Raw genomic sequence first — 57,671 nt, forward strand, 5'->3', positions numbered from 1 at the left:
GAGTTCCTGTGCGAGGACCGGGCCTCCTGCCGCCTCGAACGTATCGACCCCAGCCGACCCGAGAACGTCGCCGAAGCCCGCGAGGTCATCGCCGGGCTCGCACAGCCCCTCCTGGACGACACGTCGTACGAACCCAGGACCGGGCGGCACTGCCACAGCTGTCAGGCACGCACCTGGTGCAAGCCGGGCACCGCCTACGTCGCTGATCATCCCCAGACCGCCCCTGGTCCCGCCTCACTCGGAACGGACACTGATCGCGCCGCTGAGGAGGGGAGCTGCCGTGCCTGATCGACCGCTGGTTCCGGACTGGCTGGCCAATCCTGACGTGGTGCTGGTGCGCGACGTTGCCACGGCGGTCATTCGGCTCGATGGGGTCGAACGCCTCGACTCGTTCACCCTGCCCTACCCCGCCGAGGCCCAGCGAGCCCTGGACGCCATGGTCCTCGCATGCCTGCGCACCGCGGCGCGGCCACCCTCCGGCCTGCCCGAGCTGATCCGCTGGTGCCGTACGCGCCCCCTGGATAGCTGGCCACTCGACCGGATTCCGGAGAGGCTGTTCGGGGCCGAGGACCGGTTGATCGACGCGGAGTCCGGGGAGCCCACGCAACTCTGCCACGAACTCGCCGTCAAGGGAGTGGGTGACAGCACCGGACGGCAGTACGACCGGCTGGTGATCCATGAGGCCATGCGTGCTTGCCGCGACGCGTCGTCCCCAGAGTCATACACCGCCTTCCGCCGGCTTCTCGTCACCCGTCCCGTGCTGACCGAGGCGGAGTGGAGCGAACTGAGCAACGATCTCTTCCTCGATCCGGTCTGGTTCCTGGTCGAGGAGATCTACGCGCCTGCCCCCGCCGGGTGCCGCAAGGATGGCGCCTACCTCTGCTGCGGGCGCTGCCTGACGCTGCTCACGCCACTGGTGGAAGGGGGCTGGTGGTGCGAGCGAGACCAGTGTCGCTACCAGGGCGCCGCACCTCATGGCCGTCTGCTCGAAGCCGCCGACGTGGGCGAGCTCCGCCAGCTCCGCCGACCGCTGCGCCAGTTCGTCACCGGGCCCGGCCGGGCAGAGGTCGATCTCGAACGAGAGCTGCGGAAGCTGGGGCTCGCGGTCGAGATGTGGCCCGGCTACGACGCCTATGACCTCAGAATCACCTTTCCCGACAGCCACGTGTGGGCGGTCGACGTCAAGGACTGGGCACACCCTGGATTCCTCGGCAGTGCGGCCGAAGCAGTGCGACCCGATCCGCCACATGACGAGGCCTGTTGGGTGGTGCCGCGCTTCCGCGTGCGGACCCGTCGTGACTACCTGGACGTGTTCGCTCAGAAACGGCCTGCACACGCCGCCGGCCTGCGGCTGCTGACGGACGACCAGTTGATCAAGGCCGCACGTGCGCGGCTGTGCGGTGAACGCGGGCTCGGCGCCCGTATCGCACCACCCGCCACGCCAGAGAACGGAGCGGACCATGCGTGATCGCAGCAGCTGGTACCGGCACCTCGCCGCCGACCTCAAGCCCTGGCCGCAGGAGCACGCGGGCACAAAGCCCGCGCTGCTGTGCCAGGTCGAACTCGGCCTGCGGCTGCTGGAGCGACTCGCTCCCAGCCGGGCCGCCGACGGGGTGTGGGTGCTCCTCGGCGGGTACCCCTTCGCCCAAGCGCTCGGCCTCGTCACCGGGCCCGCCGACCAGCTGGCGCTCACCGCCGCACGCCATTTGCTGTGGCCGCTGCGCCGACGGCGCATGTGGGAGCAGAGCCTGGAGGCGTATCTTGAGCTGCCCGAGCGCCTGCGTGCCTACCGCGTTCCGCCGGGCGGCGGCCCCGCCCGGAGCGTCGGCCCGCCCGTGGCGGCGCACCGATTCGCTGTGTATGACGCGGCACTCGGCGGGCTCCCGGAATTCTCGACGAACCCCCTTCCACAGGCCACGGCAGGTACGCACCGGTTCATGGAACGACGTCGGCACGCGTCCGTCGCGGTGCCGGCCGAGCTGGTCCTCGAACCGGGGCCGGGCCACGACCTCGATGCCGGCCGCGTGAGCCGTGCCAAGCCTGGCCGGCCGAGCGGGCCGGACGGGCCGTGCGGCGACCCCCTCAGTGTTCCCCTCGACGAACTTGAGGACACCGCCCGATGGATGGACGAGGAGGAGCGCCGACGCCGCCTCAAACCCGGGAACTGGGCTCAGAGGTTGACCCGGCTCGGGCTCGACACACGTGCGGCGGACGGGGCAGTCTTCGAGGAGTCGCGAGTACTGACGCTTCACCAGCTCACTCACTTGGTGGGCATGGTCGGGGCGGGAAAGTCGACCCTGATGACCCTGCTGGCCGTCTGGGCTCACCGTAACGAGCTGCGCATCACCCTGGTCGTCGGTGACGTCGCCGAGCAGCTCACACTCACCGACCTGTTCCGCGGCCTGGGGCTGCGCGCCTCGCTCGTCCAGGGCGGCTCTACACGGCAACAGCACACCCAGCGGCTCCACCGACGGCTCGCAGCACGCGGAGCGCACTCCCTTCTGGCCCACACCAGCCGGACCTTCGCCCATCTCAGCACGGCATGTCCTCTGGACGCGCTGCGCGGTCTGGACGCGGCCGAGCCCCTCCGCTACGCCGACGCACCCTGCGGTGGCCTGCATCCCATACACCAGCAGGCCGCGCCGGACGAGTCCTCCGCCGCGCGGGCCACCCGCGAACTACAGCGGGCTCGCGGCGCACGACTGGACGACGCGGGTGCCGAGACGCTGGACACCGAGGAACTACGGGATCCCCACGCATGCCCGATCTGGGGTGCCTGCCCACGGCACTCGGCGGCACGCGATCTCGTGGACGCGCTCATCTGGGTGGCCAACCCCGCGAGCCTGGTGCAGACGGCGGTGCCGCGCCAGCTCAACGCCGAACGCCTTCGCTACTTGGAACTCGCCTGTCTGCGCAGCGACATCGTGATCGTGGACGAGGCCGACCGGGTCCAGATGCAGCTCGACCAGATGTTCGCGCCCTCGGCCACGTTGGTCACCACAGGCCCCGAATCCTGGCTCGACCAGCTCCAGACTCATGAGATCGCCGAGCTGGCCAGGCAGGGCAGACTGCAACTCTCCGACCAGGACGTCGAGCGCTGGTCCGCGGCTCTCGACGTGGTCGGCTCGGCGGCCGACCGGCTGTACGCGATGCTCATCGGAGACAAGGAGCTTCGGGACTGGGTACAGATCGACTACTTCAGTGCATGGACCCTCCAGGAGAAGTTGCTTCACGCCTGGTACCCGACGCGTCCGATCTCCTCCGACCAGGACGTCGCACCCGATCAGGAACACATCGCCGACCAGCGCGGCGAAATCGATCCGGATATCGAGGACGAAGCGGATCTCTACGAGGACGACGAGAGGCTGGAGGAGGGGGCTGCCGAGGTAACTGCTCCCGCCGACGTCCCCTGGGCGGCTCGCAGCCAGGAAGTGAACGACCTGTTCGATGCCTTCCGCGACGATCCGCTCGGCGATCGCGGGCCGTACGGGACGGCCACGGACACGCTGGTCCGGCTCACTCACGATCTCCTGCACACTCTCAACGAAAAACACACGCGCAGGCGGGTGCGCGTCCTGCTGGACACCCTGCTTGTCGGAGCGCCGAGGCCACAGAAGCCTGCGGCACCTGCCCCATCGGAGGCGGAGCAGAAGCAGAATGCCGCCTCAAAGAGTGGGCCAAGTGGGTCGAAGGCACCCCGCTTCAGCGAGGAGTGGCTCGAACTCAATGCGCAGCGGCTGGAGTTCACTCTCATCCTCGCCGCTCTTCACCAGCGCCTGGACCGCGTCACCTTCCTGTGGCCGCAGGTGGAAGCGGCTCTGCGACTCGACCCGGGCGGACACGAGCTGACCCGACGCCCGCCGCTCGACTACGCCCCCTTGCTGCCCGAGGCACCGATGGGCAATGTGCTCGGCTTCCAGTACCTGCTCGACGAACTTCGCAACCCATGGGACCGCGATGGACGTCGCACGGGTACCCTGCGTTTCTTCCGGTGTGCCGGCGTGGGCCGTGAACTCCTGCTGTCTCTTCCTCAGCTTGGCGCCGACCCCGGACGGCAGGACCCCGGTCCACACGTGCTCCTGATGTCCGGCACCAGTTGGGCGGGCACATCCACCCGTGCCCATGTGCTCGCTCCAGTACAAGCTGTGCTCAAGCCACAGCCGAGAGAGCTGAGATCGATCCGCGACACCGTGTTCCGCGTCGAGTTCTTGTACGACGACTCGGGGCTTCCGATCCGCCTGTCGGGACAGGACCCCGAGAAGCGGGAGGACGTCCTTCGCCTTCTGGTGCACAAACTCGCACGGCCGGGCAGGGACGGCAGCGCGAGTCTGCTCCAAGAGGAACTGGCACAGATCCGCGACGAGCGCCGTCGGCGGGCACTGCTGCTCGTGGGCAGTTATCGCGATGCGTCGGTGGCAGCCGACCTCCTCGATGAGATTCCACGCTGGCGAGGCCGGGTGCGCGTGCTCGTCGCAGACGACGCCGAGCTCGAAAACGCGGTCGACGGTGAGGTGCCGGTCGGCGCGTCGGCGCACCGGGCCGGAGCGGTGCGCCGGGGTGACCTCGCTTCCTTCGCCGACGACCCGGACGCCGAACTCCTAGTGGCGCCCCTCCTCGCCGTAGAGCGCGGACACAACATCCTCACGGTTCCGCAGCGGCCCGGTGAGGAGCGAGTGGCTGCCTTCGGGACGGTGTTCTTCCTGGTCCGTCCGCACCCTCGCCCCGACGACCTCTCCCTCGCCGTCTTCGCCATCAACGACTGGGCCGCGCGTTTCGTGCGCGACCAGCCCGGCCTGCCGCAAGGCACCTTCAGCGAGCTGGTGAGCCAGGCCGACGATCTGAACGACGCAGGTGGCGCCTTTCGCACGAAGGCCCGCGGCGTGTGGCGACACCTGCTGTCACGCCCGTACATCTACTCGGCGCTTTCCGACGCCGAGAAGGAATCCTTTGCATGGGACCAACTGGTCACCATCTGGCAGGTGATCGGGCGTCTGGTCCGTGGGGGCGTACCCGCACGGGTCGTGTTCGTGGATGCTGCCTTCGCTCCCCGGCTTGCCGCAGCCCAGGCCCGCGCCCTTCCAGCGAACCGACGCCCACGCTGGCTCAACGACCCAGGGCTGCTGATCCGGCTGCGCGACGTGCTCGCTCCTTACTTCGCCCCCGACGGCAATACCGGTGACTTCCCGGACCCGGCTGACCCTTCACTGGTCAGACTGCTCTACCGCCCCCTGTACGAGGCGCTGTGCGGAATCGAACCGCATCGGCTCAGGTCGAACTGATCAACGATTCCGCGAGCCGACCGGGCGGAGTGCCCATGTCACCCGGCCCGCAGACGCGAGTTCACTCCCGACCGGCCCATGAAAGCTGCCCACCTTTCTTGAGGAACCACGATGTACAAAGAGATCCGCCGAGCCGCCTACCACCTGGCCGAGGGCGCGGAGCCATGGACTGAGAACTTCCGCGCGCTCCGATTCCCCGAACACTGGAATGAGGGACTTCTGGAGCTGCACAACCATGGACGTGAAGGGGAGGAGCGGCACAAGACTGTTCCCACCCGGCGCTTGGACGGAGTTCTGCAGACACTTGCGCCCGACGTGATTGTCAGGCCGCGTCCGCGTCCGCCCGTCGGTGACGGCCCCATGCCCGCAGAGGACTTCTGGATGTACATGCCGGCGGAGTCGCCCGACCCACTCCCCGGCAGCACCCTTGGACAGCTACTGGACGCCTGGCTGCGCACCCTCGGGCCCAAGAAAGCAGAACACGATCCCGGCTTCCGATCCTTGTTGCTCGGCTGCAGCGCCGAGCTGAAGCGGGATCTGCCCACGTGGCAGAACGTAACTGGGGTCGACCTCCTGGGCACTGTGCCTACCGATGGCGGAACGGCCGCTCCGGAATCCAGGCAGTTCCAGCTGGCCACCGATGCGCTGGCGCGTCGCATCCTGGCATTGGATCCTTATCCGTATGAAGGCGGCGAACTGCGCTTTCGGGCACTGCCCCGGGGCCCTCGCGACCAAGGGGCGGAGCTGATGTCCCAGCCGCTGTGCCGGACCATCAAGCGAAAGGAGTGGTGGTTCTCCATCGTCCTCAACATCTCCCTGCACACCACACCGTTCGCCCCCCGGCCTCGACTCCATCTGCACTGGGGAGTTCGACGTTGGGCGACGCACCCAAGGGCGGACAGCAAGCGTCTGCACCTTTCATATAGCGAGGCCACTACCGTCTACCTCCGGCCGAAGATTCCCTGGCTGCCGGGAGCACCGGCCACCGAGCGTCATGCCCTGGCGCGCCTCAGGCGCGATCACGCCGCTGATACATTCACATGGGTCGAGAACGACCCAGCCGGGATACTGCACCGGCTCAGCGTCGTCGGTCATTTTCCAGATCCCGGGCAACTACTGTCGGAGCCGACCGCTTGGATCGGGGACGGGCCCGGAGTACGAGCCGCAGTGGTGCACAGCACGCGGATGGGCGGCCACGAAGTAGGGCCCGGCCTCATGCCCGATCAGAGGGCTAAGCTGACCGAATGGGCAGAAATGGCGTTGCCCGAAGGCGTAACACGCGTTCCCGACCTGGTGCGCGGCCGGGGCCGAGGAATCGGCGCCCCTGCGAACCGCAGGCCGAAGCCGCAGGGCGACGCGGCGAAGAAGGCGGAGGAGCTGCGAACTGCCCTGGCCAGGCGCACCGCCCTCGCAACGGCGTCCCGCATCCCGGAGCCGGGCGTCGAGCGGACCGAGCTGCCCGTGGTAGAGGCCAGACTCCTCTGGCAAACTGCGGAGGTGCGGCGCCACGCCGTCGAGGCGTTCGCGAAGACTCTCGGTCTCGATGGCGACGGGGGCGTGACCTCCACGCTCACCACGGACCAGGCCTTCGACGAGGCCAGGCCGGGCGCGCCGGTAGTTCTGCAATGGCACACACCGGAGCTTGTCCTAAGACTGCGCTGCCTGCCTTTGGTCGAAGGGCTCGGCGACCGCCTGATCTTCAAGACCGAGGCCAAGAGCAAGGGCACCAGAATCTCCGACGCTGTCCTGGCGCGCCGCCGTGCGCTGCGTGACTGGCTGAGTGAAGACGGAGCCGACAGCTCTCGGCCCGGGCTGACATTGGTCGAGATCGCGCACCGCCGCACCTTCCGGCCGAAGGAAACGGACCCGAAGTTCGCCATCCGGCTCGGCTGCGCCGACGCCGGGCAGCTGACCCAGTTCGTCGTCACCCCGTCCACGGACCGGCAAATTAAAAATGCCGACAACCTGGATCACCGCACCCAAAGTGCTTGGAGCGACGGTCTGCGCCAGCTCGGCGTGCGGGTCCTTCCCCGGCACACACTTGGCGGCGATCTCCCTGACCGGCTCCAATACGCTGCCCTGTGGATGGTCAAGCGGCGCAAGGACGGTCCGACCCGACTCCCTAAGCATTTGCCGGTCGCCGTGCTGGTCTCCCCGCACCTGGAGATCGAGGACCTCGCTGTTGTGCGCGGCTGGGACGATGATGCCTGTGCCTGGATTCCCTACCCTGACTTCCTTCTCGGCCTGGTGAAGAAGGCAGAGATCGATCCCAGTGCCTATGCGGAATCGTCTTTGCCGATTCCCGGCCAGCACGATGACACGAACACTGACGCTCAGAGGATCACTTCCAAGCAGTGGCGTACCAACCTGGCTCAGCAGCGCCAGGAAACAGCGTGTTTCCTTCAGCGCATGCTGCACTCGCTGCGCGGAGACCCCACGGTACTCATTACGCATGCGCAGAACAGCAGGCTTCACTGGCCCTGGCTGCAGGACGGCCAAGTGGTCCGGGACATACTGAAAACGGGGCATGCACCAGCAGGTCGGCTCGACGACGAGCTGCGGCTCGTACGGGTACGCGGACGTACGGGCCGGGAGACAGCACAATGGTGGGGACTCGCAGAGCTCGGCAAGCCCCATGGTCAGCCGGCCGGTTTCTGGACCCAGGTTGTCGACGGCAGGGAGCGGCAGTCGCCGGACAACCGGATTTTCTACAGCACCACGGAACGCCCTGGGACGTTTGCGATCTCGCCCGCGCTTGACAGGATCGCCACGCGGGTAAATGCCTCGGGGAATCTGACGTCTCAAGCCGGGACTGGCGCTTGGAACCCGACACTCGTGGAAATCGCTGTGCTCGGATGCCACCCGGAGAATGGCGTTGAGGATCAGCAGACTCACAAGCCTGACGAGCCCGAGGCACTCGCTCTCGCGATGCACCAGCTGCGTCAAGCCCCCGATTACGCTGCTGCGCTCTCCCTCCCACTGCCCCTCCACCTCGCCGGACTTGCGCAGGCTTATGTGCTTCCCATGTTCGCCGAAGAAGACGTGGCCGACGAGCTGGATACCTGTGAAATCCTGGACCAGGATGCCCAGGGTGAAGAATCGCAGAGAGACCTGGATCCGGATCTGGCAGCCGCAGCTGCCTATCCTGAGGATCCCGACTCAGCTTATCAGCTGCAGCTCTTCTGAGATCCAAGGACAGCCATGGGGCCGAGGAACCATCGGTGGCCGGATATTGCTTCCATGCCACTGAGCCCGGATCCACCGGCTTGATGCCCGTGGATGGTTCACCCAGAAGCGAAGAAGTGCCTTGCGACCTGCGATGATGGGGTTTCTCTAGGACCACATCAGGCACGATCGGCAAGGCACTTCCGAGATGCAATCTTCCCATGCCGCGGCGGCGGTCTCATCCGCGTTCGATGATCCGAATCTGATCGCGTACGGCGGGCTGGAGCCGGTGGTGCGGCTGGCCGAGCGGTGCGGTCTGCCCGCGCTGGTCGGGGAGCACGTCCGGCTGCCCGCCTCGAAGGACGGCACTGGCGCCTTCCCTGCGGCGAAACTGATGTCGCTGGTGGGCGGCATGGCCGCGGGCGCCGACAGCATCGACGACATGGACCGGCTGCGGCACGGTGCGATGGGCCGCCTGTTCTCCGGAGTGCGGGCCCCGTCCACGCTGGGGTCGTTCCTGCGCTCCTTCACCCACGGGCATGTGAAGCAACTGCACGCCGTGGCCCGCCGGTTCCTGCCCGAACTGGCCCGTCACACCCCGCTGCTGCCCGGCGCGGACCAGGCCGCATACGTGGACATCGACGACACCATCCGCCGCACCCACGGCTACGCCAAACAGGGCGCTGGCTACGGATACAGCAAGGTCAAGGGCCTGAATGCGCTGCTCGGCGTCGTCTCCACGCCCCTGTCCGCCCCCGTGATCGCCGCCACCAGGCTGCGCAAGGGACCTGCGAACTACGCGCGCGGGGCGGCGGCGTTCGTCGCTGAGACCATCCGCACCGCACGCGCCTGCGGCGCCACCGGCCTGCTGGTGCTGCGGGCGGACTCCGCGTTCTACGGCGCCGACATCATCAACACCTGCCGGGCCCTGGGTGCCTGCTTCTCCATCACCATGCGTATGAACGCCTCCGTCAAGGCCATCATCGCCCGCATCGACGAGGACGCCTGGACACCGATCAAATATCCCCAAGCGGTCCGGGACGAGGAGGGCCAGTGCTGGATCTCCGACGCCGAGATAGCCGAGATCCTCTACACCGCTTTCACTTCCAAGCCGAAGAAACAGCAAGTCACCGCCTGACTGATCGTGCGCCGCGTCAAGCACCTGAGCGCGGGTACCGTCCCCGCCGGGCAGGGCACGCTCTTCGACACCTGGCGCTACCACGCCGCGTTCACCGACTCCCCGCTCGCCGTGAGGGATGCCGAGCGTGATCACCGCCGGCACGCTGTCGTCGAGCAGGTGATCGCCGATGTCAAGAACAGTGGCTTCGCCCACGCGCCGTCCGGTCATTTCCAGGCCAATGCCGCGTGGCTTGCCCTGGCGGCCCTGGCACACAACCTGACCCGCGCCGCCAGCGCCCTGGCCTCCGCGTTCCATGCCAGGGCGACCACTGCCACCATCCGTGACCGCCTGATGAAGGTGCCCGCCCGCCTGGCCTGCTCCGCCCGCCGCCTCACCCTGCACCTGCCCGAACTCTGGCCCTGGAGCGAGGACTTCACCCAGCTGTTCAGCACGGTGCATGCACCGCCGGCCCTCTGACGCTCCCTGACCGACCTGCCCGAAAGGGCCCGAGACCTGTGGACAGAGTGGAAGAGCTGGGCAGACCAGCGGCCACCCCACGCCCGAATCCGCAAATCAGCCCCAACACGGCCTGCACGACCCCGAAACGATTAACCGGGAATCAAGCCGGTGGATCCGGGCTGATTAATCAGGCTTGGGTTCTGTAAATGGGGACTTGAGGGGAAAGGCTGACGCACTGTCGCTGATGGCTCGGGCCAAGGAGCCGCCGGGATCCTCATACGCTGCTGCATGAGGTGCAGCGAAGGAGTGCGTCTTGTTCAGCCCGTGGCAAAGGTTCATCATTGGATTCTCTATTGATCACGTCAGCTCCAGACGGCCCAATCACAGCACTGAGAGTTCCAGATGGCGAACGCCCGCGACACCTGAGCGCATCTACGGCAATGGGCGTCGGAGAACGGCCATGAACTACCCCGCGCGCCCTTCCACCGCCCGACAAGATCGCGGCCTTGACGACGCGGCCGAGATGAGCCTCCATGGCCGACGACCGTTCGCGACAACGCTGACACGCGCAGTTCAGAGGAGTTGCGGGTGGTCGGGGAGTACGTCGTCGTCGATGGTGAGGAGGCACAGGCGGTGGCCCAGCGCCAAGGGGCTGCGAATCGTGAGGTGCTGGAGGGGTTGTACGCTGGGCACAGCGGCGCGAAGGCCGGGTACGCCGGACCTCCCCACCCAGCCCCTTGGAGAGGGATAACCATATGCGCGGCACCCCGCCCAGCACTCGGCCATCGGGCGCAGCCCGTACCCGGCCGCCCCTGGTCCACAGGCGGTCTTTCCCGACCCTACGGCGCTTCCGGTGACCGTCCCGGTGGCTTGGCCGGACTTCTCCGGAAGACGCTCAGGACCAAACCCTCTCGCTGCCCCGGCAGCTGCGTAACGCGAGATCCGCGCTTCCGCCCGGCTGGTGATCGTCGCCCACTTCTGAGGTCGAATCCGGCCGTAAGGAGTTGCGCGAGCGGGGCAATTCCCTCGCGCACCAGCAATTCCAGATCCCCATTCCCTGTGACGGTCGCCGATCCCCTCGACGAGGCACAGCGGCCCGACCGCCGCTTCGCCGCGGTCATTCGCGAGTCCAGTCCATCGAACGCGTCGCGCGCCGACCTACTTCGGCACGAAGATCAAGTACGAGCCGGAGCAGACAGGCGTCGCCCTGTGCGCCGCCGATGAGCCGGTCGTCACCGGACCGCGGGCCAAACGCGCCACCCCCACGCTCACCCGGCGCGTGAAGCAGGCGGCCTCCGAGTGGTATGTGCTGCAGATGCTGGAGCTGTCGTGGGACGGCTTCATCGAGCATGTGTCCCAGGGCTGGAATGTGGGCCAGCCGCCCTACGGCTACTTATGCGGAAAAGGTCCCGCACCCCGTACCGGCCCGCCGGGCCAAGGGCCGCACCAGGCACCGGCTCATCCCGGACGCGTCCCGGGTCCCGGCCGTCACCAGTCTGTGGGGGCGGGAAGAGGCCTTGTGCGCCCCCGTCTCCCGCTTCTTCGCCACACACGTCTTCGGCCCCGACCGGCGCACTCACCTCAAAGCCGTACTCGAAGCCGCTCGTGTCGCGGACGGGACCGGGGCTCGCACCGCGAAGGAACGCCCCGCGCTGGAGCAGGCCATCAAGGCCATCGGAGAGCGCCAGGCCCAACTCATCCGTACTCTCGCCGACGGCGGGTTCGACCTGAGCAGGAGAAGGAGTTCCGCGACGCGATCCGCCGGGAGCACGCCACCCTGGGCAAGCAGCGCACGGAGCTCGCCGAGCAGACGGCCCGTCTGGACGCCCCGAAGCAGCTGTGCACCCCGCCGACAGCGCGGCTCTGCTGGATGCGCTCCCGCGCCTCGACGTCGACCTTGCTCCGGTCCCGGAGGTGATTCAGCGGCGGCCTTACAACGCCTTCGGGTTGGAAATCCGCTACAGCCGACCCCGTGAAGAGGTGACCCTACGGGTGACGATCCTGGGGCATCTGCTTGGCGGGCTGGTGGCTATCACCCGTGAGCTGGACCCATGGAACAAAAAATCGGGCGCCCGCACCGAAGTGCTGGCACCCGATCATGGCACCCGGTATGGACAATCGCGGCAAAACCGTCGTGTCCATTCCCATTCTCGGGTGCCCCCGGCAGGATTCGAACCTGCGCACACGGCTCCGGAGGCCGTTGCTCTATCCCCTGAGCTACGGGGGCGGTGTCGTTGCTGTTCGCTCCGACGGGTAGAACACTACCAGCTCGGCGGGGGTGGTCATGAACGCTTTCCGAGGGGTGGGGGAGGCGGGGTGGCCGGCGGAGGTGGGGGCGGGGAGCGGTAGCGGTATACGGCATTCCGGGCGTGCGTGGAGGCGTCTTGCGGAAAGGTCCCCCGCACGTGGCGGAAGTGGGCAAAACCCGGACGCAGCGATGGGTGCGCGCCTACCCTTCGAGATGTGCCTGGCTTGTCCGGCCGGGTCCTTGTTGTTGATGACAACAAGGTCATCCGGCAGCTGATCAGGGTCAACCTCGAGCTTGAGGGCTTCGAGGTCGTGACCGCGGCCGATGGTGCCGAGTGCCTGGAGATCGTTCACCAGGTGCGGCCCGATGTGATCACTCTGGATGTCGTGATGCCCAGACTGGATGGGCTGCATACGGCGTCCCGGTTGCGTGCTGATGCTCGAACGTGTCATGTGCCCGTCGCGATCATCAGTGCGTGTACGCAGTACGAGGTGGATAACGGCAGGGCGGCGGGGGTGGATGCGTTCCTTGCGAAGCCCTTTGATCCCGCTGCGATGGTGGAGCTGGTGCGACGGCTGATGACGCGGGCCACCGAGGCGGCCGGGGCGGTGGCGCCCGGGGGCGCGGAGTCGGAGTCCGTGGTGGGCCCCGCCGGCTGAGCCCGAGGCTCATGGGCTCAGCCCGCGGGCTGCGTCCGTGGGCTGGGTCCGCTTCGGGGTTGTGTCGGCTTCGGGGCCGGGCTTGCCTGCCGGGCTCGGGGCCGGGGCGGCTTTGCTTCGGCTTGCCTCCTGGCTTGGGGGGGGCGGGGCTGGCTTCGCTTCCTGCTGGTCTCCCGGCTTACGCCTCGGGCGGTTGGCCGCTGGCCGCACCGTCCGGGGCGGTGGGGCCTGTCGGCTTCGCTCCGGCGCTTGCTTCGCGGCTGCGTCTTCCCTCCGTTCCGGCGCCGCCCTGCGCCTTCGCGCCGTTCCTGCTTCCGCGCGCCGCCCTGCACCGCCGTCCGCCCTGCGAAACCCATTCGCGGGGGCGCCCCCCTCCTCCCATACGCTTGTGCCGTGACACCCGCCCAGCTCTCCCGCACCGTGCTGCAGACAGTGCGTCGTGCCGTCGAGGCCGACGAGCTGCGGGTGGCCGTGTTGCCGGAGCGGGTGAAGGTGCAGACTCCGCCGCGGGCGGGGCGTGGGGATTACGCGACGAATGTGGCGCTGCAGCTCGCCCGAGGCCTGGACGGCGGGGGGCCGGCGGCGGCGTTGCGGGTGGCTGAGGTTTTGCGGCGGCGGCTGGTGGGAGAGCCCGGGATTGCCGGGGTGGAGATCGCCGGGCCCGGGTTCTTGAACATCACCGTCGAGGCTGGGGGGCATGCCCAGCTCGTTCGGGGTGTTCTGGAGCGTGGGGAGGCCTACGGGCGCTCGGATGCCCTGGCCAGAGGGCCTGCCGTGAGACTTGCGCCCGGGCGGGATGTGCGGGCAGCTGTTGTCGGCGCTGCTGTGGTGCGGCTGGTGGCCTTTTGTGGGGGTGAGGCCCTGGTCGTCAGCGGGGGCTTTGGCACTGCGGGTGATGAGGGTCCTGGTGCCCGTGCTGCTGCGGGTGGTGTGGCCCCCGGCGTCTGCGTGGCCGACGGTGGGGAGGCTCTGCGGGGCGACGAGGGCGATGTGGACGGCTCCCCCGAGGCCCTGTCCGTGCGCCCCGTCAACGTCAGCGCCCCCGAGCTGCTCGCCCGGCTCGGGCTCGACGCCGCCCGCTGGGCGCTCCTTCGGCCCGCCGCGCATGATCTGCCCGATCTCGATCCTGACCGGCTCCTCGCCCAGCGCGAGAGCAATCCGCTCTTCCGCGTGCGGTACGCCCACGCCCGCGTACGCGCCCTGGTCAGGAATGGGCGGCAGCTCGGGGTCCACAGCAGTACTGACGGGCCCTACCGCCATCCCGCCGAGGTTGCGCTGATCGCGACGATCGCCGACTATCCCCGGCTCATCGAATCCGCCGCCCGCCACCGCGCTCCCGACCGGCTCGCCCGGCATCTCGAGGCTGTCGCCGACGGCTTCTTCCGCTTTCATGACGCGTGCCCGCCCCTGCCGTGCGGCGAGGAGAAACCCATGGCCGCCCACCGTTCCCGGCTGGCCCTTGCCGAGGCCGCCGGGGTGGTGCTCGCCGGTGGCCTGCATCTGCTCGGCATCAGCGCACCGGAACATCTGTGAGACACCTGAGAGAGACGCCATGAGCCGTTCCGCACACCCCGCCGGGCCCCGTTACGCCGATGTGCTGCCCGAGGGGCACTACATCGCGCCGCCCACCGATCTCAACGCGCTCGACCCGCGGGTGTGGGCCCGTACGGTCGACCGGAACGCCGACGGGGTGGTCACCGTCGGCGGGGTGGATGTGAAGACGCTGGCCGAGGAGTTCGGGACGCCCGGGTACTTCCTCGACGAGGCCGACTTCCGGGCCCGCTGCCGGGCGTGGCGGGAGGCGTTCGGGGCGGATGCCGATGTGTTCTACGCCGGGAAGGCCTTTCTGTGCCGCGCCGTGGTGCGCTGGCTGAACGAGGAGGGGCTGAACCTGGACGTGTGCTCCGGTGGGGAGCTGGCCACGGCCCTGGCGGCCGGGATGCCGGCCGAGCGGATCGCGCTGCACGGGAACAACAAGAGCGAGGCGGAGATCCGCCGGGCCGTCGAGGCCGGGGTGGGGCGGATCGTGCTGGACTCGTTCCAGGAGATCGTCCGGGTCGCGCACATCGCCGAGCGGCTGGGGAAGCGGCAGCGGGTGCAGATTCGGGTCACCGTGGGCGTCGAGGCGCATACGCACGAGTTCATCGCCACCGCGCACGAGGACCAGAAGTTCGGCATTCCGCTGGCCGGCGGGCTGGCCGCGGAGGCGGTGCGGCGGGCGCTGAAGCTGGACGGGCTCGAGCTCATCGGCGTCCACTCGCACATCGGGTCGCAGATCTTCGACACCTCCGGCTTCGAGGTGGCCGCCCACCGCGTGGTGGGGCTGCTCAAGGAGGTCCGCGACGAGCACGGCGTCGAGCTGCCCGAGATCGACCTCGGCGGCGGCCTCGGCATCGCGTACACCTCCGAGGACGACCCCCGCGAGCCGCACGAGATCGCCAAGGCGCTGCGCGACATCGTCCACCGGGAGTGCGAGGGCGCCGGGCTGGCCGTGCCGCGGCTGTCGGTGGAGCCGGGGCGGGCGATCGCCGGGCCGACGGCGTTCACGCTGTACGAGGTGGGGACCGTCAAGGAACTGCCGGGGCTGCGGACCTACGTCAGCGTCGACGGCGGGATGTCCGACAACATCCGTACCGCGCTGTACGACGCCGAGTACTCGGTGGCGCTGGTCTCCCGCACCTCCACCGCCGAGCCGATGCTGTCCCGGGTCGTCGGCAAGCACTGCGAGTCCGGCGACATCGTCGTACGGGACGCCTTCCTGCCCGCCGACCTGGCGCCCGGCGACCTGATCGCCGTCCCCGCCACCGGGGCGTACTGCCGCTCCATGGCGAGCAACTACAACCACGCGCTCCGTCCGCCCGTCGTCGCGGTGGCGGACGGGCGGGCGCGCGAGATCGTCCGGCGGGAGACGGAGGAGGATCTCCTGCGGCTCGATGTCGGTTAGTCGGACGGTTCGGCTGGCGGCTGGCACGGTTAGTGGCCGGCTCGGATTGCGGTCGGCTCGGCTGGCGAGAAACAAATCTCGGATACTGGACCAGGGATAGAAAGTCCCATCCAGTGCGTGAGACTGGAGCACCACCTAGATGGATGAGAAAGAGGTCGGATGATGCGTACGCGTCCGCTGAAAGTGGCGCTGCTGGGCTGTGGAGTGGTCGGCTCAGAGGTGGCGCGCATCATGACGACGCACGCGGCCGACCTCACGGCGCGCATCGGCGCCCCGGTCGAGCTGGCCGGGGTCGCCGTGCGCCGCCCCAACCGGGTGCGGGAAGGGGTGCCGGCCGAGCTGGTCACCACCGACGCCACCGCCCTGGTCAAACGCGGGGACATCGACGTGGTCGTCGAGGTCATCGGGGGCATCGAGCCCGCCCGCACGCTCATCACCACCGCCTTCGAGCACGGCGCCAGCGTGGTGTCCGCGAACAAGGCGCTGGTCGCCCAGGACGGCGCGGCGCTGCACGCGGCCGCGCAGGAGCGCGGCGCGGACCTGTACTACGAGGCGGCGGTCGCGGGCGCGATCCCGCTGGTCCGGCCGCTGCGCGAGTCCCTGGCCGGGGACACGGTCAACCGGGTCCTGGGCATCGTCAACGGCACCACCAACTTCATCCTCGACCGGATGGATACCAGCGGCGCCGGGTACAGCGAGGCGCTGGACGAGGCCACCGCGCTCGGGTACGCCGAGGCCGACCCGACCGCCGACGTGGAGGGCTTCGACGCCGCCGCGAAGGCCGCGATCCTGGCGGGGATCGCCTTCCACACCCGGGTCACCCTGGACGATGTGCACCGCGAGGGCATCACCGAGGTCACCGCCGCCGACATCGCCTCCGCCAAGCGCATGGGCTGCACGGTCAAGCTGCTGGCGATCTGCGAGCGCGCGGCGGACGGCCGGTCGGTCACCGCCCGGGTGCACCCCGCCATGATCCCGCTGAGCCATCCCCTCGCCTCCGTCCGCGAGGCGTACAACGCGGTCTTCGTCGAGGCGGAGGCCGCCGGGCGGCTGATGTTCTACGGGCCCGGGGCCGGCGGCTCGCCGACCGCCTCGGCCGTCCTCGGCGACCTGGTCGCCGCCTGCCGCAACAAGCTGGCCGGGACCACCGGACCGGGCGAGTCCGCCTACACCCGGCTGCCCGTGAGCCCCATGGGCGATGTGATCACGCGCTACCACATCAGTCTGGACGTCGCCGACAAACCGGGTGTGCTCGCCCAGGTCGCGACGGTCTTCGCCGAGCACGGCGTGTCCATCGACACGGTCCGGCAGCAGGGCAAGGACGGTGAGGCGTCCCTCGTCGTGGTCACCCACCGGGCGAGCGACGCCGCCCTCACGGCGACGGTGGAGGCGCTGCGCCGGCTCGACACGGTCCGCGATGTCGCGAGCATCATGCGGGTCGAGGGCGAGTAGGCGCCCAGGGGACATCAGCCCAGGGGAGATCAGGGGACCAGGGGAGTAAAGGAAGATCATGAACACAATCGCCGACGCCGGGCCCGCGATGTCCGGCACCCGCCAGTGGCATGGCTGGCGGGGCATCATCGAGGAGTACCGCGACCGGCTGCCGGTCAGCGCGACGACCCCCGTCGTCACCCTGCGCGAGGGCGGCACCCCGCTCGTCCCCGCCCAGGTGCTCTCCGAGCGCACGGGCTGCGAGGTGCACCTCAAGGTCGAGGGCGCCAACCCGACCGGGTCCTTCAAGGACCGCGGCATGACGATGGCCATCAGCATGGCCAAGGAGGCTGGCGCCCAGGCCGTCATCTGCGCCTCCACCGGCAACACCTCGGCCTCCGCCGCCGCCTACGCGGTACGGGCCGGGATGGTGTGCGCCGTGCTGGTGCCGCGGGGCAAGATCGCGCTGGGCAAGATGGGCCAGGCACTGGTCCACGGCTCCAAGATCCTCCAGGTCGACGGCAACTTCGACGACTGCCTGACGCTGGCCCGCGGGCTGTCCGAGAAGTACCCGGTGGCGCTGGTCAATTCGGTCAACCCGTCGCGCATCGAGGGGCAGAAGACCGCCGCGTTCGAGATCGTCGACATGCTCGGCGACGCGCCCGACATCCATGTGCTGCCGGTCGGCAACGCGGGCAACATCACCGCCTACTGGAAGGGCTACAAGGAGTACGCGGCGAACGGCCCGCTCGGCGCGCCCGCCTCCCGTACGCCCCGGATGTGGGGGTTCCAGGCGGCCGGCGCGGCGCCCATCGTGCGCGGTGAGCCGGTCAAGGACCCGAGCACCATCGCCACCGCGATCCGCATCGGCAACCCGGCCTCCTGGGCCTTCGCCGAGCAGGCGCGCGACGAGTCGCACGGCCTCATCGACGCGGTGACCGACCGTCAGATCCTGGCCGCCTACCGGCTGCTCGCCGCCCAGGAGGGCGTCTTCGTCGAGCCGGCCTCCGCGGCGAGCGTCGCGGGTCTGCTGAAGGCCGCCGAGCAGGGCCTCGTCGACCCCGGTCAGCGCATCGTGTGCACGGTGACCGGAAACGGGCTCAAGGACCCGGACTGGGCGGTGGCGGGCGCGCCGCAGCCGGTCACGGTGGCGGTGGACGCGGACGCGGCTGCCGAGCGGCTCGGGCTGGCCTGATACGCGCCTCGGGCCGGCCTGATGCCGGGTGGCCTGATACGCGCCTCATACGCGCCTCGGGCCGGCCTCATCCCGGGTGGCCTGATACGCGGCTCGGGTCGGCCTGGACTCGGGTGGCCTGAACCCGGACATCGAGGCCCCGGTCGGCCCGATCCCCGGCCTCAGGGCCTTTGACGCATACGGCGCCGGGCCCCGGCGGAGACTCTCCCCGGGGCGCCCGGCGCCGCTGCTCAAGATCCACTAGAGTGTGGGCGGAGACGCACGGGAGCGAGGAAGGCGCGCAGAACGCTCCAGTAGAGTGGTCGCGGGCGGCGAGAGGGAGCGCGACACGCACCGTGCGCCTCCCGTGCGCCCTATGTCGCCACAGAACCTTCCTTCGATAGGCTGTACTGAATCCGCCCCGACGCAGAGCAGCCGCCTCTGCGCGGCGTCGCCGTACTCCCGTCACGGCCCTCGCGGTGTTCCGTACCTCTTCGAGCAATCCCAGTCACACAAGGAGAGTCATCGAGCGATGGCCGGTCCAGCGTTCCGCGCCGCCGCCGTCCGAGTGCGCGTGCCCGCCACGAGCGCCAACCTCGGTCCCGGCTTCGACGCCCTCGGCCTGGCCCTTGGGCTCTACGACGACGTGGTGGTCCGGGTCGCCGATGCCGGTCTGCACATCGACATCGCGGGCGAGGGCGCCGAGACGCTGCCGCGCGACGAGAGCCATCTGCTCGTACGATCCCTGCGCACCGCCTTCGACCTGCTGGGCGGACAGCCGCGCGGTCTCGAGGTCGTCTGCGCCAACCGGATCCCGCACGGCCGGGGCCTGGGCTCCTCCTCGGCCGCCATCTGCGCCGGGATAGTCGCGGCCCGCGCGGTGACCATAGGCGGCGCCGAGCGGCTCGACGACGAGGCGCTGCTGGAGCTGGCCACCGAGATCGAGGGCCACCCCGACAATGTCGCCGCCTGTCTGCTCGGCGGCTTCACCCTCGCCTGGACGGACGCGGGAGCCGCCCGGGCGATCAGAATGGACCCCTCCGATTCCATCGTTCCGGTGGTCTTCGTGCCCGGTCGGCCGGTGCTCACGGAAACCGCGCGGGGGCTGCTGCCGCGCACCGTCCCGCATGTGGACGCCGCCGCGAACGCGGGGCGGGCGGCGCTGCTGGTGGAGGCCCTGACCAGGCGTCCCGAGCTGCTGCTCGCGGCGACGGAGGACCGGCTGCACCAGGAGTACCGGGCCCCGGCGATGCCCGAGAGCGTGGCCCTGGTGAACCGACTGCGCGCGGACGGCGTCCCCGCGGTCATCTCCGGCGCGGGCCCCACGGTGCTCGCGCTGGCCGAAGACGGTGCGGCCGACAAGGTCGCACGGCTGGCGGGCGAGGGATGGGCGGCCAACCGGCTGGCTCTCGACGCCGGGGGGGCGAGCGTCCTGCCGCTCACCTGACACCGCGGAGACCGCGGACACCGCGGACGCCGGGGCGGCCCAGGCGGCCCCGGGGTCCGGAAAACTCGATAGCCGGTCTTGGAGAGGGGGAATGTTTGTTGGATCCGGTAGTGTTAACCTCAAGTCTGCACTTGATGCCTCATGCTCGGAGTGATCGCCGGGTTGGAAGGCGCAGTGCTCAGTGTCCCCATCCGGGACCACCCTTCTTCCGGGAGCCTCCCACACTGCCTGAGCAGCCTGCCTGAGCAGTACCGAGCACGCTCCGGAATCGGCGTGGCGGATCAAGGCGAAGCCATCCGTCGCGTCGGGAACCAATGAATTGATCTCTCCGCCGTACCTGGCGGACCCCACCGCCCCGGCCGGTCCGCACGAGAAGGACCACAGCCGGACAGCACAACCGGTCGCCGAGCCAGACAGGCCGACGCCCGCTCCAGGGAAGGACCCTTCGTGAGCGACACCACCGATCTGATGGGCGTGAACGCCTCCGGCACCTCCGACAGCGGTGTCGGCAATGCCGCTCCCGCCACGGACGCTCCCGCCGCGCCTGCCACCGGTGCTGCCACTGGCGCTGCCCCGCGGCGACGCCGCTCGGGCACCGGCCTCGACGCCATGGTCCTGGCCGAGCTGCAGCAGCTCGCCTCGAGCCTCGGCATCAGGGGCACCGCGCGGATGCGCAAGAGCCAGCTGATCGAGGTCATCAAGGAGAAGCAGGCCTCCGGCTCCGGCGCCTCCGCCGAGGCCGCCCCCGCCGCCGCGGAGGGGGTGACGAAGCCCAAGCGCCGCACGACCTCACGGGCCCGTACGGGCGACGAGGGCGGCGAGCCGGCCGCGGCCAAGGCCGACGGCAAGACCGAGGCCGCCAAGGACGAGAAGGCCGAGAAGGCCGCGAAGGCGGAGAAGGCCACCGCCCAGCAGCAGATCGAGATCCCGGGCCAGCTCGGCGAGCCGGCCGCCGACGAGCAGCTGGCCGAGGGGCGCCGCCGCCGTCGGGCGACCGCGCCGGTCACCACCACCGACACCGCGGCCACCGCCACCGCCGTCGACACCAGGACGGAGGCCAAGGCCGAGGCCGCCACCAAGACCGAGACCAAGGCCGACGCGAAGGCCGAGGCCGCCGCGGACACCGCCGAGGGCAAGGGCGGCAAGGGCCAGGACCGCGCCGAGCGCGGCCAGAAGGGCGACCGCCGGGAGCGCGGCCAGCGCGAGCGCGACGGTCGTGAGGGCCGTGACGGCCGTGAGGGCCGTGAGGGCCGTGACGGTCGTGACCGCCGCGGCGGCAAGGGCGAGGACGGCGCCGCGCAGGGCGGCGGCCGCCAGCAGCGCGACGGCCGTGGCCAGGGCCAGCAGCAGCGCGCCGAGGACACCGACGACGACTTCGACGGCGGGCGCCGCGGGCGCCGCGGCCGCTACCGCGACCGCCGTGGCCGCCGTGGCCGCGACGACTTCGGCAACGAGCCGCAGGTGTCCGACGACGACGTCCTGATCCCGGTCGCGGGCATCCTCGACATCCTCGACAACTACGCGTTCATCCGGACCTCCGGCTACCTGCCGGGCCCGAACGACGTGTACGTCTCCCTCGCCCAGGTCCGCAAGAACGGCCTGCGCAAGGGCGACCACGTCACCGGCGCGGTCCGCCAGCCGCGCGAGGGCGAGCGCCGCGAGAAGTTCAACGCGCTGGTCCGCCTCGACTCGGTCAACGGCATGGCGCCCGAAACCGGCCGCGGGCGGCCGGAGTTCGGCAAGCTGACCCCGCTCTACCCGCAGGACCGACTGCGTCTGGAGACCGAGGCGGGCGGGCTGACGACCCGCATCATCGACCTGGTCGCGCCGATCGGCAAGGGACAGCGCGGTCTGATCGTGGCCCCGCCGAAGACCGGTAAGACCATGATCATGCAGGCGATCGCCAACGCGATCACCCGCAACAGCCCCGAGTGCCACCTGATGGTCGTCCTGGTCGACGAGCGTCCGGAAGAGGTCACCGACATGCAGCGGTCGGTCAAGGGCGAGGTCATCTCCTCCACCTTCGACCGTCCGGCCGAGGACCACACCACCGTCGCCGAGCTGGCCATCGAGCGGGCCAAGCGCCTGGTCGAGCTGGGTCACGACGTGGTCGTCCTGCTGGACTCGATCACCCGTCTGGGCCGCGCGTACAACCTCGCCGCGCCCGCCTCGGGCCGCATCCTGTCCGGTGGTGTCGACTCGACCGCGCTCTACCCGCCGAAGAAGTTCTTCGGCGCCGCGCGCAACATCGAGGACGGCGGCTCGCTGACCATCCTGGCCACCGCGCTGGTCGAGACCGGCTCGCGGATGGACGAGGTGATCTTCGAGGAGTTCAAGGGCACCGGCAACATGGAGCTTCGGCTCGACCGGAAGCTCGCCGACAAGCGCATCTTCCCGGCGGTCGACGTCGACGCGTCCAGCACCCGCAAGGAGGAGATCCTCCTCGCGCCGGAGGAGCTGAACATCGTCTGGAAGCTGCGCCGGGTGCTCCACGCGCTCGACTCGCAGCAGGCGATCGAGCTGCTCCTGGACAAGATGAAGCAGACGAAGTCCAACGCCGAGTTCCTGATGCAGATCGCCAAGACCACGCCCACCCCGGGCAACGGCGACCGCGACTGACCAGCGGCGCGCGCCTCATGTGACGAGGGCCTCCCGGCACCGGCCGGGAGGCCCTCGTCGCGTCCGTCACGTCGCCATGAGATCTGGGCCACATCTCCCGCCTCACCCGCCGACCGGCGCGATCTCGGTCGTACGCGACGAATCCGCAGGTCAGCGGGGCGAGCCCGGGAGGCAGGCCGGTGGCGGGGGTGAGCCGGCGGCCGCCGGGCCGGGAAACCCGCGTATGCAACCCTGACGCTCGGCCTGTCGTCTGTCAGGTCGAATCACGGCGAGACCAGGCCTGACCGTGATGGTGGGGGGTAACCGGACAGCGAGGACTGAGGAGCCCATGGCTGACGACAGCAACAGCACACCGGACGCGCGCCGACCACGTGCCCGCGGGGGCTCGGGCCGCCGCCGCAAGGCCCCCGAGCCCCGCAGCACGCGACGCAAGGCGCTGCTGGGCACGGCCTGGACGATGGGGACCGTGCTGGTGCTGGGCGGCGTGGGCGCCGGCTACCTCTACTACAAGCTCAACGGCAACCTCACCAGCGTCAACATCAACAGCGCCCTGGGCTCCGACCGCCCCGAGAACGTCGACAACGGCTCGATGGACATACTCGTCCTCGGCTCCGACTCGCGGGCCGGCAAGAACGCCAAGTACGGCAAGGACGAGGGCACCTCCCGCTCCGACACCGCGATGGTGGTGCACATCTACAAGGGCCGCCAGAAGGCGAGCGTGGTCAGCATCCCGCGCGACACCCTGATCCGGCGCCCCGCCTGCGTCAAGGACGGCAAGACGGTCCCCGCCCAGCGCATGGCGATGTTCAACTCCGCGTACGAGGTCGGCGGCCCGGCCTGCGCGGTCAAGACCGTCGAGTCCCTCACCGGCATCCGCATGGACCACTACCTCGAGGTCGACTTCTCCGGCTTCAAGCACCTCATCGACGAACTGGGCGGCGTGAACATCACCACCACCCAGCCGATCCACGACAAGCAGAGCCACCTCGACCTGGACCCCGGCGAGCACCGGCTCAACGGCGAGCAGTCCCTCGGCCTGGTGCGCACCCGGCACGCCGTCGGCGACGGCAGCGACCTCGGCCGGATCCAGCTCCAGCAGGCGTTCATCAAGGCGCTGCTGGAGCAGGTCAAGTCCGTGGACCTGTTCAGCAGCCCCAAGAAGCTCTACGGCCTCGCCGACACCTCCACCAAGGCGCTGACCACCGACTCCGAGCTGGCCTCCGTCAGTAAGCTGTACGACTTCGCCAAGGGCCTGAAGAACATCGGCTCGGGCGACATGCGGATGGTGACCCTGCCCGTGCGGTACGACCCGGCCAACCCGAACCGGGTGCTGCCGATCGACAGCAAGGCCCGGGAGGTGTGGCGGGCGCTGCGCTGGGACCGGCCGATCCCCGCCTCCGCGACCAAGGGCTCGGCGGGCGACAGCACCAGCGCCGACAAGGTCGTCCGGGGCTCCTGACCCGGACCACCTGACCGACCTCCTGACCCGGGCCTCCGAAGCCTCCGGGGGCCCCGGGAATACCGGGGCCCCACCCCCGGTTTTGGGGGATGCGGCCAGTCCTGGCAGACTGGACCGTCGGCCCCGGTTCACGTCAGGCAACCCGCCCGACGACCCGGCGCCCTCCCGAACCTAGGAGATTCCCTTGAAGCGCGACATCCACCCGGAGTACGTCGAGACGCAGGTCAGCTGCACCTGTGGCGCCTCGTTCACCACCCGTAGCACCGTGGCGGGCGGCACCATCCGTGCCGACATCTGCTCCGAGTGCCACCCGTTCTACACGGGCAAGCAGAAGATCCTCGACACCGGTGGCCGTGTGGCGCGGTTCGAGGCCCGCTTCGGCAAGAACGCCGGGTCCGCCAAGAAGTAGCGACCCGCACGGCGCCGGTCTTCGGCCGCCCCTCCCCTGGGGCGGCCGGACCGGCGTTTTGTCGTCACGGCTTGCCGTCACGGCCTGTGCTCACGGCCTGTCGTCACGGTCTTCCGGTACCCGCAGCCCAGGCACCCCGCATTCCACCCCCACCCACCCAGGAGCCCTTGATGTTCGAGGCGGTCGAGGAACTGATCGGCGAACACGCCGACCTCGAGAAGCGGCTCGCCGACCCCGCGGTCCACGCCGACCAGCGCGAGGCGATGCGGCTCCACAAGCGCTACGCCGAGCTGACCCCCATCGTCGGCGCCTACCGCTCCTGGAAGCAGACCGGTGAGGACATGGACACGGCCCGCGAGCTGGCCCAGGACGACCCCGACTTCGCCGACGAGGTCAAGGAGCTGGAGGCGCGGCGCGAGGAGCTGACCGACCGGCTCCGGGTGCTGCTGCTCCCGCGCGACCCCAGCGACGACAAGGACGTCATCCTCGAGGTCAAGGCCGGCGAGGGCGGCGAGGAGTCGGCGCTGTTCGCGGGCGACCTGCTGCGGATGTATCTGCGCTACGCGGAGCGCGTCGGCTGGAAGACCGAGATCATCGACGCCAACGAGTCGGACCTCGGCGGCTACAAGGACGTCCAGGTCGCGGTGAAGGCCAAGGGCAGCCCGGAGCCCGGCCAGGGCGTATGGGCCCGGCTGAAGTACGAGGGCGGGGTGCACCGCGTGCAGCGGGTGCCCGCCACCGAGTCCCAGGGCCGCATCCACACCTCCGCCGCCGGCGTGCTGGTCACCCCGGAGGCCGAGGAGGTCGAGGTCGAGATCAACCAGAACGAGCTGCGGATCGACGTCTACCGCTCCTCCGGCCCCGGCGGCCAGTCCGTCAACACCACCGACTCGGCGGTGCGCATCACCCACCTGCCCACCGGCATCGTGGTCTCCTGCCAGAACGAGAAGAGCCAGCTCCAGAACAAGGAGCAGGCCCTGCGCATCCTGCGCTCGCGGCTGCTGGCCGCGGCCCAGGAGGAGGCCGAGCGGGAGGCGTCGGACGCGCGCCGCAGCCAGGTCCGCACGGTGGACCGCTCCGAACGCATCCGCACCTACAACTTTCCGGAAAACCGGATCTCGGACCACCGGGTCGGCTTCAAGGCGTACAACTTGGACCAGGTCCTCGACGGCGCGCTCGATCCGGTCATCCAGGCGTGCGTCGACGCCGACGCCGCCGCCAAGCTCGCGGCCGCGCAGTAGGGGCCCAGAGGGGGTGTCTTGTGGATCAGGCTGGATCAGCGAGCGGCGTCAGGGGGCACCGCCCAGCGGTAGCTGGGGGAGCGTCCAGCCGCAAGGCGGAGGAGGAGAGCGCAGCGGCGCTGCGTGCGACGACGACAACGCAGTGGATGGGCGTGCCAGGCGTCGGGAGCCCAGCATGATCCACAAGACACCCCCTAGGGCCGCACTCCCCAGGGAAGCTTCGTAGCTCTACGTCCGGACCGGCTGGAGGAACTCAGTGAATGTGCTGCTCGCCGAGGTGGCGCAGGCCACCCAGCGGCTGGCCGACGCCGGCGTGCCGTCCCCGCGCTTCGACGCCGAGGAGCTGGCCGCCTTCGTGCACGGCGTCAAGCGGGGGGAGCTGCACAGCGTCGCCGACGCCGACTTCGACGCGCGCTACTGGGAGGCGATCGCCCGCCGCGAGGCCCGCGAGCCCCTGCAGCACATCACCGGCCGCGCCTTCTTCCGCTACCTGGAGCTCCAGGTGGGCCCCGGAGTCTTCGTGCCCCGCCCCGAGACCGAGTCGGTCGTCGGCTGGGCCATAGACGCCGTACGGGCCATGGACGTCGTCGAGCCGCTGATCGTCGACCTGTGCACCGGCTCCGGGGCCATCGCCCTCGCGCTGGCGCAGGAGGTGCCGCGCTCCCGGGTGCACGCCGTGGAGCTGGACGAGGGCGCCCTGCGCTGGGCCCGCAAGAACGTCGAGGGGTCCCGCGTCGTTCTCCACCACGGGGACGCCCTGACGGCCCTGCCCGAGCTCGACGGACAGGTGGACCTGGTGATCAGCAATCCGCCGTACATCCCGCTCACCGAGTGGGAGTACGTGGCCCCGGAGGCCCGCGACCACGACCCCCAGGTGGCGCTGTTCTCCGGCGAGGACGGGCTCGATGTGATCCGCGGCCTGGAGCGCACCGCCCACCGGCTGCTGCGCCCCGGCGGGGTCGTGGTCATCGAGCACGCCGACACCCAGGGCGGCCAGGTGCCGTGGATCTTCACCGAGGAGCGTGGCTGGGCGGACGCCGCCGACCACCCCGACCTGAACAAGCGGCCCCGCTTCGCCACCGCGCGGAAGGCCCTCCCGTGACCCGAGCGGACGGAAAGTAGCGATCCGGTGACGTACCGCACTACCGGAGACCCAGCGAAGGAGAAATGATGGCACGGCGATACGACTGCGGCGACCCGACCGACCGCAAGACGGGCCTGCGTGAGGCCGCGTCCGCCGTCCGCCGCGGCGAGCTGGTCGTGCTGCCCACCGACACCGTCTACGGGATCGGTGCGGACGCCTTCAACGCCGAGGCCGTCGGCGATCTGCTGGAGGCCAAGGGCCGCGGCCGCAACATGCCCACGCCGGTCCTCGTCGGCTCCCCGAACACCCTGCACGGCCTGGTCACCGACCTGTCCGAGCAGGCGTGGGAGCTGGTGGACGCCTTCTGGCCGGGCGCGCTCACCCTGGTCGCCCGGCACCAGCCGTCGCTCACCTGGGACCTGGGGGAGACCCACGGCACCGTCGCGGTCCGGATGCCGCTGCACCCGGTCGCGATCGAGCTGCTGAACGACTTCGGCCCGATGGCGGTCTCCAGCGCCAACCTCACCGGCCACCCCTCGCCCCAGGACTGCGACGCGGCCCAGGAGATGCTCGGCGACTCGGTCTCGGTCTACCTCGACGGCGGGCCGACCCCGGCCGCCGTCCCGTCCTCCATCGTCGACGTGACCGGCAAGGTGCCGGTGCTGCTGCGCGCGGGCGCCCTGACCGCCGAGCAGCTCCGGGAGGTCGTACCCGACCTCGAGGTGGCCAATTGACAGCCCCTGAGGGGCGTGGCATAGCGGAACACCGTCACCACAGCGCCGAGCACACCTTCCGCATCCTCCACGTCAGCACCGGCAACGTCTGCCGCTCGCCGATCACCGAGCGGCTGACCCGGCACGCCCTCGCGCACCGCCTCGGCAGCGAGCGCACCAGCGGGCTGATCGTGGAGAGCGCCGGGACCTGGGGACACGAGGGCGCGCCCATGGAGGCGCACGCCGCCACCGTGCTGACCGACTTCGGGGCCGACCCGGCCGGGTTCCTCGGCCGCGAGCTGCTCGACGAGCACGTCATCCGCGCCGACCTCGTCCTCACCGCGACCCGTGACCACCGCGCCCAGGTCATCTCGATGGGGCACTCGGCGGGGCTGCGCACCTTCACGCTCAAGGAGTTCACCCGGCTGGTACGGGCCATAGACCCCGCGACGCTGCCGGACCCGGAGGAGGCCGGCGGCGTGGTCGACCGGGCCCGCGCCCTGGTGCAGGCCGCGGCCGCGCTGCGCGGCTGGCTGCTGGCGCCGACCGAGGACGCGGACGAGGTGCACGACCCCTACGGGGCGCCGATCACCTTCTTCCGCTCCATCGGCGACGAGATCCACGAGGCCCTGGACCCGGTGGTGACGGCCCTGACGGGGGTGCCCGCTCCGGCGTAGAGGTGTCCCCTCGCCGTCCCCTCGCCGCGGGGCGGGCCCGGGCCTACATTGGGAGGACGCACCACAGGCGCTCTCCCCCCGAGCCCGTTCTACCTGAGGCTGTGAGCTTGCGATGGCCGCTACCCCCGCGCCGCCGCGCGGCACCCCGGCCGGGCCGCCCGGCGCGGCCGGTCCCGCCTGGGAGCCCGACTTCGACGCGCTGCGCCGGCAGGACCCCGACATCGCCGGGGTGGTCCTGGGCGAGCTGGACCGCGTCACCGGCGGGCTCCAGCTGATCGCCGCGGAGAACTTCACCTCCCGGGCCGTGCTGGCCGCGCTCGCCTCACCGCTGGCCAACAAGTACGCCGAGGGCTACCCCGGCGCCCGCTACCACGGCGGGTGCGAGCTGGTCGACGTCGCCGAGCGGATCGCCGCGGACCGGGCGCGGGCCCTGTTCGGCGCCGAACACGCCAATGTGCAGCCGCACTCGGGCTCCTCGGCGGTGCTGGCCGCGTACGCAGCGCTGCTGCGGCCCGGCGACACGGTGCTGGCGATGGCGCTGGCCCACGGCGGCCACCTCACCCACGGCTCCCCGGCCAACTTCTCCGGCCGCTGGTTCGACTTCATCGGCTACGGCGTCGATCCGCACACCGGGCTGATCGACTACGGGCAGCTCCACGACCTGGCGCGGGCCCACCGCCCCAAGGCGATCGTCTGCGGCTCGATCTCCTACCCCCGCCACCTGGACTACGCCGCCTTCCGGGAGATCGCCGACGACATCGGCGCCTATCTGATCGCGGACGCCGCCCACCCCATCGGCCTGGTCGCCGGGAAGGCGGCGCCCAATCCGGTGCCGTACGCGGATGTGGTGTGTGCCACCACCCACAAGGTGCTGCGCGGGCCGCGCGGCGGGATGGTGCTGTGCGGCGCGGAGCTGGCCGAGCGCGTGGACCGCGCGGTCTTCCCCTTCACCCAGGGCGGCGCGCAGATGCACACCATCGCCGCCAAGGCCGTCGGGTTCGGCGAGGCCGCGCAGCCCGCGTTCACCGCGTACGCGCACCGGGTGGTCGCCAACGCCCACGCGCTCGCCGACGCCCTGGCCGCCGAGGGCGTCCCGGTGACCACCGGGGGCACCGACACCCATCTGATCACCGCCGACCCCGCCGCGCTCGGCCTGGACGGGCGGGCCGCCCGGGCCCGTTGCGCCGCGGCGGGCATCGTGCTGGACAGCTGCGCCCTGGCGTCCGCGACCGAGCCGGGCGGCTGCGTCAAGGGCATCCGTCTCGGCACGGCGGCGGTGACCACGCAGGGCATGGGGGAGCGGGAGATGGCACGGATCGCCAAGTTGCTGGTGGCCGCGCTGGGCGAGGACGAGTCGGCGCCCCGGATCCGGGGGCTGCGCGCCGAGGTGCGCCAGCTGGCGGCGGCTTTTCCGCCGTATCCGGCATGATCCGCGCCTCTTCGGGGCATGATGCGCGGTTGCCCGCCCCCGGCGCGCGGGGAACCGGATCAGGCTAGGGTGAGGTCTCCTAGAGTGAGGCCCTGATCCACCCGCGCGACTTCTGGGGAATAGGTGCGTGAATACCTGCTGACTCTGTGCGTCACGGCCGCGGTCACCTACCTGCTGACCGGACCGGTGCGGAAGTTCGCCATCGTGGCCGGCGCGATGCCGGAGATCCGCGCCCGCGACGTGCACCGTGAGCCCACGCCGCGGCTCGGCGGGATCGCGATGTTCGGCGGGCTGTGCGCGGGGCTGCTGGTCGCCGCCCATCTCACCAACCTCAAGGGCGTCTTCGAGCTGTCGAACGAGCCGCGCGCGCTGCTGTCCGGCGCCGGGCTGATCTGGCTGCTGGGCGTCCTGGACGACAAGTGGGGCGTGGACGCGCTGATCAAGCTGGGCGGCCAGATGATCGCCGCGGGTGTGATGGTGCTCCAGGGACTCACCATCCTGTGGCTGCCGGTGCCCGGGGTGGGCCCGGTCTCGCTGACGCCCTGGCAGGGCACGCTGCTCACGGTCGCGCTCGTGGTGATCACCATCAACGCGGTCAACTTCGTGGACGGCCTGGACGGTCTGGCCTCCGGCATGGTGTGCATCGCGGCCGCCGCGTTCTTCATGTACGCGTATCGCATCTGGTACGGCTACGGCCTGGAGTCGGCCGCCCCCGCGACCCTGTTCGCCGCCGTCCTGATGGGGATGTGCCTGGGTTTCCTGCCGCACAACATCCACCCGGCCCGGATCTTCATGGGCGACTCCGGCTCGATGCTGATCGGCCTGGTGCTGGCGGCGGGCGCGATCTCCATCACCGGCCAGGTGGACCCGGACGCGATGAAGCTGTTCGTCGGCTCGGAGACCGCCGCGGTGCACGCCACCGTCCCGGTCTACATCCCGCTGCTGCTCCCGCTGACCGTGATCGCGGTGCCGTTCGCCGACCTGGTGCTGGCCATCGTCCGCCGCACCTGGCGGGGGCAGTCGCCGTTCGCCGCGGACCGGGGCCATCTGCACCACCGGCTGCTGGAGATCGGCCACTCGCACAGCCGCGCGGTGCTGATCATGTACTTCTGGTCGGCCCTGATCGCGTTCGGCGCCGTGGCGTACTCGGTCAACTCGGCCAGCATGTGGTTCGTGCTGGCGATCGTGGGGCTGAGCGCGGTGGGTCTGGTCCTGCTGCTGCTGCCGCGGTTCACCCCGAGGGTTCCGCGCTGGGCGGAGCGCTTCGTTCCGCCGCGCTACCGCCGCAGGCGCCGGGGCGCCGCGGCCGCTCGGGAGCTGGCCCGCGAGACATCCGCCACAGTGCCGGGGGCCGAGGCGGAGGCCGAGCCGGCGGGCCGGATTCCGGCGGGGATCAACGGGGCCACCGCGATCGGCGACCGCTCCCGGTTCACCCAGCAGCGGAAGATCGGCAGTTCCCGATAGCCCGCGGTCGAGGTGGAGTCAAGGTGCGATACGCTCCTTAGCCCTCCCGTGTGACGTGCAGCACAACGGACAGGTAAAGACCTCATCAAATAGTTTGTGATACCGTTCACGAAAACCCGGTGCCAGAGCCGAAGGGCCGTAGTGCGACTGTCCTTCGTCGCGAGGTTCCTTTCACCCCCGGGGATACGCTCGTCTACGACGAACCGTTGCTTCCGACTCTTGCCGGAGAACCCTTCATGCAGTCCAACGACGCCCGAACGCTTCTGCAGTGTGCCGTGCCCACCGCAGTCGTCGGTGCCGCCGCCACCGCTGTCGGCGCCGTGCTCGCCGGTGGCAAGGGTGCGTTGGGGGCCGCGTTCGGAGCGATTCTGGTGACCGCGCTGATGACGATCGACCTGATCGTCCTGGTGCGGACCGCCAAGAAGCTTCCGCAGATCTTCCAGATGATGGGTCTCGCGCTCTACGCGGTGCAGTTCCTGCTGCTTGCGGTGGTGCTCGGCATCTTCAAGGACACCACCCTGTTCAACACCAGGGCGTTCGCCTTCTCGCTGCTCGCCGCGACGCTGACGTGGATCACCGCGCAGACCCGCGCGCACATGAAGGCCAAGATTTTCTACGTGCAGCCGGAAGCGGAAGACGAACGGAACCCGGCGGGGGAGAAGAAGGCTTCTCCCGCCGGGTCCCCATCGTGAACTGTAGGGCCGGTATAAGGGCACGACCGCTCACCTGCTATCGTCCGGTGCCATCTGAGGCACAGCGGGCGCAGGTGGCTGAACCCCCGGATTCGACGGGACGGAATCGGCGGCCCATGCAGCTGCTGCCCACCGACCACACCGGACTTGCGCCGACAAGCCGCCCCCACATTCGTAAGACCAGTCCAGTGCCGTTCCGCGGTGATGCGCCGCGCCGACACAACGAGGTTGCCGTACCCATGCGCCACGCTGAAGGAGCTCGCGGTGAGTCCTGACCAGACGCTCGCCTTCGAGACCGATTGCCACATCTTCGACGGGTGCGGCTTCCCGGCCCCAGGGCTTCACTCGTTCACATTCGAGCCGATCGCCACGATCGGCGGCTTCGAGTTCACCAAGCCGGTCCTCCTGGCGCTGCTGGGCACCGTGGTCGTCATGGTCTTCTTCTGGGCCGCCTTCGGCAAGGCCAAGGTCGTCCCCGGCAAGCTCCAGCTGATCGGCGAGGCGGGCTACGACTTCGTGCGCCGCGGCGTCGTCTACGAGGCTCTGGGCAAGAAGGAGGGCGACAAGTACGTCCCCCTCATGGTCTCGCTGTTCTTCTTCGTCTGGATCATGAACCTCTGGTCGGTCATCCCGGTCGCCCAGTTCCCGGTGACGTCGATCATCGCCTTCCCGGCGGGGCTCGCCGCGGTCGTCTACGTCCTGTGGGTGAGCCTGACCTTCAAGAAGCACGGCTTCGTGGGCGGCTGGAAGAACATCACCGGCTACGACAAGTCGCTCGGCGCGGTGCTGCCGCTGGTGATGGTCCTGGAGACCTTCTCCAACCTCCTCATCCGGCCGTTCACCCACGCCGTCCGGCTCTTCGCCAACATGTTCGCCGGCCACATCCTGCTGCTGATCTTCACCATCGCCAGCTGGTACCTGCTGAACGGTGTCGGCATCGCCTACGCGAGCGTCTCGTTCGTGATGGTCATCCTGCTGACCGCCTTCGAGCTGTTCATCCAGGCCCTCCAGGCCTATGTGTTCGTCCTGCTGGCCTGCACCTACATCCAGGGCGCTCTCGCCGAGCACCACTGAGCGCCCCAGCCAGCCAGCCCCGTCCCAATAGGCGTCCGGTGGCCAACCCCCACCGGTCCGTGAAAGAGAAGGAAGAAACGGCATGTCCGCTCTCCAGACGACCCTCGCCGCTGTCGAGCTCAAGGGCAACCTCGGCTCGATCGGCTACGGCCTCGCGGCCATCGGCCCCGGCGTCGGCGTCGGCATCATCTTCGGTAACGGCACCCAGGCGCTGGCCCGTCAGCCCGAGGCGGCCGGCCTGATCCGCGCCAACCAGATCCTCGGCTTCGTCCTCTGTGAGGCGCTCGCCCTGATCGGTCTGGTCATGCCGTTCGTCTACCCGACCAAGTGACCGCGGCGAACGACCGGTCCACCGGACGAAAGGCAATGATGTGAACGCCTTGACATTCCTGGCGGCTGATGAGCCGGAGAACCCGCTCATCCCGCCGATCCCAGAGCTCGTCATCGGCCTCATCGCCTTCGCCATCGTCTTCGCTTTCTTCGCCAAGAAGCTCCTCCCGAACATCAACCGGGTTCTGGACGAGCGCCGTGCGGCGATCGAGGGCGGCATGGAGGAGGCCGAGGCCCGCAAGGCCGAGGCCCAGCAGGTCCTCGAGGACTACCGCGCCCAGCTCGCCGACGCCCGTCACGAGGCCGCGCGACTGCGCCAGGAGGCGCAGGAGCAGGGCGCCGCGCTCATCGCCGAGATGCGCGCGGAGGGCCAGCGGCAGCGTGAGGAGATCATCGCCGCCGGCCACGCCCAGATCGAGGCCGACCGCAAGCAGGCGGCCCAGACGCTGCGCCAGGACGTCGGCAAGCTCGCCACCGACCTGGCCGGCAAGATCGTCGGCGAGTCCCTCGAGGACGTCGCCCGGCAGGGCCGGATCATCGACCGGTTCCTCGACGAACTCGAGGCCAAGGCTGAGGCGGCGGCCGAGACGAAGGCCGAGGCCGGCCGATGAACGGAGCGAGCCGTGAGGCACTGGGCGCGGCGCGCGAGCGCTTCGACGCGCTGACGGACAACACCTCCGTCGACGCCGCGACCCTCGCCGACGAGCTGGCCGCCGTCACCGCGCTGCTCGACCGTGAGGTCTCGCTGCGCCGGGTCCTCACCGACCCGGCGCAGCCCGGCGAGGCCAAGGCCGAGCTGGCCGGGCGCCTGCTGGCCGGCCAGGTCGGCGGCGAGGTCGTCGACCTGGTCTCCGGCATGGTCCGGTCCCGCTGGTCGCGCTCGCGCGACCTGGTGGACGCGACCGAGGAGCTGGCGGCCTCCGCCGACCTCGTGGCGGCCCAGCGCGCCGGTGTCCTCGACGACGTGGAGGACGAGCTGTTCCGGTTCGGCCGGATCGTCTCCTCGTCCACCGAGCTGCGGTCCGCGCTGACCGACCGGGTCGCGACCACCTCGGCGAAGACCGCCCTGGTGCGCGAGCTGCTGGGCGGCCGGGCCAATCCGGTCACCGAACGGCTGGTCGGCCGTCTTGTCGCACAGCCGCGGGGACGTAGCCTGGAAGCGGGGCTGGAGGCCCTCTCGCGGCTGGCCGCGGCCCGCCGCGACCGCCTGGTCGTGGTGGTGACCTCGGCCGTGCCGCTCAGCGACCGGCAGAAGCAGCGCCTCGGCGCCGCCCTGGCGACGCTGTACGGCCACCAGGTGCACCTCAACCTGGACGTGGACCCGGCGGTCCTCGGCGGGATCGAGGTGCGCGTCGGCGACGAGATCATCGACGGCACCATCGCCGACCGCCTGGACGAGGCGGCCCGGCGGATGGCCGGCTGAGCCCGTCGCAGACTCGACAAGCCAACTCAACAAGCATGCAAGCGGCCCGAGTTGGGCCGTAGTCAGATACTTCGGGCCCAACAAGGAGAGCAGGGAACCCAGATGGCGGAGCTCACGATCCGGCCGGAGGAGATCCGGGACGCACTGGAGAACTTTGTCCAGGCGTACAAGCCGGACGCGGCCTCGCGCGAGGAGGTCGGTACGGTCACCGTTGCCGGCGACGGCATCGCGAAGGTCGAAGGTCTTCCCTCGGCCATGGCGAACGAGCTGCTGAAGTTCGAGGACGGCACCCTCGGCCTCGCCCTCAACCTCGAGGAGCGCGAGATCGGCGCGGTCGTCCTCGGCGAGTTCAGCGGTATCGAAGAGGGCCAGCAGGTGCAGCGCACCGGCGAGGTGCTCTCGGTCGCCGTCGGCGAGGGCTACCTCGGCCGTGTCGTCGACCCGCTGGGCAACCCGATCGACGGCCTCGGCGAGATCGAGACCGAGGGCCGCCGCGCCCTCGAGCTGCAGGCCCCCACGGTCATGCAGCGCAAGTCGGTGCACGAGCCGATGGAGACCGGCTACAAGGCCGTCGACGCCATGACCCCGATCGGCCGTGGCCAGCGTCAGCTGATCATCGGCGACCGGCAGACCGGCAAGACCGCGCTGGCCGTCGACACGATCATCAACCAGCGCGACAACTGGCGCTCGGGCGACCCGAAGAAGCAGGTCCGCTGCATCTACGTCGCCATCGGCCAGAAGGGCTCCACCATCGCCGGCGTGCGCGCCGCGCTGGAGGAGGCCGGCGCCCTGGAGTACACCACGATCGTCGCCGCCCCGGCGTCCGACCCGGCGGGCTTCAAGTACCTGGCCCCCTACACCGGCTCGGCCATCGGCCAGCACTGGATGTACCAGGGCAAGCACGTCCTGATCGTCTTCGACGACCTGTCCAAGCAGGCCGACGCCTACCGCGCCGTCTCGCTGCTGCTGCGCCGCCCGCCGGGCCGCGAGGCGTACCCCGGTGACGTCTTCTACCTGCACTCCCGGCTGCTGGAGCGCTGCGCCAAGCTCTCCGACGACATGGGCGCCGGTTCGATGACCGGTCTGCCGATCGTCGAGACCAAGGCCAACGACGTCTCGGCGTTCATCCCGACCAACGTCATCTCCATCACCGACGGCCAGTGCTTCCTGGAGTCCGACCTGTTCAACGCCGGCCAGCGCCCGGCTCTGAACGTCGGTATCTCGGTCTCCCGCGTCGGTGGCTCCGCCCAGCACCGGGCCATGCGCCAGGTGTCCGGCCGGCTCCGGGTGGACCTCGCCCAGTTCCGTGAGCTGGAGGCGTTCGCCGCCTTCGGCTCCGACCTGGACGCGGCCTCCAAGGCCTCGCTGGAGCGCGGTTCGCGCATGGTCGAGCTGCTGAAGCAGCCGCAGTACTCCCCGTTCGCCACCGAGGACCAGGTCGTCTCGATCTGGGCCGGCACCAACGGCAAGATGGACGACGTCCCGGTCGAGGACATCCGTCGCTTCGAGCGCGAGCTGCACGACTACCTGCACCGCGAGCACAAGGGCCTGATGACGAGCATCGTCGAGGGCGGCAAGATGTCCGACGACACCCTCGCCGCGCTGGGCGAGGCCGTGGACAGCTTCAAGCGCCAGTTCGAGACCTCGGACGGCAAGCTGCTGGGCGAGGGCTGAGCATGGGTGCCCAACTCCGGGTCTACAAGAGGCGGATCAAGTCCATCTCTGCGACCAAGAAGATCACCAAGGCGATGGAGATGATCGCCGCCTCGCGCGTCGTCAGGGCGCAGCGCCAGGTGGCCGCGTCGACTCCGTACGCCAGTGAGCTCACCCGGGCGGTGGGCGCGGTCGCCACCGGCTCCACCACCCAGCACCCGCTCACCACCGAGGCGGAGAACCCGACCCGGGCCGCGCTGCTGCTCATCACGAGCGACCGCGGTCTGGCCGGCGGCTACTCGGCGAACGTGATCAAGGCGGCCGAGCAGGCCACCAAGGCCCTCACCGCGCAGGGCAAGGAGGTCGACACCTACATCGTCGGCCGCAAGGGCGTCGCCTACTACGGCTTCCGTGAGTTCAAGGTCACGGAGTCGTGGACCGGCTTCACCGACAACCCGACCTACGCGGACGCCAAGAAGATCGCCGGCCCGCTGATCGAGGCCGTCCAGAAGGACACGGCCGAGGGCGGCGTGGACGAGCTGCACATCGTCTACACCGAGTTCGTCTCGATGCTGACGCAGACCCCGGTCGAGCACCGGCTGCTGCCGCTGAGCATGGAGAAGACGGCGGAGGAGACGGCGGCGAAGGACGTGATCGCGCCGCTGTACGAGTTCGAGCCGTCGGCGGAGGAGGTGCTCGACGCGCTGCTGCCGCGGTACGTCGAGTCCCGGATCTACAACGCCCTGCTCCAGGCGGCCGCGTCCAAGCACGCGGCCACCCGCCGGGCGATGAAGTCGGCGACCGACAACGCCGAAGAGCTCATCAAGTCGCTCACGCGGCTTGCCAACGCGGCCCGCCAGGCCGACATCACCCAGGAAATCAGCGAGATCGTCGGTGGCGCGAGCGCCCTGGCCGACGCCTCTGCGGGGAGTGACTGACAACTATGACCACCACTGTTGAGCCGACCGCTCCTGCCGGCGTGGCCACTGGCCGCGTCGCGCGGGTCATCGGCCCGGTCGTCGACGTGGAGTTCCCCGTCGACGCGATGCCGGAGATCTACAACGCACTGCACGTCGAGGTCATCGACCCCTCCGAGGAGGGCAAGACCAAGACGCTCACCCTCGAGGTCGCCCAGCACCTCGGCGAGGGCCTGGTGCGGGCCATCTCGATGGAGCCCACCGACGGCCTGGTCCGCCAGGCCCCGGTGACCGACACCGGCGACGGCATCACCGTCCCGGTCGGCGACATGACCAAGGGCCGGGTGTTCAACACCCTGGGCAAGATCCTCAACGAGCCCGAGGCCGAGTCCGAGGTCACCGAGCGCTGGTCCATCCACCGCAAGGCCCCGGCCTTCGACCAGCTCGAGTCCAAGACCGAGATGTTCGAGACCGGCCTGAAGGTCGTGGACCTGCTGACCCCGTACGTCAAGGGCGGCAAGATCGGTCTGTTCGGCGGCGCGGGCGTCGGCAAGACCGTTCTCATCCAGGAAATGATCGTCCGTGTGGCCAAGCTGCACGAGGGCGTTTCCGTGTTCGCCGGCGTCGGCGAGCGCACCCGTGAGGGCAACGACCTCATGGTCGAGATGGAGGAGGCTGGCGTTCTCGACAAGACCGCGCTGGTCTTCGGCCAGATGGACGAGCCCCCGGGCACCCGTCTGCGGGTCGCCCTGGCCGGTCTGACCATGGCGGAGTACTTCCGCGATGTGCAGAAGCAGGACGTGCTGTTCTTCATCGACAACATCTTCCGCTTCACCCAGGCCGGTTCCGAGGTCTCGACCCTGCTCGGCCGCATGCCCTCCGCGGTGGGCTACCAGCCGAACCTGGCCGACGAGATGGGCATCCTCCAGGAGCGCATCACCTCGACCCGCGGTCACTCGATCACCTCGATGCAGGCGATCTACGTCCCCGCGGACGACCTGACCGACCCGGCCCCGGCGACCACCTTCGCGCACCTCGACGCGACGACGGTGCTCTCCCGTCCGATCTCGGAGAAGGGCATCTACCCGGCGGTGGACCCGCTGGACTCCACCTCCCGGATCCTGGACCCGCGGTACATCTCGCAGGACCACTACGACTGCGCCACGCGGGTCAAGTCGATCCTGCAGAAGTACAAGGACCTGCAGGACATCATCAACATCCTCGGCATCGACGAGCTCGGCGAGGAGGACAAGCTCACCGTCTTCCGCGCCCGCCGCATCGAGCGCTTCCTGTCGCAGAACACCCACGCGGCGAAGCAGTTCACCGGTGTGGACGGCTCGGACGTGCCGCTGGACGAGTCGATCGCCGCGTTCAACGCGATCGCCGACGGTGAGTTCGACCACTTCCCGGAGCAGGCGTTCTTCATGTGTGGTGGTCTCGAGGACCTGAAGAAGAACGCGAAGGAGCTGGGCGTCTCCTGACGCCGGAGCTCACAGGAGAGGGGTGGGCCGCGTCCCGCCCCTCTCCTCACGCCCGTTATCCTTTGACGAAAGCCCTGTCGTACCCGGCAGGTGGAGACCCGAGGAGCCACGTTGGCTGCTGAGCTGCATGTCGAGATGGTCGCGGCGGACCGTAGTGTCTGGTCCGGCAAGGCCACCTTGGTCATCGCGCGCACCACATCCGGTGACATCGGCGTCATGCCCGGCCACCAGCCGCTGCTCGGTGTGCTGGAGTCCGGCCCGGTGACCATCCGTACGAGCGAGGGCGGGACAGTCGTCGCCGCGGTGCACGGCGGGTTCATCTCGTTCTCCGACGACAAGCTCTCGGTGCTCGCCGAGATCGCGGAGCTGTCCGACGAGATCGATGTCAAGCGGGCGGAGCGGGCGCTGGAGCGCGCCAAGGCGGAGGCGGACGCCGCCGCCGAGCGGCGCGCCGACGTCCGGCTGCGCGCGGTGGCGGGAGCGCACTGAAACCTGTCACGAACGGTCGAAACCCTCAGCCGCGGGCCGCGCGGGGACTCCCCAGCGCCGGTCCGCGGCTGAGGCGATGCAGGTGCGGTTTTTCCGGATGACGCGAGGAGGTCGGTGAAGATGGTCCTCGCTCTGCTCGTGAGCGGCGTGGTCGTCGCGCTGGTGGTGGTGGGGCTCTTCGTCTTCGGTCTGCGGCGGCGGCTGATCCAGCGCTCCGGCGGCACCTTCGACTGCTCACTGCGCTGGAACGCGCCCGGGCCCGAGGCCGAACCGGAGCCCAGCGGCAAGGGCTGGGTGTACGGGGTCGCCCGCTACAACGGTGACCGGATCGAGTGGTTCCGGGTCTTCTCCTACGCGCCCAGGCCGCGCCGGCTCCTGGAGCGCGCCTCGATCGAGGTACTGGAGCGCCGCACGCCGAAGGGCGAGGAGGAGCTCGCGCTGCTCTCCGACGCCGTGGTGCTGGCGTGTCTGCACAGCGGCACCCGGCTGGAGCTGGCGATGAGCGAGGACGCGCTGACCGGCTTCCTCGCCTGGCTGGAGGCCGCCCCGCCCGGCCAGCGGGTCAACGTGGCCTGATGCCTGACGCCTGACGCCTGATGCCTGATGCCTGGCGCCTGATGCCTGGCGCCTGACGCCGCCTGACGGGCCGGCGACGAACGGCCCCGGTCGCCTTCTCAGGGCCCGGCCACCCCCAACTCCCGGGCCAGCACCGCCGCCTGCACCCGGCTGCGCAGCCCCAGCTTGCCGAGCACCCTGCTGACGTGGGTCTTCACCGTGGCCTCCGCCATGGCGAGGTGGTCGGCGATCTGGGCGTTGGACAGGCCCTGGCCGAGGGCGCCCAGCACCTCGCGCTCGCGCGGGGTGAGGGAGGCGAGCTCCGCCGGTTCGGCGGTGACGGTCGCGGTGGCGGACCGCGCGGCGCTCGGCCGGGCGAACTCGGCGATCAGTCGGCGGGTCACCGCGGGGGCGATCATGCCCTCGCCGCGGGCCACCGTCCGTACGGCCTCCAGAAGCCCGGCCGCCTCGCTGTCCTTGAGGAGGAAGCCCGCGGCCCCGGCGCGCAGCGCCCCGAAGACGTACTCGTCGAGGTCGAAGGTGGTCAGGACCAGGACGTCGGCCAGCTGCTCGGCGACGATCTCGCGGGTGGCCGACACCCCGTCCAGGCGCGGCATCTGGACGTCCATCAGCACCAGGTCGGGGCGCAGCTCCCGGGCCAGGCGCACGGCCTGTTCCCCGTCGGCCGCCTCCGCGATCACCTCGATGTCGGGCGCGGACCGCAGGATGAGCACCAGCCCGGCCCGTACGGCCAGCTGGTCTTCGGCGACGAGCACGCGGATCACCGGTTCGAGGCTCCTTTGCCGTCGAGGTTGCGGTCGAGATTGCGGTCCGGGTTGCGGTCCGGGTTGCGGCTGAGGGTGCCGCCCAGGGGCAGGACCGCCCGTACGCGCCACACCGTGCCGGACGCCCCGGGGCGCGGGCCCGCCTGGAGGGTGCCGCCGAGCACGGAGACGCGCTCGCGCATCCCGACCACGCCCATCCCCGAGCCGGGCGCCCGGGGGCGGCGGCCCGGGCGCTTGTCGTACGGGCTGGTCACGCTGACCTCCAGGGCGCCGGCCGCCGACGGGCCCTCGGCGTCGTGGGCGAGGCGCACGGTCACCTCGCCGGGGGCCGCGTGCTTGAGGGCGTTGGTCAGGGACTCCTGGACGATGCGGTACGCGGCGAGCTCGACCGGGGCGGGGAGCGGGGCGGCGCCCGGCGGGCGTTCGTCGCACAGCGCGAACTCCAGCCCGCTGACGGCGGCGTCCGAGCGGGCGCGCTCGACCAGCGAGTCGAGGGCGTCGAGGGTGGGCGCCGCGGTGGGTTCCGTCTCCCCGCCCGCGTCGCGCAGCAGCTCGATGAGGGTGCGCATCTCGGCCAGGCCCCGCACGCTGTTCTCCCGGATGACGCCGAGCGCCTGGTCGGTGGCGGCGGCGTCGCCCAGGGAGAGCGCGGCGGTGGAGTGGATGGCGATGGCCGACAGATGGCCCGCGACCCGGTCGTGCAGCTCGCGGGCCATCCGGGCGCGCTCGGCCACCACCGCCTCCCGCCGGTCCAGCTCCGCCAGCAGGGCCGTCCGTTCGGCCTCGAGACGGGCGGCCTCGGCGGCCTCCCGGTGGTTGCGCACGATGGCCCCGGTGCCGGCCGGGGCGAAGGTGAGCAGGGCGGCCATCACGCCGATGAACAGCGACTCGGGGGTGCGCAGCAGCGCCAGCGGCACGACCGTGGCCGCCACGGTGACCATCCCGCAGGCGGAGGGCAGCCGCCGGGCCAGGGGCGCCGGGCCGTAGAGGACCGCCGCGTACACCACGTCCGTGTACATCAGGACGGTGGCGATGAGCGAGCCGCCGCACAGGTCCACGGCCAGGGCGGCGGTGCCGAGCGCCAGGGCGGTCCCGGGCGCCACCCGGCGCAGCAGTTCGGCGCCGGCCATGGCGACGAGGGAGGTGACCGTCCACACGTGGGGGAGGACCACGGGGCCCAGGTCGCCGAGGTAGACCCCGCCGCTCAGCCCCAGCGCCATCAGCAGCAGTCCGCCGAGCAGCCCGCCCGAGGCGATGGCGACGTCGACGCGGTGCGGCGGCGGCAGACGGGGCGGCATGGGTCCATCACAGCACGCGTCCGCCGCGACCGCGTCCGCTTCCGGGGGACTCCGGGCCGCGCGGCGTACATCGAAGGATGCAGTCCGGTTTCGTCGTCGCCGACGACGCGACGGTCCGGATCGTGCGGGACGGTAAGGGGGGTGGGCGTGAGAAGGGAGAACAGGCCGTGATCGTCGGACTGATCGTCGCGAGTGAGGTCGGCTTCTGGGTGGTGCTCCTCGGTGGCCTGTGCGTGCGCTACCTCCTGCGCCGACCACGGGCGGGCGCGGCGCTGCTGGCCTGCGTGCCACTGCTGGACCTGGTGCTGCTGGTCGCGACCGTGATCGACCTGCGGCGCGGCGCCGAGCCGTCGACCGCGCACGGGCTGGCCGCGGTCTACCTCGGCTTCTCCGTCGTGTACGGGCACTACATGATCAAGTGGGCGGACGGGCGCTTCGCGCACCGTTTCGCGGGCGGGCCGCCCCCGGTCAAGCCGCCCAAGTACGGGGCCGCGCGGGCCCGTCACGAGTGGCGGCTGTGGCTGATGACGCTGCTGGCCGCGGCGATCGCGGTGGCCGTGCTGCAGGTGTGCGTGTGGCTGATCGGCGACGCGGACCGCAGCGACCCGATGGTGGGGTGGCAGCGGCAGATGCTGATGGTCGTGGGCATCCACCTGCTGATCGCCGTCAGCTACACCGTCTGGCCCTCGAAGGACAAGAAGCGGGCCGAGGCGGGGGACCGGGGCCGGGCCCGGCCCCTCACCAAGCCCTGACGCCTACCGGGCCCTGACCCCGCCCGACCCGGTCAGCGGTTCTCGCCGGGCACCCACAGCACGTCGCCGACCTCCTTGTTGGCCGCCCGGGCCAGGATGAACAGCAGGTCGGAGAGGCGGTTGAGGTAGGTGGCGGTGAGCGGGTTCATGGACTCCGCGTACTCGTCGAGCGCGGCCCACGTGGAGCGCTCGGCCCGGCGTACGACGGTGCACGCCTGGTGCAGCAGGGCCGCGCCGGGCGTGCCGCCCGGGAGGATGAAGCTGCGCAGCTTCTCCAGCCCTTCGAGGAACAGGTCGCAGTCCGCCTCCAGCTTGTCGATGTAGCTCTGCTCGACGCGCAGCGGCGGGTGCGCCGGGTTCTCGACCACCGGGGTGGACAGGTCCGCGCCCACGTCGAACAGGTCGTTCTGGACGCGGACCAGCACCTTGACGATCTCCGGGGGCAGCGCCCCCAGGGCGATGGCCACCCCGATCGCGGCGTTGGCCTCGTTCGCGTCGGCGTACGCGGCGATCCGCGGATCGGTCTTGGCGGTGCGGCTCATGTCGCCGAGCGACGTGGTGCCCTTGTCCCCGGTGCGCGTGTAGATGCGGGTGAGTCTGACCATGGGGCCGAGCCTACGCGCGGCGCCGCGCGTGCCGGGCGGGCCCTACGCCCCGGCCTTGCGGAACACCCGGGTGCCGACCGTCATCGAGACGGCGCACAGGGCGAGTCCGACCAGCGCGCCGACGCCGACGGTGTCCCAGCCGAAGTCCCCGACGTACGCGGCGCGCACCGCGTCCACGAGGTAGCGGAAGGGCACACAGCGCGAGACGGCGTCCAGCCAGCCGGGCGCCAGGGCCATCGGCAGCAGGATCCCGGACAGCAGCATGGCGGGCATGTTGACCGTGCTGATGACCGGGGCGAACCCCTGCGGCCCGTCGACCCGCATGGCCAGGGCGTACGACAGCGAGGCCAGCGAGATGGTGAGCAGGCCGACGAAGAGGAAGCCCACGACCACTCCGAGCACCGGGGCGCGCAGCCCGAGCGCGACCGCGACGAGCACCAGCAGCAGCGACTGGACCAGCAGCAGGACCACGTCCTTGAGCGCCCGGCCCAGCAGCAGCGCGAGCCGGCTGACGGGGGTGACCCGCATCCGCTCGATCACCCCGACCTGCTTCTCGAGCAGTATGCCGAAGCCCGCGAAGGCGGCGCTGAACAGGCCGAGCTGGATGAGCAGCCCGGGGACCAGCGTCTGCCAGGAGTCGCCCTCGCCGCCGAGGGGCACGTCCCTCAGCAGCGGGCCGAAGAAGATCAGATAGAACATGGGCTGCAGCAGCCCGAAGACCACGCCGACCTTGGAGTCCAGGGCCTGGCGCAGATAGCGGCCGAAGATCAGGGCGGTGTCGGAGAACAGGTGGGACACGGCGGAGGGCTCCTGAGTCGCTAGACGGCGATCGGGGCGGTGTCGGGCTCGGCGGTGCGGCGCCCGGTGATGGCGATGAAGGCGTCCTGGAGGGTGGCCTCGGGCGACCCGCCGTACTGGGCCTTGAGCGCGGCGGCGGTGCCCTCGGCGACCACCGTGCCGCGGTCGACGACGACCAGCCGGTCGGCGAGCGCCTCCGCCTCGTCGAGGTAGTGCGTGGTCAGGAAGACGGTCATCCCCTGGCCATCCCGCAGCCGGCGGATCAGGTCCCACAGCTCGGCCCGGCTGCCGGGGTCGAGCCCGGTGGTGGGCTCGTCGAGGAAGAGCACCACGGGCCGGTGGGTGAGGCCCATGGCGATGTCGAGGCGGCGCCGCTGACCGCCGGACAGGGCGCCGCACTTGCGGTCGAGCAGCTCGCTCAGGCCGAGGTCGGCGGCGAGTTCCTCGGCGCGGGCGGCCGCCTCCGCCTTGCCGAGCCGGTACATGCGCCCCTGGGTGACGAGTTCCTCGCGGACGGAGACGGACGGGTCGGTGCCGCCGGACTGGGCGACGTAACCGATCTTCCGGCGCACCCCCTCCGGGTCCCGGGCCAGGTCGCACCCGGCGACGGTCGCGGCCCCGCCCGTGGGGGCGAGCAGGGTGGTGAGCATGCGCAGGGTCGTGGTCTTGCCCGCGCCGTTGGGGCCGAGGAAGCCGAGGATCTCGCCCGGCCGGACGGTGAGGTCGATGCCGCGGACGGCCTCCACGGGGCCGCGCTTGGTCTGGAAGGTCCGGGCGAGCCCGGCCGTGCTGATGACTGGCATGTGCCCAGAAAAGCAGGGAGACTTAAATTTTGCAATGACCCCAAAATTTAAGAGACACCATGGAAGCTAGGATGGGGGCATGGCGGAAGGGCTCAGGGAACGCAAGAAGCGGCAGGTCAGACAGCGCATCTCGGACATGGCCACCGCGCTCTTCCTGGAGCACGGCTTCGAGGCGGTCACCATCGCCGCGGTCGCCGAGGTCGCCGACGTGTCGGTCAACACCGTCTACAACTACTTCCCCGCCAAGGAGGACCTCCTCTTCGACCGCGAGGAGGAGGTCGTCGAGCGCGCCTCACGGCTCGTACGGGAGCGCGGGGAGGGCGTGTCGGCGGTGCGGGCGGTGCTCGACCGGATGCGCCGGGACGTCGCGGAGCGGAACCCGTACGCCGGGATGGACCCGGGCTACGCGCGCTTCCTGCGGATCATCCAGGAGTCCCCGACGCTGATGGCCCGTGTGCTGCGGATGCAGGGCCGGATGGTCGACCGGCTCGCGGCCACCCTGCGCGAGGAGACCGGCGCCGCCCCCGAGGACCCGACGCCCGAGTTCATCGCCCACCAGGTCATCGGCATGCAGAACGCCGTGGACCGCAGCATCGGACGCTGCCACACCGCGGGCAGCACCCCGGAGGAGACATCCGCGGAGGTGCTGCGGCAGATCGACGTCATGGAGTCGCTCCTCAGCGACGGCGTCCTCAACTATGCGGTGAAGAACACACCGTGACGCGCCTTACTAGGGGCTGCCACAAGGGGTGAACGGGCGTTAAGGTCCGGCCAACGGCGTCAGTTACGCAATGTACGAAAGGACGTGAAACGTGGCCAGGAAGCTCGCGGTCATCGGGGCCGGACTCATGGGATCCGGCATCGCGCAGGTCTCCGCCCAGGCGGGCTGGGACGTCGTGCTGCGTGATGTGACCGACGAGGCGCTGCGCCGCGGCACCGACGCCATCCGCGCCTCGTACGACAAGTTCGTCGCCAAGGGCAAGCTGGACGCCGAGGCCGCCGAGCAGGCCCTGGCGCGCATCACCACCACGACCGAGCTGGAGGCCGCCGCCGACGCGGATGTCGTCGTGGAGGCCGTCTTCGAGAAGATCGAGGTCAAGCGGGACATCTTCCGCACCCTCGACGGCCTGGTCAAGGACGACACCATCCTCGCCTCCAACACCTCAGCCATCCCCATCACCAAGATCGCGGCGGCCACCGAGCGCCCCGAGCGGGTCGTGGGCACCCACTTCTTCTCGCCCGTCCCGATGATGCAGCTGTGCGAGCTGGTGCGCGGATACAAGACCAGCGACGAAACCCTCGCCGCCGCCCGGGAGTTCGCCGAGGGCGTCGGCAAGACCTGTATCGTCGTCAACCGCGACGTCGCGGGGTTCGTGACCACCCGACTGATCTCCGCGCTCGTCGTCGAGGCCGCGAAGCTGTACGAGTCCGGGGTGGCCACCGCCGAGGACATCGACATCGCCTGCAAGCTGGGCTTCGGCCATGCGATGGGACCCCTCGCCACGGCCGACCTGACCGGGGTGGACATCCTGCTGCACGCCACGGAGAACATCTACACCGAGTCCCAGGACGAGAAGTTCGCGCCGCCGGAGATCATGCGCCGCATGGTCGACGCCGGCGACATCGGGCGCAAGAGCGGCGGCGGGTTCTACCGCTACTGACCCGGCACGCACCCGCCCGCTTCTGCCCCTGACGCGCCTTAAACGCAATCAGGGGCAGGAGCACCCTTGCGGGTGAATTCGGTATCGGTTCGCTTACAACCGGCAACTTCACCGCATGAGAGACAGTCAGTTCGGTAGACCAGATTGCTCATGCCAGATTGCTCATGGGAGACCGGGGGCATCTCCCAGCGGTGGCTGGGGGAGCACCACGTTGGGGAGCGCATATGCACATCAGGGGCGACCACGCCGAGCTCGTCGTCGGGGGTCGACTCGACGTCCGGAGCGCGGCGGACGCCCGTACGGCCTTGCACACCGCCCTTGAATCCGGCGGCGGGGACCTCGTACTCGACCTGACCGAGCTGGACTCCTGGGACGCCACCGGGCTCGGCGTGATCATGGGAGCCCACCGGAAGGCCGGCCGGGCCGGCCGGCGGCTGGTGCTGCGCGGGGTGCCGCCCCAGATGCAGCGACTGCTGGTGGCCACCCGGCTGCACCGGATCCTGGCCATCGAAGGCGGGCTCGAAGTCGAGTCGCTGCCGCGCGTCTGAGCGCCGGGGCGAGGCGGAGGCGAGCGCCCGGGGCCGGTGTGACGCCGCCGCGCGGCCGAGCGCGGCGTACGGGGGCCGGACGGCGCCACGGGGCGGCGCGACCTCACTGCCCGTCAGTGGATACTGTGGGGAGGTCCAGGGTCCGGTGACTTCGCCGGACACCATCCCTACGGCGGGCACCGGACCGGAAGCGACGGCAAGGCGCGCGTGCGGACAGGCCGGGAGCCGGACAGCACGCCACGCACCTGGGGGGCTTTCACCATGGATCCGACGAACCGCGGGTCGGAAGAGCACGGCCGCGACACCCCGACCCCGCACCCCGCGGACGGCGGTGGCGGCACCCCGCGGTCGCCGCGCGACCCGCTCACCCCGCACCTCGGCGGCTCCGCCGCCACGCCCGTGCGCACGGTGCGGCTGGTCTCCGGGGACTTCCTGCTGACGGTCAACCCGGTCGACGGCAGCGAGATAGAGCCCTGCCCGCCCGGCGAGCGGCCCGCCCGCCCCGAGCGCCGCGGCCCCGACGAGCGCGCCGAGCTGCGCCGGGCCGCCGCGCCGCCGCTGCCCGCGGGCGCGGTGGCCCTCGAAGTGCCCATGCTGGAGCGGGAGGAGGAGCGTGAGCGGCTGGGCCGGCTGCTCGCCCGCGGTCGCTCGGTGCGGGTCACCGGGCCCTCCGGCGCGGGCCGCAGCAGGCTGCTGGACGCCGTCGCCGCGGACTGCGAGAGCCTGGCGCCCGACGGGGTCGTACGCCTCTCCGGCTACCGCCGCACCCCCACCGACCTGCTCCACGAGCTGTACGCGACCGTCTACCGCGCCTCCCTCTACCGGCCCGGCCGGGCGGAGCTGCTGCAGGCCGTCGCGGAGATCGGCGCGGTCGTCGTGCTGGACGACATCGAGTTCGGCGGCGCCGCGCTGGACGAGTTCCTGGACGCGACGCCCGAATGCGCCTTCCTGATCTCGGCCACCCCGGCCGTCCCGGCCCCCTCCGCCGGGTCGCACCTCGAAGAGGTCTTCCTCTCCGGGCTGAGCCGCACCGGGTCCCTGGAACTGCTGGAGCGGGCCGTACGGCGGCCCCTGGAGGAGGACGAGCGGAGCTGGGCCGCGGACCTGTGGTTCGAGTCCGAGGGGCTGCCGCTGCGGTTCGTCCAGGCCGGAGCGCTGCTGCGGCAGCGCGACGCGCTGCGGGGGGAGGAGCGGCGGCCCGCCGGGGCGGCCGACAGCGACACAGGCCCCGGCTCCGGCTCGGGTGCCGGCAGCGGTTCTGGTTCGGGCGGCGGTTCGGGTTCCGGCGGCGGTACGGGTTCCGGGGCCGGCGCCGGTTCGGGTTCCGGGGCCGGCGCGCGGGACATCCCGCTGCCGACGCTCGCCGAGGGCTCGGCCCCCGTCGCGCTGATCGCCTCCCGGCTGAGCGCGGCGGCCCGCGACGCCCTGCGGTTCGCGGTCGCGCTCGGCGGCGAGTGCCCGCACCAGACGCACCTGCCCGCGCTGGCCGGGGACACCCACGCCGACGCGGCGCTCGGCGAGCTGATCGCCGGCGGCCTGGTCACCCCCGCCGGCCCGCACTACCGGTTGGCCGTCGGCGTGGCCGACCAGCTCGCCGCCGACGGCTACGCCGACGAGGCGGCCGAGCGCGCGGCCGCCGTCGCCCGGCACTACGCCTGGTGGGCCGGCCACCCCTCGGTCGCCCCGGAGCGGGTCGCCGTCGAGGCCGACGTGATCCTCACCGCCATGGCCGCCCTGGTCGCCGAGCGGGAGCCCGGCCGCGCCGAGGCCGCCGTGCTGCTGGCCCGCAGCGCCACTCCCGCCTTCGCCGCCGCGCTGCACTGGGGCGCCTGGGAGCGCGCCCTGCGCCACGGCCAGGAGGCCGCGCGGCTGGCCGGACAGGTGGCCGAGGAGGCGTACTTCCACCACGAGCTGGGCGTCCTCGCACTGTGCACGGGCAATCTGGAGCGGGCCCGGGCCGAGCTGGAGGCGTCCATCGGGCTGCGCGGCGTGCTGGCCGACAAGCCCGGCACGGTCGCGGGCCGGCGCGCCCTCGCCCTGGTCACCGACCGCTCCGGCGGCCCGGGGGCTTCGGGCGGTCGTACGGTGGCGGGGGAAGAGGTCTCGGACGCGCGCCACGACGAGTCGGCCTCGCCGCCCGCCGGCGGGTCCGCCGGGCGGCGGGACCCGGCCGACACGGAGATCACGGTGGTCACCCCGCGGGTCGCGACGACCGAGCCCCTCAGCCGCGTCGACGTGCTCGCCGCCGTCCGCTCCGCCGGTGCGGCCGGTGCGGCCGGTTCCGCGGGTCCGGCCGACGGCAGCGGCCGCACGGCGGGCGCGGGCGGCGCCGGCGGCGTGAGGGGCGGCCGGACCTCCCTCGGCCGCCGCTTCGCGGCGCTGACCGGCGCCCGGCGCAACCTGGTCGCGGCGGGCGCGGGCGCCCTGCTCCTCGCCGTCCTCGGCACGGTGGTGACCCTCGGCATGACATCGGGCGACGGGGACGAGGGCTCCGCCGACACCGTCAAGCCCGGCCCGTCGTCCTCCCGGCAGGACGACGACAAGGGGCTGACCGCCGACGAGCCCACGAGCGGCGCGGGCGAGAGCAGCCAGCCGGGCCCCAGCGGCGTCCCCGGGGCGCCCACGTCCCCGTCCACGCTGGTCAGCGGTTCGCCCAGCGCCACGGAGAGCCCGACCGCCCCGTCCTCGAGCGGCGAGGCCTCGCCGACGGACAAGCCGTCGTCCCCGTCCTCGTCCGGGTCCACCACCCACAGCCCGACCCGCACCCCCACCAGGACGCCGACCAGCCCCCCGACCAAGCCCCCGTCCCAGACGCCCACCACCCCGCCGACCACCCCGCCCTCCACCGCCACCACGAGCCCCGGAGGCGACACCACCAACACGGCGAGCGGCCCGGCGACCACGGCGAGCGGCTCCGCCTCCACGTCCCCGACCACCTCCGCGTCGGCGGGCTCGGCGGGCTCGGCGGTGAGCGTGCCGGCGTAAGCGGCCGACACGGCGAGAAAGCAGCGGGAGAACAGCGGGAAAGCACCGCGGCGCGGCCCGGCGATGCCGGACCGCGCCGCGCGCGTGTGTGGATGGAGGGAGAGGGCTCTCAGAACAGCCGCAGCTTGTCGTCCTCGACGCCGCGCAGCGCGTCGTAGTCCAGGACGACACAGCCGATGCCGCGGTCCGTGGCGAGCACCCGCGCCTGCGGCTTGATCTCCTGCGCCGCGAAGATCCCCTTCACCGGGGCCAGATGCGGATCGCGGTTGAGCAGCTCCAGATAGCGGGTCAGCTGCTCGACACCGTCGATCTCCCCGCGCCGCTTGATCTCCACCGCGACGGTCGCGCCGTCCGCGTCCCGGCAGAGAATGTCCACGGGGCCAATGGCAGTGGGGTATTCACGCCGAATAAGCGTCCAGCCATCGCCAAGTGTCTCGATACGATCGGCCAGCAACTCCTGCAGATGGGCCTCGACCCCGTCCTTGATCAGACCGGGGTCCACCCCCAGTTCGTGCGAGGAGTCGTGCAGCACTTCCTCCATGGTGATGATGAGCTTCTCGCCCGCCTTGTTCACCACGGTCCACACATCGCCGTCGCCCTCCTTGAGGGTGCACGGCGGAGACATCCAGTTGAGGGGTTTGTAGGCCCTGTCGTCCGCGTGGATCGACACACTGCCGTCGGCCTTGATCAGGATCAGACGGGGTGCCGAGGGGAGATGGGCGGTGAGCCGGCCGGCGTAGTCCACGGAGCAACGGGCGATGACGAGACGCATGGTCGGCAACGCTACTCGACGGCGGGCGGCCGACGCGATTCGTCCGGCGATGGGCCCCTTCAGTGGTGGCTGGTTGTGGACGCATTCTCCTGGTGCGCCCGCAGTGGCCGAATTACCGTTGAAGCGGGCGGTCGTCATGCGGGTACGCTCCGTCGCCGTCTGCCCATCCGTCCCTGAGACCCCCGTCACGGGGGTCGCGAGAGGAGAATCCATGTCGCTCGACGTCTCACCGGCCCTTCTTGCACAGGCCGAGCGAGGCGAGGTCGACGAAGCCGACTTCGTCGACTGCGTCCGGACCTCCCTACCGTACGCATGGGAGATGATCAGCTCTCTGGTGGCCCAGCTGAAGGTCGACGGCGGGGAGTTCGCCGACAACCAGACGCCGCCGCCGGACGAGCAGGCCCGCGGCCAGCTGCTGCGGGCGCTCGCGAGCGACGCGATACGAGGCGCGCTGCAGCGCCACTTCGGGGTACGGCTGGCCTTCCAGAACTGCCACCGGGTGGCGGTGTTCCCGTTGGACGGCTCGGCCGACGAGAGACTGGCCCGCTTCACCTCGCCCCGCGGTCAGCTGCTGAACCAGTCTCCTGAGCTGCGCGACTGCTGACCCGACCGTCCGCTGCCGCTCCACTGAGGGGGAAATGGAGGGGGAGATGTCTTGAGCGTGGGGGTGTCCAGGCCCGGACAGTGCCTAGCTCAGGAGCGGCAGCACTTCCGCGCCCAGCCGGCGCACGTTCTCCTCCGTGGCCGCCAGGTCGCCCGAGCCCTCCACCAGGAGCGCGAAGCGGCGGATGCCGGTGCGCTCCGCCGTCGCCGCCAGCCGGTCCGCGCACAGCCGCGGCGGTCCGACCGGGTGCAGCCCGCACAGCAGCTCGGCGTAGGCCAGCGGATCGCGCATCCGGCGCGGCCGCCCGTCCACCGTCACATGCGCGTCGAGCCCCTGGCGCAGCCAGCCGGGCATGGCCTTGAGGAGGGTCTCCGCCGCCTCCGGGCGCGCGTCAGCGATCTGCACCACCCCCGCCGAGACATGCTCGGCCGCCACCGCGGCCACCTCCTCGGGACAACGGCCCGCGGCCAGCGCCGATTTCCGCCACAGCTCGACCACCTCGGCCTTCTCGTCGTCCCCACAGTGCATCCCCAGCAGCATGGGCAACCCGCGCTCGGCGGCCAGCCGCACGCTGCGCGGTGAGGTACAGGCCACGATCACGGGCGGCCCGGACGCCGTCCGCTCGCCCAGCGCCTCGTCGGGGCGCGGCACGACGGGCACCTCGCGGAAGGCGTACCGCTCGCCGGCCGCGGCCACCCGCGGTTCGCGCAGCCAGCGCAGCAGCAGGTCCAGCGACTCGGGGAAGTCCCGCTCGTAGGCCCGCAGGCCGGTGCCGAACACCTCCAGGTCCACCCATGGCCCGCCCCGGCCGACCCCCAGCGTGAAGCGCCCCCCGGAGACGAGATGGAGCAGCGCGGCCTGTTCCCCCAGCGCGACGGGGTGCGCGGTCGGCAGGACGCTCACGGCCGTGCCGACGCCTATGCTCCGGGTGCGGCCGAGCAGCAGCGCGGCGAGCGTGACCGCGGAAGGGCAGACGCCGTACGGGACGAAGTGGTGCTCGGCGAGCCACACCGCGTCCAGCCCCGCCTCCTCGGAGACGTACGCGGACCGGACCGCCCGGTGCAGTGCCTCCCCCTGCCCCTGGCCCGGGAATTGGGCGGCGAGGATGAAAGCCCCCACGCGCATTGCCATCTGCCTCCTCTTGCGGCCGACGCCGCCGACACGGGCACCCTCCCCCGCATAGGCATTAACGCCTGACACGTGCCAAGGGCACGGCTTGGCAAGAAGTTTTCATGATGATCGGAGGGCGCCTGTGGATGCGGCTTTCGGGGACCGTGACGGTAACGCGTACGCTGGTCACAGTCAGTAGCTCCCAGCGTCCTTCGAGGTGCCCCGTGTCCCCACGCCGAAACCGCCCGCGAGGCGGCGAGAATCCGAGCGGCCGCGATGACGAGGACCGCGCGGACCGCTATGGGCTGGAGACGACACAGAGCTGGCGGGGCGAGGAGTGGGTGGTCCGCCAGATCGGCGGGGGCGCCGCCGCCAAGCACTACCGCTGCCCCGGCTGCGACCAGGAGATCCCGCCCGGGGTGCCGCACATCGTGGCCTGGCAGCAGTACAGCGGCGTGGACGACCGCCGCCACTGGCACAAGTCCTGCTGGAACGCGCGGGACCGCCGGAGCGCGAAGCTCCAGCGGTCCCGTAACGCGCCGAGATATTAGCCCTGCGGCCTCATGCGCCGCTTGTCACACGTCGCGCTTCTCGAGCAGCGCGTACGCGGCGACGAGCGCGGCGAAGGTGATGCCGGCCAGCACGCCCAGCTGCGACCAGCCGGTCCCGAGCTCGTCGTCGATCTGGAAGAGCGCGGCCAGCGACTGGGGCGAGGAATACTTCTGCATCTTCTCGCCCAGGGTCTGCAGGCTGCTCGACATCATCAGGAAGGCGGGGAGGATCGCCGGCAGCAGCACCACACCGAGCATCGTGGTGATCGCGCCGGCGGAGTGCCGCAGCATGCTGCCGACCGCGAGCGAGAGGAGCCCGAGCAGGGAGACATACAGCCCGGCCCCCAGGGTCGCCCCCATCATCTGCTTGCTCGTCGGCTCCTGGACGCCGGGCCCGCTGTGCATCCCCGAGCTCATCCAGGCCACCAGCGCCAGCGCGACGGTCGTGGTCACGAAGGACACCGCGAAGAAGACGAGGGCCTTCGCGGTCAGCACCCGCGAGCGCTGCGGCGAGGCGGTGAAGGTCGTGCGGATCATCCCGGTGCCGTACTCGGAGGAGACCACGAGCACGCCGAGCGTGACGATGCACAGCTGGCCGAGGAGTGTGCCGAACAGACCGGGGATGGTGGTCGGCGTGTCGGAGTAGTCGCTGTCGTTGGTGCCGCTGGCCACGAGCAGCCCGATGCCGACGACCAGCGCGACCATGACGCTCAGCGTCCAGATCGTGGAGCGCACCGACTTGATCTTGGTCCACTCGGAGGCGATGGCGTGCCCCAGGTGGGTGCGCCGGATCGGGATCGGCGAGGTGTACCCGGCGACGGGCCCGGCGGCGTACCCCTGCTGCGGCGCGCCCTGCGGGGCCTGCTGGTAGTGCGCCTGCTGGTGGGGCGTCTGCTGCGGCGCGCCCTGGGGTGCCTGTCCGGTGTGCTGGGGTGCCTGCTGGTGGGGCGCCTGCTGTTGGGGCGCGTGCTGCGGTGCGCCCTGGGGGGCCTGTCCGGGCTGCTGGGGCGGCTGCGGCGGGGCGGGCGGCTGGGTCCCCTGGGCCGGCTGCTGGTAAGGGGTGGTCATCGGGCGTCCTCGCTGTCGCGCTTGTTCATGTCGGCGGCGGCCGGCGCGGCGGCCGGAGCCGGGGGAGCGGCCGGCGGCTGCGCCGGGGCTGCGGCCTGCGGGGCGGCGGGCATGCCCTGACCGGCCTGGGGCTGCTGCGGCTGCCAAGGGGCCTGGCCGGGCGCGGGCTGGCCCTGGGCGGGCTGGCCGGGGGGCGCGGGCGGCGGGTTGTAGCCCGGCATGGCGCCCGCGGGCGGGTAGCCGCCGGGCGCGCCGCCCGCGGTCGGCGGGGCGTAGCCGTACGGCGCGCCCTGCGGGGCCATGCCCGGCACCGCTTCCTGCAGCCCCGCCCGCTGGTCGACGGTCGAGCGGTAGTCCACGGCGCCCTGCGTCATCCGCATGTACGCCTCCTCCAGCGACGCCTGGTGCGGGGAGAGCTCCCACAGGCGGACGTCCGCCTCGTGCGCCAGGTCGCTGATCCGCGGCAGCGGCAGGCCGGTCACCCGCAGCGCGCCGTCCTGCTCCGGGAGCACCTGGCCGCCGGCCTCGCTCAGCGCGGCGGTCAGCTTCTCGCGCTGGTCCGGCTCCCCGTCCGGGGTGCGGACCCGCGCGAAGTCCGCGGAGTTGTAGGAGATGAAGTCCTTGACGCTCATGTCGGCGAGCAGTTGCCCGCGCCCGATCACGATCAGGTGATCGGCGGTCAGCGCCATCTCGCTCATCAGGTGGCTGGAGACGAAGACCGTGCGGCCCTCGGAGGCCAGCTGCTTCATCAGGTTGCGGACCCACAGGATGCCCTCCGGGTCCAGGCCGTTGACCGGCTCGTCGAAGAGCAGCACCTGCGGGTCGCCCAGCAGGGCGGCCGCGATGCCCAGGCGCTGCCCCATGCCCAGCGAGAACCCCTTGGACCGCTTCCGCGCGACGCTCTGCAGCCCGACCACGCCCAGCACCTCGTCGACCCGGCGGGCCGGGATGCCGGACAGCTGGGCCAGGCACAGCAGGTGCTGGCGAGCGCTGCGGCCGCCGTGCACGGCCTTCGCGTCGAGGAGGGCGCCCACCTGCCGCGGGGCGTTGGGCAGCCGGCGGAAGGGGTAGCCGCCCACGGTGACATGGCCGGCGGTGGGCTCGTCGAGCCCCAGGATCATGCGCATCGTCGTCGACTTGCCGGATCCGTTGGGTCCCAGGAAGCCGGTGACGGCCCCGGGCCGCACCTGGAACGACAGGTTGTACACGGCCGTCTTGGCGCCGTAGCGCTTCGTCAGGCCGACTGCCTCGATCATTGTCCGCCCCTCGTGCGATGAATCCGGGGCGCTCGCCCCCGTGCGGGTTAGGAGGATAACCGTGTAGTCGTGGTTCCCGTTAAGCGAGAGCCGAGAGCGGATCGTGACGAGACCGCGTCCTCATGCGCGTGCCCCGCGCCGCACGAGGCGGGCGCGGGGCACGAGACGCGCTCAGCTGACGTCCGGACCGGATCGCACGAGGTGATCCGGCGGATGATCCGGCGTCACCGGCACCGGGGATCGCTGGTGCTCGGCGTCAGCGGCTCTGCTGGGCCGGGACACCGCGCGAGATCGGCTCGTCCTCGCTGGGGGAGCCGGCCGCGGCCACCGCGGCACCGGTCAGCGTGGCCAGCATCTCGCGGACGTTGGTCAGCTGGGCGTTGATGCTGTCGCGGCGGTTGGTGAGGGCCGCCAGCTCGCGCTCGGACTCGCTGCGGATGCGGTCCGCCTTGGCGTTGGCGTCCGCCACGATGTCCTCGGCCTGGCGCTGCGCGGTCTCCACCGTCTGGCGGGCGCGGCGCTCGGCGTCCGTACGCAGCTTCTCGGCCTCTAGGCGCAGCTGCTCCGCCCGGTGCTCGATCTCCGCCAGCCGCTTCTCGGCCTTGGCCTGACGGGAGGCCAGGTCGCGCTCGGACTGCTCGCGGCGCTTGGCGAGGTTCGTCTCGAAGTCCGCGGCGGCCTGGGCGGCCTTGGCGCGGGTCTCCTCGAAGAGGGTGTCGGCCTCCTCGCGCTTCTGCTGCGCGTCCTTCTGCGCGTCCTGACGCAGCGTCGCCGCGTCGCCCTTGGCCTTCTCGACGATCCGGGCGCCCTCGTCCTCCGCCTTCGCCTTGCGCTCGGCGGCGAACGCCTCCGCGTCGTTGCGCACCTGCTGGGCCGCCGACTCGGCCAGCTCGCGGTGCTGTTCGGCGGCCCGGCGGGCCTCCTCACGCAGATCCTTGGCCTCCTCCTCGGCGAGGCGGAGGATCTTCTCGACGCGGGCGCCGAGCCCCGCGTACGAGGGCTCCGCGTCGTTGATCTGGGCCTGAGCGTTCTGCGTCTCGAGGTGCAGCTCCTCGATGCGCTTTTCCAGAGAGGTGATACGGGCCAGTGCACTGTCACGGTCGGCGACGAGCTTGGTAATGCGGTCGTCCACCTGACCGCGGTCGTATCCACGCCGCACGAGCTCGAAGCCGAAGGGGGAGGAAGTGTCGCTCATGGGGTTCCTGTCGAAAGAGACCGGTGAGGTGATAGAGGGAATCCTAGGGGGCCAAACGGCGTGTCATCGAGTCAACGTCCGTTCGATCTGCACAATGTCCAGCCTTTTGAGTGGCAAGCAGACGGATGGCTTGTCACTCGTCGGGATGATACGGACACGCTGCGGGCGTGTCTCTAGCACCCCCGCACGGAACCCGCACGGAACCCGTACGGGACCCGCTCAGCCGTCCGAACGCTTGCCCGTCGCCCGGCTTCCCGCGCCGGCGCCCGTCTTGACCCCACCGCTGTCCTTTCCGCCGGACCCGCCCGACGCGGGGGCCTCGAAGGATTCCAACGCCGCCAGCACGTCCTGGACACGGGAGATCTCCGCGTTGATGTCCTCCTGACGCCGTTTGAGCAGCTCCAGCTCGCGCTTGCCGTCGTCCACGATCCGCTTGGCCTCGGCCTCCGCCTCCGCGCGCACCCGCTCCGCGTCCCGCGTCGCGTCCGCCTTCTTCTGCTCGGCCTCCTTCAGCAGCGTCTCGGCCTTCTTCACGGCGGCGATACGGACCTTGCTGGCCTCGCTGTTGGCGTCGGAGACCAGCGTCTTGGCCTTCTCCTCGGCCTTCACCAGCTGCGCGGTCGCCGCCGCGACCAGCTTGTCGACGCGCTCCCCGGTCGCCTTCATCTGCTCCGCGGACTCCCGGCGGGCCCGCTCGTGCAGCTCCTCCACCTCGGCCTCGGCCCGGGCCCGCAGCTCCTCGGCCCGCTCCCGGATGGCGGTCGCGTCGCCCCGCGCCTCGCCGAGCATCCGGTCGGAGTCCGTACGCGCCTTCTCCACCAGGCCGTTCGCCTGCGCGGTCGCCTCGCTGACGATCCGTTCGGCCTCCTTGCGGGCCGCGCCCACCATCGTGTCGGCCTGCTCCTCGGCGGCGGTCGCGGCCCGCAGCGCGGCCTCCCGCGCCTCCGCCGTCAGCCGCTCCGCCTCCGCCGTGGACTCGGTGACCAGCCGGTCGGCCTGGACCGCCGCCTCCGAGCGCCGCTTGTTGGCGTCCTCGCGCGCCTCGTCGACCGTACGCTCCGCCTCGGCCCGCGCCTCGGAGCGGATCCGCTCCGCGTCCGTCGCCGCCTCGGCCGCCACCCGCTCCGACTCCGCGCGGGTGCGCGCCGCGTGCTGCTGCGCCGACGTCACGGTCTCGGCCGCCTCGGTGCGCAGCCGCTCGGCCTCCGTGCCGGCGTCCGCCAGCAGCCGCTCGGCCTCCTTCGT

General features: G+C 71.0%; 46 protein-coding genes, 1 tRNA gene and 2 pseudogenes (2 of these 49 only partly in view). 37 read left to right on the top strand and 12 right to left on the bottom strand.

The genetic code is table 11. From position 1 onward, the window contains the following. The 5 genes and pseudogenes from BBH68_RS20500 to BBH68_RS20520 all read left to right on the top strand — a co-directional run. Positions 1–288, top strand: the final stretch of a protein-coding gene (locus BBH68_RS20500; protein ID WP_245738166.1) for a PD-(D/E)XK nuclease family protein. It extends 1,473 nt beyond the left edge of the window; 288 of the gene's 1,761 nt are visible here — the last part of the coding sequence; its start codon lies beyond the left edge, outside the window; its stop codon occupies positions 286–288. Further along, positions 281–1,468, top strand: a complete 1,188-nt coding sequence (locus BBH68_RS20505) for a pPIWI_RE_Y domain-containing protein (RefSeq protein WP_065964581.1) — start codon at positions 281–283, stop codon at positions 1,466–1,468. Before BBH68_RS20500 ends, BBH68_RS20505 begins: the two co-directional genes overlap by 8 nt. Next, on the top strand, positions 1,461–5,279 hold the full coding sequence (locus BBH68_RS20510) for a pPIWI_RE_Z domain-containing protein (RefSeq protein ID WP_065964587.1): 3,819 nt from the start codon (positions 1,461–1,463) through the stop codon (positions 5,277–5,279). Before BBH68_RS20505 ends, BBH68_RS20510 begins: the two co-directional genes overlap by 8 nt. Before the next feature lie 111 nt (positions 5,280–5,390). Next, positions 5,391–8,465 (top strand): pPIWI_RE module domain-containing protein, encoded by a 3,075-nt coding sequence (locus BBH68_RS20515; RefSeq protein ID WP_065964589.1) that lies wholly within the window; start codon positions 5,391–5,393, stop codon positions 8,463–8,465. Positions 8,466–8,652: 187 nt separating this feature from the next. Beyond that, positions 8,653–10,041, top strand: a pseudogene (locus tag BBH68_RS20520) (IS1380 family transposase). Between the two features lie 2,137 nt (positions 10,042–12,178). Here the strand turns inward: BBH68_RS20520 and BBH68_RS20530 are convergent. Beyond that, positions 12,179–12,250: transfer RNA gene (locus BBH68_RS20530), tRNA-Arg, on the bottom strand. A 236-nt stretch (positions 12,251–12,486) separates the two neighbouring features. Between BBH68_RS20530 and BBH68_RS20535 the strand changes: the two genes are divergently transcribed. The 25 genes from BBH68_RS20535 to BBH68_RS20655 all read left to right on the top strand — a co-directional run bounded on the left by BBH68_RS20535 (position 12,487) and on the right by BBH68_RS20655 (position 39,656). Beyond that, positions 12,487–12,930 (top strand): response regulator, encoded by a 444-nt coding sequence (locus BBH68_RS20535; RefSeq protein WP_425428828.1) that lies wholly within the window; start codon positions 12,487–12,489, stop codon positions 12,928–12,930. A gap of 393 nt (positions 12,931–13,323) precedes the next feature. Next, positions 13,324–14,463 carry an ArgS-related anticodon-binding protein NrtL gene (gene nrtL / locus BBH68_RS20540; RefSeq protein WP_065964594.1) on the top strand — a complete coding sequence of 380 codons (1,140 nt, stop codon included), beginning with the start codon at positions 13,324–13,326 and terminating at the stop codon, positions 14,461–14,463. Between the two features lie 19 nt (positions 14,464–14,482). Continuing rightward, entirely contained in the window at positions 14,483–15,874 is a 1,392-nt protein-coding gene (gene lysA / locus BBH68_RS20545) for a diaminopimelate decarboxylase (protein WP_065964595.1), read from the top strand. Positions 15,875–16,033: 159 nt separating this feature from the next. Further along, positions 16,034–17,326, top strand: coding sequence for a homoserine dehydrogenase (locus tag BBH68_RS20550; protein ID WP_065964597.1), 1,293 nt, complete (start codon positions 16,034–16,036; stop codon positions 17,324–17,326). A gap of 88 nt (positions 17,327–17,414) precedes the next feature. Beyond that, positions 17,415–18,500 carry a threonine synthase gene (gene thrC / locus BBH68_RS20555; RefSeq protein ID WP_065964775.1) on the top strand — a complete coding sequence of 362 codons (1,086 nt, stop codon included), beginning with the start codon at positions 17,415–17,417 and terminating at the stop codon, positions 18,498–18,500. 511 nt (positions 18,501–19,011) lie between these two features. Then, positions 19,012–19,926, top strand: coding sequence for a homoserine kinase (thrB, locus tag BBH68_RS20560; protein WP_065964599.1), 915 nt, complete (start codon positions 19,012–19,014; stop codon positions 19,924–19,926). A 447-nt stretch (positions 19,927–20,373) separates the two neighbouring features. After that, a complete protein-coding gene (gene rho / locus BBH68_RS20565) occupies positions 20,374–22,545 on the top strand; it encodes a transcription termination factor Rho (RefSeq protein ID WP_065964600.1) in 2,172 nt (723 codons plus the stop codon). 328 nt (positions 22,546–22,873) lie between these two features. Then, positions 22,874–24,004 (top strand): LCP family protein, encoded by a 1,131-nt coding sequence (locus BBH68_RS20570; RefSeq protein WP_065964602.1) that lies wholly within the window; start codon positions 22,874–22,876, stop codon positions 24,002–24,004. A gap of 184 nt (positions 24,005–24,188) precedes the next feature. Further along, the gene (gene rpmE, locus BBH68_RS20575; protein WP_014176386.1) at positions 24,189–24,413 is read left to right on the top strand and encodes a 50S ribosomal protein L31; all 225 of its coding nucleotides are present in this window, start codon (positions 24,189–24,191) and stop codon (positions 24,411–24,413) included. Positions 24,414–24,583: 170 nt separating this feature from the next. Further along, positions 24,584–25,654: a peptide chain release factor 1 gene (prfA, locus tag BBH68_RS20580; protein ID WP_065964604.1), complete on the top strand. Its 1,071-nt coding sequence runs from the start codon at positions 24,584–24,586 to the stop codon at positions 25,652–25,654. Between the two features lie 256 nt (positions 25,655–25,910). Continuing rightward, a complete protein-coding gene (gene prmC / locus BBH68_RS20585; RefSeq protein WP_065964606.1) occupies positions 25,911–26,756 on the top strand; it encodes a peptide chain release factor N(5)-glutamine methyltransferase in 846 nt (281 codons plus the stop codon). Between the two features lie 68 nt (positions 26,757–26,824). Beyond that, on the top strand, positions 26,825–27,472 hold the full coding sequence (locus BBH68_RS20590) for an L-threonylcarbamoyladenylate synthase (protein WP_065964777.1): 648 nt from the start codon (positions 26,825–26,827) through the stop codon (positions 27,470–27,472). Further along, positions 27,469–28,128, top strand: a complete 660-nt coding sequence (locus BBH68_RS20595) for an arsenate reductase/protein-tyrosine-phosphatase family protein (RefSeq protein ID WP_065964608.1) — start codon at positions 27,469–27,471, stop codon at positions 28,126–28,128. The genes BBH68_RS20590 and BBH68_RS20595 overlap by 4 nt, the downstream gene beginning before the upstream one ends. Positions 28,129–28,240: 112 nt before the next feature. Beyond that, positions 28,241–29,557, top strand: coding sequence for a serine hydroxymethyltransferase (locus BBH68_RS20600; protein ID WP_079151103.1), 1,317 nt, complete (start codon positions 28,241–28,243; stop codon positions 29,555–29,557). A 123-nt stretch (positions 29,558–29,680) separates the two neighbouring features. Further along, a complete protein-coding gene (locus BBH68_RS20605; protein ID WP_065964610.1) occupies positions 29,681–31,021 on the top strand; it encodes an MraY family glycosyltransferase in 1,341 nt (446 codons plus the stop codon). A 236-nt stretch (positions 31,022–31,257) separates the two neighbouring features. After that, positions 31,258–31,713: a Cg1360 family ATP-synthase-associated protein gene (locus BBH68_RS20610; RefSeq protein ID WP_065964612.1), complete on the top strand. Its 456-nt coding sequence runs from the start codon at positions 31,258–31,260 to the stop codon at positions 31,711–31,713. A 264-nt stretch (positions 31,714–31,977) separates the two neighbouring features. Continuing rightward, on the top strand, positions 31,978–32,787 hold the full coding sequence (gene atpB / locus BBH68_RS20615) for a F0F1 ATP synthase subunit A (RefSeq protein ID WP_065964614.1): 810 nt from the start codon (positions 31,978–31,980) through the stop codon (positions 32,785–32,787). A gap of 82 nt (positions 32,788–32,869) precedes the next feature. Continuing rightward, positions 32,870–33,118: an ATP synthase subunit c family protein gene (locus BBH68_RS20620; RefSeq protein WP_014176377.1), complete on the top strand. Its 249-nt coding sequence runs from the start codon at positions 32,870–32,872 to the stop codon at positions 33,116–33,118. Between the two features lie 40 nt (positions 33,119–33,158). Next, positions 33,159–33,728 carry a F0F1 ATP synthase subunit B gene (locus BBH68_RS20625; protein ID WP_065964616.1) on the top strand — a complete coding sequence of 190 codons (570 nt, stop codon included), beginning with the start codon at positions 33,159–33,161 and terminating at the stop codon, positions 33,726–33,728. Beyond that, entirely contained in the window at positions 33,725–34,540 is an 816-nt protein-coding gene (locus BBH68_RS20630) for a F0F1 ATP synthase subunit delta (protein ID WP_065964617.1), read from the top strand. The genes BBH68_RS20625 and BBH68_RS20630 overlap by 4 nt, the downstream gene beginning before the upstream one ends. A gap of 102 nt (positions 34,541–34,642) precedes the next feature. Continuing rightward, positions 34,643–36,214 carry a F0F1 ATP synthase subunit alpha gene (gene atpA, locus BBH68_RS20635; protein WP_065964619.1) on the top strand — a complete coding sequence of 524 codons (1,572 nt, stop codon included), beginning with the start codon at positions 34,643–34,645 and terminating at the stop codon, positions 36,212–36,214. A 2-nt stretch (positions 36,215–36,216) separates the two neighbouring features. Continuing rightward, positions 36,217–37,131 (top strand): F0F1 ATP synthase subunit gamma, encoded by a 915-nt coding sequence (locus BBH68_RS20640; RefSeq protein WP_065964621.1) that lies wholly within the window; start codon positions 36,217–36,219, stop codon positions 37,129–37,131. Between the two features lie 5 nt (positions 37,132–37,136). Beyond that, positions 37,137–38,591, top strand: coding sequence for a F0F1 ATP synthase subunit beta (atpD, locus tag BBH68_RS20645; RefSeq protein WP_065964623.1), 1,455 nt, complete (start codon positions 37,137–37,139; stop codon positions 38,589–38,591). Between the two features lie 111 nt (positions 38,592–38,702). Further along, positions 38,703–39,080 (top strand): F0F1 ATP synthase subunit epsilon, encoded by a 378-nt coding sequence (locus BBH68_RS20650; RefSeq protein WP_065964624.1) that lies wholly within the window; start codon positions 38,703–38,705, stop codon positions 39,078–39,080. 120 nt (positions 39,081–39,200) lie between these two features. Beyond that, the gene (locus tag BBH68_RS20655; RefSeq protein ID WP_065964788.1) at positions 39,201–39,656 is read left to right on the top strand and encodes a DUF2550 domain-containing protein; all 456 of its coding nucleotides are present in this window, start codon (positions 39,201–39,203) and stop codon (positions 39,654–39,656) included. Between the two features lie 98 nt (positions 39,657–39,754). Here the strand turns inward: BBH68_RS20655 and BBH68_RS20660 are convergent, their stop codons facing one another. Next, positions 39,755–40,420, bottom strand: coding sequence for a response regulator (locus BBH68_RS20660; protein WP_065964625.1), 666 nt, complete (start codon positions 40,418–40,420; stop codon positions 39,755–39,757). Continuing rightward, the gene (locus BBH68_RS20665; RefSeq protein ID WP_079151104.1) at positions 40,417–41,718 is read right to left on the bottom strand and encodes a sensor histidine kinase; all 1,302 of its coding nucleotides are present in this window, start codon (positions 41,716–41,718) and stop codon (positions 40,417–40,419) included. Before BBH68_RS20665 ends, BBH68_RS20660 begins: the two co-directional genes overlap by 4 nt. Positions 41,719–41,795: 77 nt before the next feature. Here BBH68_RS20665 and BBH68_RS20670 point away from each other — a divergent pair, with 77 nt between their 5' ends. Continuing rightward, the gene (locus tag BBH68_RS20670; RefSeq protein WP_065964627.1) at positions 41,796–42,470 is read left to right on the top strand and encodes a hypothetical protein; all 675 of its coding nucleotides are present in this window, start codon (positions 41,796–41,798) and stop codon (positions 42,468–42,470) included. 32 nt (positions 42,471–42,502) lie between these two features. Here BBH68_RS20670 and BBH68_RS20675 read toward each other — a convergent pair whose 3' ends face one another. The 3 genes and pseudogenes from BBH68_RS20675 to BBH68_RS20685 all read right to left on the bottom strand — a co-directional run. Beyond that, on the bottom strand, positions 42,503–43,075 hold the full coding sequence (locus BBH68_RS20675; protein WP_065964629.1) for a cob(I)yrinic acid a,c-diamide adenosyltransferase: 573 nt from the start codon (positions 43,073–43,075) through the stop codon (positions 42,503–42,505). A gap of 42 nt (positions 43,076–43,117) precedes the next feature. Further along, entirely contained in the window at positions 43,118–43,873 is a 756-nt protein-coding gene (locus BBH68_RS20680; protein ID WP_065964631.1) for an ABC transporter permease, read from the bottom strand. Between the two features lie 20 nt (positions 43,874–43,893). Further along, positions 43,894–44,595: pseudogene (locus tag BBH68_RS20685) on the bottom strand (ABC transporter ATP-binding protein); the annotation flags it as partial. A 160-nt stretch (positions 44,596–44,755) separates the two neighbouring features. Between BBH68_RS20685 and BBH68_RS20690 the strand changes: the two are divergent. The 4 genes from BBH68_RS20690 to BBH68_RS20705 all read left to right on the top strand — a co-directional run bounded on the left by BBH68_RS20690 (position 44,756) and on the right by BBH68_RS20705 (position 49,870). Beyond that, positions 44,756–45,397: a TetR/AcrR family transcriptional regulator gene (locus tag BBH68_RS20690; protein ID WP_065964635.1), complete on the top strand. Its 642-nt coding sequence runs from the start codon at positions 44,756–44,758 to the stop codon at positions 45,395–45,397. 91 nt (positions 45,398–45,488) lie between these two features. Next, entirely contained in the window at positions 45,489–46,337 is an 849-nt protein-coding gene (locus BBH68_RS20695; protein WP_065964636.1) for a 3-hydroxyacyl-CoA dehydrogenase family protein, read from the top strand. A 224-nt stretch (positions 46,338–46,561) separates the two neighbouring features. Next, a complete protein-coding gene (locus BBH68_RS20700) occupies positions 46,562–46,885 on the top strand; it encodes an STAS domain-containing protein (protein ID WP_014176360.1) in 324 nt (107 codons plus the stop codon). Positions 46,886–47,146: 261 nt separating this feature from the next. Continuing rightward, positions 47,147–49,870, top strand: a complete 2,724-nt coding sequence (locus BBH68_RS20705; RefSeq protein WP_065964637.1) for an AAA family ATPase — start codon at positions 47,147–47,149, stop codon at positions 49,868–49,870. Between the two features lie 109 nt (positions 49,871–49,979). Here the strand turns inward: BBH68_RS20705 and nucS are convergent, their stop codons facing one another. After that, a complete protein-coding gene (gene nucS, locus BBH68_RS20710; RefSeq protein ID WP_065964638.1) occupies positions 49,980–50,642 on the bottom strand; it encodes an endonuclease NucS in 663 nt (220 codons plus the stop codon). A 211-nt stretch (positions 50,643–50,853) separates the two neighbouring features. On the opposite strand from nucS, the gene BBH68_RS20715 reads away from it, so the two are divergent. After that, positions 50,854–51,246 carry an SCO5389 family protein gene (locus BBH68_RS20715; RefSeq protein ID WP_065964640.1) on the top strand — a complete coding sequence of 131 codons (393 nt, stop codon included), beginning with the start codon at positions 50,854–50,856 and terminating at the stop codon, positions 51,244–51,246. Between the two features lie 84 nt (positions 51,247–51,330). Here BBH68_RS20715 and BBH68_RS20720 read toward each other — a convergent pair whose 3' ends face one another. Beyond that, positions 51,331–52,371: an LLM class flavin-dependent oxidoreductase gene (locus BBH68_RS20720; protein ID WP_065964642.1), complete on the bottom strand. Its 1,041-nt coding sequence runs from the start codon at positions 52,369–52,371 to the stop codon at positions 51,331–51,333. A 209-nt stretch (positions 52,372–52,580) separates the two neighbouring features. Here BBH68_RS20720 and BBH68_RS20725 point away from each other — a divergent pair, with 209 nt between their 5' ends. Then, on the top strand, positions 52,581–52,907 hold the full coding sequence (locus BBH68_RS20725) for an ATP/GTP-binding protein (protein ID WP_065964645.1): 327 nt from the start codon (positions 52,581–52,583) through the stop codon (positions 52,905–52,907). 24 nt (positions 52,908–52,931) lie between these two features. Here BBH68_RS20725 and BBH68_RS20730 read toward each other — a convergent pair whose 3' ends face one another. From BBH68_RS20730 to scy, 4 genes are all read right to left on the bottom strand, one after another. Further along, positions 52,932–53,975, bottom strand: coding sequence for an ABC transporter permease (locus tag BBH68_RS20730; protein ID WP_065964646.1), 1,044 nt, complete (start codon positions 53,973–53,975; stop codon positions 52,932–52,934). After that, positions 53,972–55,231: an ABC transporter ATP-binding protein gene (locus BBH68_RS20735; RefSeq protein ID WP_065964651.1), complete on the bottom strand. Its 1,260-nt coding sequence runs from the start codon at positions 55,229–55,231 to the stop codon at positions 53,972–53,974. Before BBH68_RS20735 ends, BBH68_RS20730 begins: the two co-directional genes overlap by 4 nt. A gap of 256 nt (positions 55,232–55,487) precedes the next feature. Beyond that, positions 55,488–56,426 carry a coiled-coil domain-containing protein gene (locus BBH68_RS20740; RefSeq protein WP_065964652.1) on the bottom strand — a complete coding sequence of 313 codons (939 nt, stop codon included), beginning with the start codon at positions 56,424–56,426 and terminating at the stop codon, positions 55,488–55,490. 219 nt (positions 56,427–56,645) lie between these two features. Further along, on the bottom strand, positions 56,646–57,671 hold the 3' portion of the coding sequence (gene scy, locus BBH68_RS20745) for a polarized growth protein Scy (RefSeq protein ID WP_065964657.1). 2,973 nt of this gene lie beyond the right edge of the window; 1,026 of the gene's 3,999 nt are visible here — the last part of the coding sequence; its start codon lies beyond the right edge, outside the window — the gene reads right to left on this strand; its stop codon occupies positions 56,646–56,648.

The sequence above is a fragment of the Streptomyces sparsogenes genome, from assembly GCF_001704635.1.
GTDB classification, from domain to species: Bacteria; Actinomycetota; Actinomycetes; order Streptomycetales; family Streptomycetaceae; genus Streptomyces; species Streptomyces sparsogenes.

Bases quoted from the DNA above. Each gene is read 5' to 3' on its own strand.
- BBH68_RS20675 (WP_065964629.1), bottom strand. From the start codon at position 43,075: ATGGTCAGACTCACCCGCATCTACACGCGCACCGGGGACAAGGGCACC.
- BBH68_RS20640 (WP_065964621.1), top strand. From the start codon at position 36,217: ATGGGTGCCCAACTCCGGGTCTACAAGAGGCGGATCAAGTCCATCTCT.
- BBH68_RS20740 (WP_065964652.1), bottom strand. From the start codon at position 56,426: ATGAGCGACACTTCCTCCCCCTTCGGCTTCGAGCTCGTGCGGCGTGGA.
- BBH68_RS20730 (WP_065964646.1), bottom strand. From the start codon at position 53,975: ATGACCACCCCTTACCAGCAGCCGGCCCAGGGGACCCAGCCGCCCGCC.
- BBH68_RS20630 (WP_065964617.1), top strand. From the start codon at position 33,725: ATGAACGGAGCGAGCCGTGAGGCACTGGGCGCGGCGCGCGAGCGCTTC.
- BBH68_RS20590 (WP_065964777.1), top strand. From the start codon at position 26,825: ATGGCACGGCGATACGACTGCGGCGACCCGACCGACCGCAAGACGGGC.
- BBH68_RS20720 (WP_065964642.1), bottom strand. From the start codon at position 52,371: ATGCGCGTGGGGGCTTTCATCCTCGCCGCCCAATTCCCGGGCCAGGGG.
- thrB (WP_065964599.1), top strand. From the start codon at position 19,012: ATGGCCGGTCCAGCGTTCCGCGCCGCCGCCGTCCGAGTGCGCGTGCCC.
- BBH68_RS20690 (WP_065964635.1), top strand. From the start codon at position 44,756: ATGGCGGAAGGGCTCAGGGAACGCAAGAAGCGGCAGGTCAGACAGCGC.
- BBH68_RS20665 (WP_079151104.1), bottom strand. From the start codon at position 41,718: ATGCCGCCCCGTCTGCCGCCGCCGCACCGCGTCGACGTCGCCATCGCC.
- BBH68_RS20600 (WP_079151103.1), top strand. From the start codon at position 28,241: ATGGCCGCTACCCCCGCGCCGCCGCGCGGCACCCCGGCCGGGCCGCCC.
- BBH68_RS20510 (WP_065964587.1), top strand. From the start codon at position 1,461: ATGCGTGATCGCAGCAGCTGGTACCGGCACCTCGCCGCCGACCTCAAG.
- lysA (WP_065964595.1), top strand. From the start codon at position 14,483: ATGAGCCGTTCCGCACACCCCGCCGGGCCCCGTTACGCCGATGTGCTG.
- prfA (WP_065964604.1), top strand. From the start codon at position 24,584: ATGTTCGAGGCGGTCGAGGAACTGATCGGCGAACACGCCGACCTCGAG.
- BBH68_RS20670 (WP_065964627.1), top strand. From the start codon at position 41,796: ATGCAGTCCGGTTTCGTCGTCGCCGACGACGCGACGGTCCGGATCGTG.
- BBH68_RS20550 (WP_065964597.1), top strand. From the start codon at position 16,034: ATGATGCGTACGCGTCCGCTGAAAGTGGCGCTGCTGGGCTGTGGAGTG.
- atpA (WP_065964619.1), top strand. From the start codon at position 34,643: ATGGCGGAGCTCACGATCCGGCCGGAGGAGATCCGGGACGCACTGGAG.
- BBH68_RS20570 (WP_065964602.1), top strand. From the start codon at position 22,874: ATGGCTGACGACAGCAACAGCACACCGGACGCGCGCCGACCACGTGCC.
- BBH68_RS20705 (WP_065964637.1), top strand. From the start codon at position 47,147: ATGGATCCGACGAACCGCGGGTCGGAAGAGCACGGCCGCGACACCCCG.
- BBH68_RS20515 (WP_065964589.1), top strand. From the start codon at position 5,391: ATGTACAAAGAGATCCGCCGAGCCGCCTACCACCTGGCCGAGGGCGCG.
- BBH68_RS20610 (WP_065964612.1), top strand. From the start codon at position 31,258: ATGCAGTCCAACGACGCCCGAACGCTTCTGCAGTGTGCCGTGCCCACC.
- BBH68_RS20655 (WP_065964788.1), top strand. From the start codon at position 39,201: ATGGTCCTCGCTCTGCTCGTGAGCGGCGTGGTCGTCGCGCTGGTGGTG.
- thrC (WP_065964775.1), top strand. From the start codon at position 17,415: ATGTCCGGCACCCGCCAGTGGCATGGCTGGCGGGGCATCATCGAGGAG.
- BBH68_RS20620 (WP_014176377.1), top strand. From the start codon at position 32,870: ATGTCCGCTCTCCAGACGACCCTCGCCGCTGTCGAGCTCAAGGGCAAC.
- nucS (WP_065964638.1), bottom strand. From the start codon at position 50,642: ATGCGTCTCGTCATCGCCCGTTGCTCCGTGGACTACGCCGGCCGGCTC.
- BBH68_RS20700 (WP_014176360.1), top strand. From the start codon at position 46,562: ATGCACATCAGGGGCGACCACGCCGAGCTCGTCGTCGGGGGTCGACTC.
- BBH68_RS20715 (WP_065964640.1), top strand. From the start codon at position 50,854: ATGTCGCTCGACGTCTCACCGGCCCTTCTTGCACAGGCCGAGCGAGGC.
- BBH68_RS20735 (WP_065964651.1), bottom strand. From the start codon at position 55,231: ATGATCGAGGCAGTCGGCCTGACGAAGCGCTACGGCGCCAAGACGGCC.
- atpD (WP_065964623.1), top strand. From the start codon at position 37,137: ATGACCACCACTGTTGAGCCGACCGCTCCTGCCGGCGTGGCCACTGGC.